The sequence below is a fragment of the Achromobacter sp. SIMBA_011 genome, assembly GCF_046535435.1.
GTDB lineage: Bacteria > Pseudomonadota > Gammaproteobacteria > Burkholderiales > Burkholderiaceae_B > Achromobacter > Achromobacter dolens.
This window is the reverse complement of sequence record NZ_JAWRWN010000001.1, coordinates 1,308,190-1,364,807: the sequence shown is the minus strand read 5'-3', so window position 1 is coordinate 1,364,807 and position 56,618 is coordinate 1,308,190. Positions and strand designations below refer to the sequence as shown.

The 56,618-nt window shown below is 70.4% G+C and carries 52 protein-coding genes (2 of these 52 only partly in view); 44 read left to right on the top strand and 8 right to left on the bottom strand.

Annotated elements, in window-relative coordinates; all coding sequences use genetic code 11:
* The 16 genes from SB816_RS06300 to arsH form a co-directional block, all read left to right on the top strand.
* Positions 1-294: the 3' end of a PIG-L family deacetylase gene (locus SB816_RS06300; protein ID WP_410546647.1), read on the top strand. The gene continues 1,764 nt to the left of window position 1, outside the view; the window shows 294 of its 2,058 coding nt (coding positions 1,765-2,058); its start codon lies beyond the left edge, outside the window; it ends in the stop codon at positions 292-294.
* A 17-nt stretch (positions 295-311) separates the two neighbouring features.
* Positions 312-1,163, top strand: coding sequence for a hypothetical protein (locus tag SB816_RS06295; protein WP_054500793.1), 852 nt, complete (start codon positions 312-314; stop codon positions 1,161-1,163).
* A 202-nt stretch (positions 1,164-1,365) separates the two neighbouring features.
* Entirely contained in the window at positions 1,366-3,507 is a 2,142-nt protein-coding gene (locus tag SB816_RS06290; RefSeq protein WP_410546646.1) for a hydantoinase/oxoprolinase family protein, read from the top strand.
* On the top strand, positions 3,504-5,201 hold the full coding sequence (locus SB816_RS06285) for a hydantoinase B/oxoprolinase family protein (RefSeq protein WP_064525866.1): 1,698 nt from the start codon (positions 3,504-3,506) through the stop codon (positions 5,199-5,201). The genes SB816_RS06290 and SB816_RS06285 overlap by 4 nt, the downstream gene beginning before the upstream one ends.
* A 66-nt stretch (positions 5,202-5,267) precedes the next feature.
* A complete protein-coding gene (locus SB816_RS06280) occupies positions 5,268-6,854 on the top strand; it encodes an ABC transporter substrate-binding protein (protein WP_054500790.1) in 1,587 nt (528 codons plus the stop codon).
* The gene (locus tag SB816_RS06275) at positions 6,851-7,834 is read left to right on the top strand and encodes an ABC transporter permease (protein WP_054500789.1); all 984 of its coding nucleotides are present in this window, start codon (positions 6,851-6,853) and stop codon (positions 7,832-7,834) included. Before SB816_RS06280 ends, SB816_RS06275 begins: the two co-directional genes overlap by 4 nt.
* A gap of 22 nt (positions 7,835-7,856) precedes the next feature.
* Entirely contained in the window at positions 7,857-8,741 is an 885-nt protein-coding gene (locus SB816_RS06270; RefSeq protein ID WP_410546645.1) for an ABC transporter permease, read from the top strand.
* A gap of 133 nt (positions 8,742-8,874) precedes the next feature.
* Positions 8,875-9,264: a BlaI/MecI/CopY family transcriptional regulator gene (locus SB816_RS06265; protein WP_054500787.1), complete on the top strand. Its 390-nt coding sequence runs from the start codon at positions 8,875-8,877 to the stop codon at positions 9,262-9,264.
* A complete protein-coding gene (locus SB816_RS06260; RefSeq protein ID WP_410546644.1) occupies positions 9,261-10,970 on the top strand; it encodes a M56 family metallopeptidase in 1,710 nt (569 codons plus the stop codon). Before SB816_RS06265 ends, SB816_RS06260 begins: the two co-directional genes overlap by 4 nt.
* Positions 10,971-11,008: 38 nt before the next feature.
* Positions 11,009-11,836 carry an OXA-364 family class D beta-lactamase OXA-364 gene (locus SB816_RS06255; RefSeq protein ID WP_063862734.1) on the top strand — a complete coding sequence of 276 codons (828 nt, stop codon included), beginning with the start codon at positions 11,009-11,011 and terminating at the stop codon, positions 11,834-11,836.
* A gap of 13 nt (positions 11,837-11,849) precedes the next feature.
* The gene (locus tag SB816_RS06250; RefSeq protein ID WP_410546643.1) at positions 11,850-12,956 is read left to right on the top strand and encodes an acyltransferase family protein; all 1,107 of its coding nucleotides are present in this window, start codon (positions 11,850-11,852) and stop codon (positions 12,954-12,956) included.
* A 74-nt stretch (positions 12,957-13,030) separates the two neighbouring features.
* Positions 13,031-13,357: an ArsR/SmtB family transcription factor gene (locus SB816_RS06245; RefSeq protein ID WP_410546642.1), complete on the top strand. Its 327-nt coding sequence runs from the start codon at positions 13,031-13,033 to the stop codon at positions 13,355-13,357.
* Between the two features lie 15 nt (positions 13,358-13,372).
* Positions 13,373-13,873 (top strand): arsenate reductase ArsC, encoded by a 501-nt coding sequence (locus SB816_RS06240; RefSeq protein WP_410546641.1) that lies wholly within the window; start codon positions 13,373-13,375, stop codon positions 13,871-13,873.
* A 4-nt stretch (positions 13,874-13,877) separates the two neighbouring features.
* Positions 13,878-14,957, top strand: coding sequence for an ACR3 family arsenite efflux transporter (gene arsB, locus SB816_RS06235; protein WP_116793708.1), 1,080 nt, complete (start codon positions 13,878-13,880; stop codon positions 14,955-14,957).
* Between the two features lie 3 nt (positions 14,958-14,960).
* Positions 14,961-16,133: an MFS transporter gene (locus SB816_RS06230; protein WP_343718559.1), complete on the top strand. Its 1,173-nt coding sequence runs from the start codon at positions 14,961-14,963 to the stop codon at positions 16,131-16,133.
* Between the two features lie 29 nt (positions 16,134-16,162).
* A complete protein-coding gene (gene arsH / locus SB816_RS06225) occupies positions 16,163-16,891 on the top strand; it encodes an arsenical resistance protein ArsH (RefSeq protein WP_064525848.1) in 729 nt (242 codons plus the stop codon).
* Positions 16,892-16,954: 63 nt separating this feature from the next.
* Here arsH and SB816_RS06220 read toward each other — a convergent pair whose 3' ends face one another.
* Positions 16,955-20,470, bottom strand: a complete 3,516-nt coding sequence (locus SB816_RS06220) for an ATP-binding protein (RefSeq protein ID WP_410546640.1) — start codon at positions 20,468-20,470, stop codon at positions 16,955-16,957.
* Between the two features lie 162 nt (positions 20,471-20,632).
* On the opposite strand from SB816_RS06220, the gene SB816_RS06215 reads away from it, so the two are divergent.
* The 3 genes from SB816_RS06215 to SB816_RS06205 all read left to right on the top strand — a co-directional run bounded on the left by SB816_RS06215 (position 20,633) and on the right by SB816_RS06205 (position 22,866).
* Positions 20,633-21,151, top strand: coding sequence for a sigma-70 family RNA polymerase sigma factor (locus SB816_RS06215; RefSeq protein ID WP_175167124.1), 519 nt, complete (start codon positions 20,633-20,635; stop codon positions 21,149-21,151).
* Between the two features lie 2 nt (positions 21,152-21,153).
* Positions 21,154-21,906 carry an anti-sigma factor family protein gene (locus tag SB816_RS06210; protein WP_410546639.1) on the top strand — a complete coding sequence of 251 codons (753 nt, stop codon included), beginning with the start codon at positions 21,154-21,156 and terminating at the stop codon, positions 21,904-21,906.
* Positions 21,907-22,098: 192 nt separating this feature from the next.
* Positions 22,099-22,866 (top strand): alpha/beta fold hydrolase, encoded by a 768-nt coding sequence (locus tag SB816_RS06205; protein WP_410546638.1) that lies wholly within the window; start codon positions 22,099-22,101, stop codon positions 22,864-22,866.
* 21 nt (positions 22,867-22,887) lie between these two features.
* On the opposite strand, the gene dsbG is transcribed toward SB816_RS06205, so the two are convergent.
* Entirely contained in the window at positions 22,888-23,658 is a 771-nt protein-coding gene (gene dsbG, locus SB816_RS06200; RefSeq protein WP_054500775.1) for a thiol:disulfide interchange protein DsbG, read from the bottom strand.
* Positions 23,659-23,937: 279 nt separating this feature from the next.
* Here dsbG and SB816_RS06195 point away from each other — a divergent pair, with 279 nt between their 5' ends.
* Positions 23,938-24,867 (top strand): DMT family transporter, encoded by a 930-nt coding sequence (locus SB816_RS06195; protein ID WP_410546637.1) that lies wholly within the window; start codon positions 23,938-23,940, stop codon positions 24,865-24,867.
* 103 nt (positions 24,868-24,970) lie between these two features.
* A complete protein-coding gene (locus SB816_RS06190) occupies positions 24,971-26,353 on the top strand; it encodes an MmgE/PrpD family protein (RefSeq protein WP_410546636.1) in 1,383 nt (460 codons plus the stop codon).
* Positions 26,354-26,369: 16 nt separating this feature from the next.
* Here SB816_RS06190 and SB816_RS06185 read toward each other — a convergent pair whose 3' ends face one another.
* The gene (locus SB816_RS06185) at positions 26,370-27,062 is read right to left on the bottom strand and encodes an IclR family transcriptional regulator (protein ID WP_054500772.1); all 693 of its coding nucleotides are present in this window, start codon (positions 27,060-27,062) and stop codon (positions 26,370-26,372) included.
* A gap of 198 nt (positions 27,063-27,260) precedes the next feature.
* On the opposite strand from SB816_RS06185, the gene SB816_RS06180 reads away from it, so the two are divergent.
* The 5 genes from SB816_RS06180 to SB816_RS06160 all read left to right on the top strand — a co-directional run bounded on the left by SB816_RS06180 (position 27,261) and on the right by SB816_RS06160 (position 34,487).
* Complete coding sequence (locus SB816_RS06180) at positions 27,261-28,703, top strand: FAD-binding oxidoreductase (protein WP_064525837.1); 1,443 nt, start codon at positions 27,261-27,263, stop codon at positions 28,701-28,703.
* Positions 28,704-28,721: 18 nt separating this feature from the next.
* Positions 28,722-30,086 carry an adenylosuccinate lyase gene (gene purB / locus SB816_RS06175; protein WP_116793716.1) on the top strand — a complete coding sequence of 455 codons (1,365 nt, stop codon included), beginning with the start codon at positions 28,722-28,724 and terminating at the stop codon, positions 30,084-30,086.
* A gap of 39 nt (positions 30,087-30,125) precedes the next feature.
* Entirely contained in the window at positions 30,126-31,130 is a 1,005-nt protein-coding gene (locus SB816_RS06170; protein ID WP_054500769.1) for a Bug family tripartite tricarboxylate transporter substrate binding protein, read from the top strand.
* A 149-nt stretch (positions 31,131-31,279) separates the two neighbouring features.
* On the top strand, positions 31,280-32,143 hold the full coding sequence (locus SB816_RS06165; protein WP_269872177.1) for a sulfurtransferase: 864 nt from the start codon (positions 31,280-31,282) through the stop codon (positions 32,141-32,143).
* Positions 32,144-32,150: 7 nt separating this feature from the next.
* Positions 32,151-34,487 carry a molybdopterin guanine dinucleotide-containing S/N-oxide reductase gene (locus tag SB816_RS06160; protein WP_410546635.1) on the top strand — a complete coding sequence of 779 codons (2,337 nt, stop codon included), beginning with the start codon at positions 32,151-32,153 and terminating at the stop codon, positions 34,485-34,487.
* A 42-nt stretch (positions 34,488-34,529) separates the two neighbouring features.
* On the opposite strand, the gene SB816_RS06155 is transcribed toward SB816_RS06160, so the two are convergent.
* The 3 genes from SB816_RS06155 to SB816_RS06145 all read right to left on the bottom strand — a co-directional run bounded on the left by SB816_RS06155 (position 34,530) and on the right by SB816_RS06145 (position 37,321).
* A complete protein-coding gene (locus tag SB816_RS06155; RefSeq protein WP_116793719.1) occupies positions 34,530-35,543 on the bottom strand; it encodes a cyclase family protein in 1,014 nt (337 codons plus the stop codon).
* A gap of 87 nt (positions 35,544-35,630) precedes the next feature.
* Positions 35,631-36,320, bottom strand: coding sequence for a DsbA family protein (locus SB816_RS06150; RefSeq protein ID WP_254603853.1), 690 nt, complete (start codon positions 36,318-36,320; stop codon positions 35,631-35,633).
* 92 nt (positions 36,321-36,412) lie between these two features.
* Complete coding sequence (locus tag SB816_RS06145) at positions 36,413-37,321, bottom strand: LysR family transcriptional regulator (RefSeq protein WP_144655471.1); 909 nt, start codon at positions 37,319-37,321, stop codon at positions 36,413-36,415.
* Between the two features lie 130 nt (positions 37,322-37,451).
* Here SB816_RS06145 and SB816_RS06140 point away from each other — a divergent pair, with 130 nt between their 5' ends.
* Positions 37,452-38,141: an ankyrin repeat domain-containing protein gene (locus SB816_RS06140; RefSeq protein WP_116793721.1), complete on the top strand. Its 690-nt coding sequence runs from the start codon at positions 37,452-37,454 to the stop codon at positions 38,139-38,141.
* Between the two features lie 77 nt (positions 38,142-38,218).
* Here SB816_RS06140 and SB816_RS06135 read toward each other — a convergent pair whose 3' ends face one another.
* Positions 38,219-38,653, bottom strand: a complete 435-nt coding sequence (locus SB816_RS06135; protein WP_231132852.1) for a response regulator — start codon at positions 38,651-38,653, stop codon at positions 38,219-38,221.
* A gap of 250 nt (positions 38,654-38,903) precedes the next feature.
* On the opposite strand from SB816_RS06135, the gene SB816_RS06130 reads away from it, so the two are divergent.
* The 4 genes from SB816_RS06130 to SB816_RS06115 are packed head-to-tail and all read left to right on the top strand — an operon-like array spanning position 38,904 to position 44,943.
* Complete coding sequence (locus tag SB816_RS06130; protein WP_410546634.1) at positions 38,904-42,308, top strand: response regulator; 3,405 nt, start codon at positions 38,904-38,906, stop codon at positions 42,306-42,308.
* A 24-nt stretch (positions 42,309-42,332) separates the two neighbouring features.
* Positions 42,333-43,178, top strand: coding sequence for a CheR family methyltransferase (locus tag SB816_RS06125; RefSeq protein WP_054500761.1), 846 nt, complete (start codon positions 42,333-42,335; stop codon positions 43,176-43,178).
* Complete coding sequence (locus tag SB816_RS06120; RefSeq protein WP_144655474.1) at positions 43,175-43,810, top strand: chemotaxis protein CheB; 636 nt, start codon at positions 43,175-43,177, stop codon at positions 43,808-43,810. Before SB816_RS06125 ends, SB816_RS06120 begins: the two co-directional genes overlap by 4 nt.
* Complete coding sequence (locus SB816_RS06115; RefSeq protein WP_054484794.1) at positions 43,807-44,943, top strand: hybrid sensor histidine kinase/response regulator; 1,137 nt, start codon at positions 43,807-43,809, stop codon at positions 44,941-44,943. Before SB816_RS06120 ends, SB816_RS06115 begins: the two co-directional genes overlap by 4 nt.
* 15 nt (positions 44,944-44,958) lie before the next feature.
* Here the strand turns inward: SB816_RS06115 and SB816_RS06110 are convergent, their stop codons facing one another.
* Positions 44,959-45,753: an AraC family transcriptional regulator gene (locus SB816_RS06110; RefSeq protein ID WP_410546633.1), complete on the bottom strand. Its 795-nt coding sequence runs from the start codon at positions 45,751-45,753 to the stop codon at positions 44,959-44,961.
* Positions 45,754-45,971: 218 nt separating this feature from the next.
* Between SB816_RS06110 and SB816_RS06105 the strand changes: the two genes are divergently transcribed.
* From SB816_RS06105 to SB816_RS06045, 13 genes are all read left to right on the top strand, one after another.
* Positions 45,972-46,937 carry a Bug family tripartite tricarboxylate transporter substrate binding protein gene (locus SB816_RS06105; RefSeq protein ID WP_410546632.1) on the top strand — a complete coding sequence of 322 codons (966 nt, stop codon included), beginning with the start codon at positions 45,972-45,974 and terminating at the stop codon, positions 46,935-46,937.
* A complete protein-coding gene (locus SB816_RS06100) occupies positions 46,930-47,811 on the top strand; it encodes a PhzF family phenazine biosynthesis protein (protein ID WP_410546631.1) in 882 nt (293 codons plus the stop codon). The genes SB816_RS06105 and SB816_RS06100 overlap by 8 nt, the downstream gene beginning before the upstream one ends.
* Before the next feature lie 132 nt (positions 47,812-47,943).
* Positions 47,944-48,489: an RNA polymerase sigma factor gene (locus SB816_RS06095; protein ID WP_054500756.1), complete on the top strand. Its 546-nt coding sequence runs from the start codon at positions 47,944-47,946 to the stop codon at positions 48,487-48,489.
* Positions 48,486-49,157, top strand: a complete 672-nt coding sequence (locus tag SB816_RS06090) for an anti-sigma factor domain-containing protein (RefSeq protein ID WP_054500755.1) — start codon at positions 48,486-48,488, stop codon at positions 49,155-49,157. The genes SB816_RS06095 and SB816_RS06090 overlap by 4 nt, the downstream gene beginning before the upstream one ends.
* Before the next feature lie 59 nt (positions 49,158-49,216).
* Complete coding sequence (locus SB816_RS06085) at positions 49,217-50,113, top strand: alpha/beta hydrolase (protein ID WP_175142662.1); 897 nt, start codon at positions 49,217-49,219, stop codon at positions 50,111-50,113.
* 1 nt (position 50,114) lies between these two features.
* Positions 50,115-50,867 carry a hypothetical protein gene (locus SB816_RS06080; RefSeq protein ID WP_410546630.1) on the top strand — a complete coding sequence of 251 codons (753 nt, stop codon included), beginning with the start codon at positions 50,115-50,117 and terminating at the stop codon, positions 50,865-50,867.
* Positions 50,868-50,938: 71 nt separating this feature from the next.
* Positions 50,939-51,868: an acyl-CoA desaturase gene (locus SB816_RS06075; protein WP_410546629.1), complete on the top strand. Its 930-nt coding sequence runs from the start codon at positions 50,939-50,941 to the stop codon at positions 51,866-51,868.
* Positions 51,869-51,870: 2 nt separating this feature from the next.
* A complete protein-coding gene (locus tag SB816_RS06070) occupies positions 51,871-53,136 on the top strand; it encodes an NAD(P)/FAD-dependent oxidoreductase (RefSeq protein WP_054500752.1) in 1,266 nt (421 codons plus the stop codon).
* Entirely contained in the window at positions 53,133-53,909 is a 777-nt protein-coding gene (locus SB816_RS06065; RefSeq protein ID WP_410546628.1) for a DUF1365 domain-containing protein, read from the top strand. The genes SB816_RS06070 and SB816_RS06065 overlap by 4 nt, the downstream gene beginning before the upstream one ends.
* Positions 53,906-55,180, top strand: a complete 1,275-nt coding sequence (locus SB816_RS06060) for a cyclopropane-fatty-acyl-phospholipid synthase family protein (RefSeq protein WP_336234845.1) — start codon at positions 53,906-53,908, stop codon at positions 55,178-55,180. Before SB816_RS06065 ends, SB816_RS06060 begins: the two co-directional genes overlap by 4 nt.
* Complete coding sequence (locus tag SB816_RS06055; RefSeq protein WP_269872254.1) at positions 55,180-55,692, top strand: DUF2878 domain-containing protein; 513 nt, start codon at positions 55,180-55,182, stop codon at positions 55,690-55,692. Before SB816_RS06060 ends, SB816_RS06055 begins: the two co-directional genes overlap by 1 nt.
* On the top strand, positions 55,689-56,456 hold the full coding sequence (locus SB816_RS06050; protein ID WP_047991839.1) for a DUF1295 domain-containing protein: 768 nt from the start codon (positions 55,689-55,691) through the stop codon (positions 56,454-56,456). Before SB816_RS06055 ends, SB816_RS06050 begins: the two co-directional genes overlap by 4 nt.
* 11 nt (positions 56,457-56,467) lie before the next feature.
* A protein-coding gene (locus SB816_RS06045) for an SAM-dependent methyltransferase (protein ID WP_116793733.1) crosses the window boundary here: on the top strand, positions 56,468-56,618 show its 5' end (the start). It continues 932 nt past the right edge of the window; only the first 151 of its 1,083 coding nucleotides appear in the window; its start codon is at positions 56,468-56,470; the stop codon falls past the right edge of the window.

The window sequence follows — 56,618 nt, the reverse complement described above, 5'->3', positions numbered from 1 at the left end:
GACGGCACCTTGTACGTGGTGGCGCGCATGGCCGGCGGCCCGCAGCGCTACCAGGTGCTGTCGCGCCGCGCCGGCGTCTGGGCGGCCACCCTGACGCTGGACGGCCTGCCCGCCGCCGGCGGCGGACCGTTCGCGACCCTGGCCGCGCGGCCCGCCGACCTGCCCAAGCTGGGCGCCAACGACGCCCAGCACACGGTCGTGCTGCGGCCGTCCGCCACCGAACCGGGCACCCTGGCACAAGAAGCGATGCCCACGCAGGCCTCGCGCGCCGCCACGCCCACCCACGTGCAATAAACCAAGAGATCCCCCTCATGATCCGTCATCTGGTCCTTGCCGCGCCGCTGGCGCTGGCCGCCCTGCTCGTCCCCGGCGCCGCGCAGGCCGCCCGTGGCGCCTGCCCGCAGGCCGCGGCTGTCGTGCGCATGGCCTACCCCGAGGCGCCCGCCCCCGACGGCGAAGGCAACCTGCGCCTCGGGCGGGACAATATCGTCATCCGGATCGCCGACGCCGACGACGGCGAACCCTTCGCCGTGACGTGCAAGACCTGGCCGGCCCAGCCTGGCCTTCTGCTGGCGGCGATTCCGCTGATGCAGGACACGCCGAACCAGGACGACGGCCACACCGGCGACCTGCGGATCCTGGTGCTGGACAGCTCCTCCCTGGAAATCCGTCATGACATCCGGCTGCAAGGACTGATGTCGGACGATGCGGTACGCCTGACCAGCGTGTCCTTCGACACCGCCCGCTACGACCTCGCGCCCGGCCGCCGCGCCTTCGGCTTGCGCATCTCGCGCGTCGGCGCCTCGCGCGCCAACCCCTTCGACGAAACCAGCCTGCGCCTGTTCGACATCGGCCCCAAGGGCCTGGCGATGGTGCTCGATGGCTTGTCCGTCGCGCGCTCGAGCGGCGAATGGGACACCAACTGCGCGGGGAGATTCACCAGCCGCGCCGTGACCCTGTCCATGGCCGACACGGTCACGCAGGGATACCGCGACATCGCCACGAGTGAATCGCGCGAGTCGAGCCGGGCGGCCGTGGTGCGCGGCGATTGCGAGGAAAAAGTCGTCGACAAGGGCAAGACGCCGCGCACGCTGAAATTCGACGGCCAGCGCTATCGGATTCCGCAACCATTGCGGTCGATGGACCGCGACGGCGCGGAATAACACCCCCGCCCGACCGATCGGCGATCAGCAGATCGCCGATCGCCAGATTGCCCGGCGCCAAGGCCGGCTGGCACGAAATCCGCATATCGACATGCGAAAAACGTCCTTCTGGCAGCCGCCCTGACTGCTTAGGATCGGTCTTTTGCAAAGCCCGCCTGCCGGCGCTCCGCGAGACCCCTGCGCTTTTTCCTCCCCTGCCCACATGTCCCACTCCCCCTCTGAGTCCGCCTCGACGGCGTCGGTGCGCGTTGCCGTCGACGTCGGCGGCACGTTCACCGATATCGTCCTCGAACAGGAACCACAACGCTGGTCGGCCAAGCTGCTGACCACGCCCGACGCGCCCGAAACCGCGGTGCTGCAAGGCATCGAAGAGCTGCTCGGCCAGGCCGGCCTGGCGTGGCCGCGGGTCGACCTCCTGATCCTGGGCACCACGCTGGCCACCAATGCGCTGATCGAGCGCAAGGGCGCCCGCACCGCGCTGCTGACGACCGCGGGTTTCCGCGACCTGGTCGAGATCGGCCTGGAAGACCGCTTCGCGCAGTACGACATCTTCCTGGACAAGCCCGAACCGCTGGTGCCGCGGCCCTGGCGCTTCGGCGTCACCGAGCGCGTCGATGCGCACGGCCAGGTGCTGACGCCGCTGGACGAGGCCCAGGTGATCGCGCTGGCCGGGGAACTGACCCGCGCCGGCATCGAGAGCGTGGCGGTGTGCCTGCTGCACAGCTACGCCCATCCCGGCCACGAACGCCGCATCCGCGCGCTGCTCAAGCAACACGCGCCGCAGCTTTGGGTGTCGCTGTCTTCCGACGTCTGCGCCGAGATCCGCGAGTATCCGCGCCTGTCCACCGTCAGCGCCAACGCCTACGTGCAGCCGCAGGTGTCCGGCTACCTGCGCCGGCTGAACGACGCGGCGCGCCAACGCGGACTGCGCGACGAGCCGTTCCTGATGACCTCGGGCGGCGCCATCGCCACCTTGCAGACCGGCATCGACGAGCCGGTGCGGCTGGTGGAGTCCGGACCGGCGGGCGGCGCGATCCTGGCCCAACACATCGCCGAACAGACCGGCGCGGCGCGCGCGCTGTCGTTCGACATGGGCGGCACCACGGCCAAGATCTGCTACATCGACGACTTCGAGCCGCAGGTCAGCCGCAGCTTCGAATTCGGCCGCGTGCACCGTCACCTGAAGGGCTCGGGCCTGCCGATCCGCATCCCGGTGATCGAGATGGTGGAGATCGGCGCCGGCGGCGGCTCGATCGCGCGCGTCAACCACCTGGGCGTGGTGCAGGTCGGCCCGGACAGCGCCGGCTCGTCGCCCGGCCCCGCCGCGTATGGCAATGGCGGCGAACTGCCCACCGTCACCGATGCCCACGCGCTGATCGGCACCGTCACGCCGGAACGCTTTGCCGTCGGCAAGGTCAGCCTGCAACCCGAGCGCGCGCGCCATGCCATCGAAACCCACCTGGCGCGCCCCGCCGGGCTGGAAGCGCCGCAGGCCGCCCAGGCCATCATCGAGGTGGTCAGCGAGAACATGGCCAACGCCGCCCGCGTGCATGCTTCCGAGCTGGGCAAGGCGGCCGAGGAACACACCCTGATCGCCTTCGGCGGCGCCGCGCCGCTGCATGCCGCCGGCCTGGCGCGCAAGCTCGGCATCGGCCGCGTCATCATCCCGGAATCGGCTGGCGTGGGGTCGGCCGTGGGCTTCCTGTGGGCGCCGATCGCCTACCAGGCGGTGCGCAGCTTCCACCAGCGCCTGGCCGACATCGACCATGCCGCGGTGCAGCGCCTGCTGGACGAGCTGACCGCCGGGGTCGACACCGTGGTGCGGCGCGCCGCGCCCGAAGCGCCGCTGAGCCACAAGCGGGTGGTCTTCATGCGCTACAGCGGCCAGGGCCACGAGATTGCCGTGGACCTGCCGGATGGCCCTTTCGACGCCGCCGCCAGCGTGCGGCTGGGCGCGGCCTTCGCCGAACGCTATGCCCAACTGTACGGCCGCAGCCTGCCGCACGTGGCGCCCGAGGCCGTCAGTTGGTCGGTCGCCGCCCAGGCCGGCGAGCGCCGCGCGCGGCCGCGTGACCACATCGCCAGCGGCCCGGCCACGGCGGCGCGCCAGGCCGGCACGCGCCGGCTCTACGACTTCGACCGCAACGACTGGATCGAGGTGCCGACCTACGAACGCCAGGCGCTGGACGCCGAGCAGAAGCTGACCGGCCCCGCCCTCGTCGTGGAAGACGAGACCACCACTTTCGTGCCCGCGGGCTTCGAAGCGCGGCGCAGCCGGCTCGGCTCGCTGGTGCTGGACGATATCAAGGCGGCCGCCGCGCGCGCCGCAAAGGACCCCGCATGAGCACCGCGCAACCCACGCCCCAGCAACGCATCCGCTTTCAACTGGCCTGGAATCGCCTGCTGTCGGTGGTGGAGGAACAGGCCCAGGTGCTGATCCGCTCGGCCTTCGGCACCGCCACGCGCGAAGCCGGCGACCTGTCGGCCGGCGTGTTCCTGCCCGACGGCCGCATGATCGCCCAGGCCGTCACCGGCACCCCCGGCCACGTCAACGCCATGGCCGAATCGGTCAAGCACTTTCTCAAGGTGTTCCCGCCGGAGACCCTGAAGGACGGCGACGTGCTGCTGACCAACGATCCGTGGAAGGGCACCGGCCACCTGTTCGATATGACCATGGTGTCGCCGGTGTTCCATGACGGCGCCCTGGTGGCGCTGTTCGCCTCGACCCTGCACGTGATCGACATCGGCGGCATCGGCAGCAGCGCCGACGGCCTGGAGGTCTACCACGAAGGCCTGTTCCTGCCGATCCTGCGCTTCTTCCACCAGCACCAGGTCGACCCGGGCGTGCTGGCCATCATCCGCGCCAATGTGCGCGAACCGGAACAGGTCGAGGGCGACCTGTACGCGCTGGTGGCCTGCAACGACATCGGCGGGCGCCGCCTGAAGTCGCTGTTGACCGAGTTCCAGTTGGGCGACCTGGAATCGCTGGGCGGCTACATCATCGAGCAATCGGCGCGAGCCATGCGCCAGGCCATCGCGCAATGGCCGCAGGGCACCTGGCACAACACGCTGGTGATCGATGGCTACGACGCGCCGATCACGCTGCAGGCGAGCGTGACGGTGCGGGATGGCAAGATCCTGGTGGACTTCGACGGCACTTCGCCCAGCGTGGCGCGCGGCATCAACGTGGTCAAGGCCTATACCGACGCCTACACCTCGTTCGGCATCCGCTGCCTGATCGGCGCCGACGTGCCCAACAACGCCGGCTCGCTGTCGCTGGTGGAAGTGGCCGCGCCCGAAGGCTCGATCCTGAACGCCCGCTTCCCGGCCGCGGTGACGGCGCGCCACATCATCGGCCAGTTGCTGCCCGACGCCGTGTTCGGCGCGCTGCGCCAGGCGCGGCCCGACCAGGTGCCGGCCGAGGGCGCCTCGTCGCTGTGGAACCTGCACCTGGTCGGCGGCGAGCCGCTGGCCGGCGCCACGCAGGATGAACAGCGGGCGTTGCTGGCGGGTCCGCGCTTCAATGCGGTCAGTTTCTCCACCGGCGGCACCGGCGCCCGGCCCGGCAAGGACGGGCTGTCCGTCACTTCGTATCCCAGCGGCGTGCGCAACGTGTCGCTGGAAATCCTGGAAAGCGCCAATCCGCTGGTGTTCGAACAGAAGGAATACCGCGCCGATTCCGGCGGTCCGGGCACGGTGCGCGGCGGCCTCGGCCAGACCATCGTCGTGCGCCACGCGGATCCGCAGGCGGCCATGATCATCGCCGCCGCCTTCGACCGCGTGGTGCATCCGGCCCGCGGCGCGCTTGGCGGGCACGCCGGCGCCGGCGGCGCCCTGGGGCTGGTCGGCGGCGCGAGTCTGCGCGCCAAGGGCCGCCAACTGGTCCCGGCCGGCGAACGCCTGGTGGTGCACACCCCGGGCGGCGGCGGCCTGGGCGACCCGGCCCGCCGCGACGCCGCGCGCGTCGAACGCGACGTGCGCTACGGCCTGGTCAGCGCGGAGCAGGCCGGCAGCGCCTACCAGCACACCGGCACCTGAGCACGACCCTTTCCATCCCGCCCCGGGCGCGCCCCGGGGCCCTCATCATTTCCCCGCCCGACGATCATGAAGCCAACCCGCCGTTCCTTCCTCAGCCTGACCCTTGCCGGCCTGCTGCTGGCCGCCAGTCCGTACACCCATGCGGAACCCGCCCGCGGCGGCACGCTGACGCTGCTGCTGCCGTCCGAACCCACCGCGCTCGTCACCGTGGGCAACGTCGCCACGCCGATCCTGAGCGTCAGCGCCAAGGTCACCGAAGGCCTGCTCAAATACGACTACGACCTGACTCCCGAACCTCAGCTTGCCACCGCCTGGAACATCAGCCCCGACGGCACCGTGTACACCTTCACGCTGCGCCAGGGCGTCAAGTGGCATGACGGCAAGCCGTTCACGGCGGCGGACGTGGCTTTCTCCATCGAGCTGCTCAAGAAGATCCACCCGCGCGGCCGCAACACCTTCGCCAACGTCACCGCCATCGAGACGCCGGACGACCACACCGTGGTGCTGCGCCTGTCCAAGCCGGCGCCCTACCTGATCCGCGCCTTCGTCGCGACCGAAACGCCGATCATCCCCAAGCACATCTACGAAGGCACCGATCCGCTGACCAATCCGGCCACCTCGGCGCCGATCGGCACCGGCCCGTACAAGTTCAAGGAATGGGTGCGCGGCAGCCATATCGTCTACGAGCGCAACCCGGACTACTGGGACAAGCCCAAGCCCTACATCGACCGCCTGATCGTGCGCATCGTCGCCGACCCGGCCGCGGCCGCCATCGCCTTCGAGACCGGCACGGCCGACCTGGGCTACCGCACGCCCGTGCCGCTGGCCGACCTGGCGCGCCTGAAGGCCGTGCCGTCGCTGCGCTTCGAGACCAAGGGCAACAGCTACTCCTACAACGTGACGCGCCTGGAGTTCAATCTGGACGATCCGCACTTCAAGAATGAGAAGGTGCGCCAGGCGGTGGCCCACGCCGTCGACCGCAACGTCATCCTGAAGGTGGTGAACTACGGCGTCGGCCAGGTGGCGTATTCGCCCATCGCGCCCGGCCTGAAGACCTACAACGACCCGACGCCCACGCCCTACCCCTTCGATCTCAAGCGCGCCAACGCATTGCTGGACGAGGCCGGCTATCCCAAGGGCGCCGACGGCGTGCGCTTTCGCGTGACGCTGGACTACAACCCGATCGGCGCCGACGGCCCGCGCCTGGCCGACTACCTGCGCACCACGCTGGCGCGCGTCGGCATCGCGGTGACGGTGCGGGCCCAGGACGCCTCGGCCTTCATCAAGCGCGTCTACACCGACCGCGACTTCGCCTTCACCACCAACGGCGCCAGCAACCTGTTCGACCCCACCGTCGGCGTGCAGCGGCTGTACTGGTCGAAGAACTTCATCAAGGGAGTGCCGTTCTCCAATGGCACGCATTACCAGAACCCGAAGGTGGACCAGTTGCTGGAAGCCGCCGCGGTCGAGAACGACCCGGCCCGCCGCGTGCAGCTTTTCAAGGAGTTCCAGCAGATCGTGGCGCGCGAGGTCCCCGACCTGAACCTGTACCAGCCGGAATTCATCACCATCGCCAACCAGCGCGTGCATGACCACTCGCTGACGGCCGACGGCGTCGAGTCCAATCTGGCCGACGTCTATCTGCAGCCATGACGGCGCATCGTTCATTGCGGGTCCTGGGACGGTCGCTGCTGCAAGCGGTGCCGACCGTCATCGGCGTCGTGCTGCTCAGTTTCTTCCTGCTGCAGGCGGTGCCGGGCGATGCCGCCGACGTGATCGCGGCGGAGTCCGGTTCGGCCACCGAGGCCAGCATGGCGGCGCTGCGCAGCCACTTCGGGCTGGACCAGCCGGTGCTGCAACAACTGGGCGCCTATCTGCGGGACCTGGCCACGCTCAACCTGGGCGTGTCGCCGCGCTACAACCTGCCGGTGTCGGAGCTGATCTTCAGCCGGCTGGGCAACACCGTGCTGCTGATGGGCAGCGCGTTGGCGTGCGCGCTGGCGGCCGGCATCGCATTGGGCGCGGTCATGGCCAGCTTTGCCGGCCGCTGGCTCGACCGCGTGCTGTCGCTGGCGGCGCTGCTGCTGTATTCCACGCCCGGCTTCTGGCTCGGGCTGATGGCCATCATCCTGCTCTCGGTCAAGCTGGGCTGGCTGCCGCCCGGCGGCGTATCCACCATCGGCTCGGGCGCCACGGGCTGGGCCCACGCGCTGGACGTGGCGCGCCACCTGGTGCTGCCGACCCTGGCGCTGACCGGCTTCTACGTGGCCATCTTCGCCCGTCTCACGCGCGCCTCGATGCTCGAGGTGAACCGCCAGGACTTCGTCCGCACCGCCCACGCCAAGGGCCTGACGCCGCGCGCGGTAGCGCTGCGTCACGTGCTGCGCAACGCGCTCATCCCGGTCACCACCGTGGCCGGCCTGAACGTCGGCACGCTGCTGGGCGGCGCCGTGGTGGTGGAGACGGTGTTCAGTTGGCCCGGCCTGGGCCGCCTGGCCTACGAGTCCGTGATGGCGCGCGACTTCGTGGTGCTGCTGGGCATCCTGGTGCTGTCGTCGCTGCTGGTGATCCTGGCCAACATCCTCGTCGACCTGCTGCAGACCTTGCTCGACCCGCGCATCCGCGTGCGCTGACTCCTTCATTTCCCGACTCGCCATGACCGCTCAATCCGCTTCCGCGCCGGCGCCCGGCGCTCCTCTGCCCCGCCTGCGCCGCGGCGCGCTGGGCCGCCTGCTGGCCAACCCGGCCGCCGTGGCCGGCGCGCTGCTGCTGATCTTGATCCTGCTGGCCGCGGCCACCGCGCCGTGGATCTTTCCGCACGATCCGCTCGACATGGTGGGGCCGCCCATTCTGTGGCCCGGGCAGGACCATGAATTCTGGCTCGGCACCGACACCATGGGCCGCGACGTGGCCGCCGGCCTGGCGCATGGCGCGCGAGTGTCGCTCACGGTGGGCGTCACCGCGGCGCTGCTGAGCCTGGTGATCGGCATCGCCATCGGCGCGGCGGCCGGCTACTTCGGCGGCTGGGTCGACGTGGCGCTGATGCGCGTGACCGAGCTGCTGCAGACCATCCCCGCCTTTTTGCTGGTAGTGGTGATCGTGGCGATCGCCCGCCCCTCGGTGACGGTGATCGCGCTGTCCATCGGGGTCGCCTCCTGGCCCGTGGTGGCGCGGCTGGTGCGGGCCGAGTTCCGCACCCTGCGCGAATCCGAATTCGTGCAGGCGGCGCGCAGCCTGGGTTTCAGCCACGCCCGCATCGCCCTGCTCGAAATCCTGCCCAATGCGCTGCCGCCGGTGATCGTGACCACCTCGGTCCTGGTGGCCAACGCCATCCTGATGGAATCGGCGCTGTCGTTCATGAACATGGGCGATCCCAACGCGGTGTCGTGGGGCAGCATGATCGGCGACGCCCGCGAGATGCTGCGCACGGCCTGGTACCTGGCGGCGCTGCCGGGCGTGTCCATCATCCTGACGGTGCTGTCGCTGAACCTGCTGGGCGACGCATTGAACGACGCGTTCAATCCCCGGCTGTCGCGCTGAAGCCTTGCCGGCCCGGCGCATCGGTGGCGGGTCGGTGGCTAAAGAAGCGAAAGGAGCCGCGAAAGAAGCGGAAGTAGACAAACTTTTCTAGAACATTTATTCTAGATCGACTTTTTGTCGACTTCCCCGCTTCATGACCGTCTCCCCTTCCGCCACCGCCAAGCCCACCAGCGCCGAACTCGACGTGTTGCAGGCGCTCTGGGAAACCGGTCCCGCCACCGTCAAGCAGGTCCACGCCGCGATGGCCGCCGGGCGCGACGGCCTGACCTACGCCAACGTGCTGCGGCTGATGCAGATCATGCACGGCAAGGGCCTGCTGACGCGCGACGAAAGCGAACGCTCGCACGTCTACGCCGCCGCCCAGAGCCAGAAGGCGACCCAGGGCGGCCTGATCAAGGACCTGATCGGCAAGGCCTTCGCCGGCTCCGGCAAGGCGCTGGTGCTGGCCGCGCTGCGCGAAGGCCACGTCAGCAAAAAGGAACGCGCGGAAATCGAAGCCCTGCTGCGCGACGACAAGCTGTGACCGACTTCCTGCTCGCCACGGCCTGGACCCTCGGCGGCAGCCTGCCGGCGCTGGCCTGGAAAATCCTGTGCCTGCACGCCGCCACGCTGGCGCTGCTGACGCTGACGCGCCCCCACGATGCCCGGCTGCGCTACCTGCTGCTGGGCGCGGCGCTGTTCGCCGGCGTGGGCATCGGCGTGGCCGACGTGGCGCTGGCCTGGCGCGGCCCGCCGGCCCCGCTGCCCGCCGCGGCCGCGCCCACGGCGGAAACGACCGCCACGGCCTGGCCGCTATGGCTGGCGCTGGCCTGGCTGGCCGGCAGCGCGCTGGCGGCGCTGCGGCTGCTGTTCGGACTGGGCTGGTTGCGCGGCGTGCTGCGCGCCAGCCAGCCCTGGCAGGATCCCGCCTGGCAGGCGCGCGTGGCGGACATGGCGCGCCGCCTGCGGCTGTCGCGGGCGGTCGGCCTGCGCGTGGCGCGCAACCTGTCCACGCCGGTCACCGCCGGCTGGCTCAAGCCGGTGATCCTGGTGCCGGCCTCGCTCGTCACCAGCATGCCGGCGGACCTGCTGGCCGCGCTGCTGGCGCATGAGCTGGCCCACGTGCGGCGCCACGATTACCTGGTGAACCTGCTGCAGCACGCGGCCGAGGTGCTGTTGTTCTTCCATCCGTCGATCTGGTGGCTGTCGCGCCGCCTGCGGATCGAACGCGAGCGCATCGCCGACCAGATGGCCGCGGCGCTGATCGGCGGTCCCATGCCGCTGGCGCGGGCCCTCCACGCCCTGGAGCGCGCCAACGAAGCGCCGGCGCCGGTGGCGCCCGCCGCGCGCGACGGCGACCTGCTCGACCGCATCCGCCGCCTGGTCCGACCCGACACGCTCGCCGCCCGCCGCGCGGTGGCCCTGCCCGTGCTGGCCATGTCGTGCGCATTGGCGGGGTTTGGCGCCTGGTCGGCGCTGACGACGGGGCCGGCGCAGCCGCTGTCCGCGCAGGAGGCGCAACGCCTCATGGCGCGGCTGCCCGCGGTCCAGGCGCTGATCTCGGCCAGCGGCGCCTCCCACGTACTGGTGCAGGACACCCGCTCCGGCGCCACCCTGCTCGGCCGCGCCGAGAACGAGGCCGTGCCGATCGCCTCGCTGACCAAGCTGATGACCGCCATGGTGGTGCTGGACACCGCGCCGGACCTGTCGCGCGCCATCCGCATCGATGAGCGCGACGCGCGCGCCACCGCCGCGGGCGCCGCCTCGCCGCTGCCGGTGGGCGCCAGCGTGACGCTGGACACGCTGCTCAGGCTGGCGCTGATGGCCTCGGACAACCGCGCCGCCCACGCCCTGGCCCGCACCTATCCAGGTGGCGAGGCGGCCTTCGCCCAGGCCCTGCGGCGCAAGACCGCGGCGCTGCATCTGGAACACACCACGCTGGAGGAGCCGACCGGCCTGTCGCCCGCCAATCGCGCAAGCGCCGCCGACGTCGGCCGCATCGTCAGCGCGGCCGCCGCGTATCCGCAGATCGCGCGCGACACCACCACCCCCGCCGAGACGGTGCACGCCGCCGGCGACTCGCTGCGCTATCGCAACACCAATCCGCTGGTCGGCGCGCAAGGCTGGGACATCCGCCTGTCCAAGACCGGCGCCTCGACCGAGGCCGGACGCTGCCTGGCCATGCGGATCCACATCGACGACCGCGACCTGACGCTGGTCCTGCTCGACGGCCGCGCCGACCGCGCCTGAACGCACCTTCCGTTTTTCCCCACCACGCTTCATCGATCATGCCCCTCCGACTCCCTCTGCGCGCCCTGGGCGCGGCCCTGTCCCTGTTCGCGCTGGCCGGCGCCCCCGCCAGCGCGGCGGTTTTGTGCACCGTGGTGGCCGACGCGGCCGACGGCCGCATCGTGTTCCAGCAAGGCACGCAGGCGGCCTGCGCCGAGCGCTACACGCCCGCCTCGACCTTCAAGCTGCCGATCGCGCTGATGGGCGCGGACGCGGGCATCCTGCAAGGCGCGCACGCGCCAGTCTGGAACTACCAGCCGGGCTACCCCGACTGGGGCGGCGACGCCTGGCGCCAGCCGACGGACCCGGCGCGCTGGATCAAGTATTCGGTGGTCTGGTACTCACAACTGACCGCCCGGGCGCTGGGGCAGGAGCGCTTCCAGCGCTACGCCTCGGCCTTCCAGTACGGCAACGAGGACGTCTCGGGCGAGCCCGGCAAGCACAACGGCCTGGACGGCGCGTGGATCAACTCGTCGCTGCGCATTTCGCCGCTGGAGCAACTGGCGTTCCTGCGCAAGCTGGTCAACCGGCAATTGCCGCTCAAGCCCGCGGCCTACGATCTGGCCGAGACGCTGTTCGACGCCGGCGAGGCCGGCGGCTGGCGCCTGTATGGCAAGACCGGCACCGGCTCGCCGGGCAGCAACGGCGTCTACACGCCGGACAACGCCTACGGCTGGTTCGTCGGCTGGGCGCGCAAGGACGGCCGCCAACTGGTGTTCGCGCGCCTGCTGCAGGACGAGAAAGCGACCCGGCCCAATGCCGGTCTGCGCGCCCGCGACGAGCTGTTGCGCGAGTGGCCAGCCATGGCCGACGCGCCCCGCCAGTAGGCCGGCGCCGAGCATGAACGCCGCCCCCCGCGATGACGCCATCGACATGCTGCGCGGCCTGTCGATCCTGCTGGTGCTGCTGCATCATTTCAACATCGCCTATCCGCTGCGCGACACGGCGCTGGCCGGCGTTATCGGCTGGCCGCTGCTGCACGCCATCGCGCGCAATGGCAACTACGGGGTGACGATCTTCTTTGTCATCTCGGGGTTCCTGATCACCCGCAATGCGCTCGAGCGCTGGGGCAGCTTGAACGCCATCCGGCCTGCCCCGTTCTGGCGCTTGCGACTGGCGCGGATCGTGCCCACGCTGGCGCTGACGCTGCTGGCCGTCGATGCGCTGGCGCTGGCCGGCCTGCCACTGTTCGCCAACCGCGCAGGCAGCGCGGTGTCGCTCTGGACCGCCAACGCCGCCGCCCTCGGCGCCTGGATGAACGTGCTGGTCATCCGCGAAGGATGGATCAACTACGCGCTGGGCGTGATGTGGTCGCTGTCGGTGGAGATGGCCTTCTACCTGCTGTTTCCGCTGGCCTGCGCGTGGCTGCGGCCTGGCGCGGGGTTGCGGACGCTGGCCGCGCTGCTGATCGTGGCAGGCCCGCTCTATCGCCTCGCCAACCAGGGCGAGAGCGAGGCGTACCTCTACGGCTATCTGGCCTGCTTCGACGCCATCGCCATCGGCTGCTGCGCCGCGGTGCTGTGGCAACGGCAGGCGATGCCGGCGTTGCGGCAGCCCTGGGTTCGTCCGCTTGCCGGCTTCGCCATGGCCGCGCTCTACCTCGCGTGGCCGATCAGCCAGAGCAACGTCCTGGGCGCCAGCGCAATGGCGCTGGGCTCAGCCGTGCTGCTGCTCGGCCGACCCATGACGCCCCCGCCTTCGCCCGGCCTGGCACGACGCCTGCTGGCGCGCTGCGGCCGCGACTGCTACGAGATCTACCTGCTGCATCTGCTCGTGCTGGGCCTGCTGCGCACCTGGCTGCCGACCGCGCAATATCCGGGGGATGCCAGGCCCGGCCTGCTGCTGGCGTGCGTCATCGGCTCGTGCCTGCTGGGCGCGCTGGTGTCGCTCGGCTATTCCACACCTCTGAATCGCGGGCTGCGACGGTGGTTCGGCGCGGCGCGCTAAGCGCGCCGGATACCGGCCGCATCGCGCCGGAAAAAAAATCCACAATGATTCAATAATCGTTGTATTATCGAATCATGAATGAAGACCACGTCATCTCCGCCCTCGGCGCCCTCGCCCACGCCCAACGCCTGCGCACCTTCCGCGCGCTGGTCGTGGCCGGCCTGCCAGGCCTTACCCCCAGCGTGCTCGCGGAGCAATTGGGCATCGCCCGCAATGCGCTCTCGTTCCACCTGAAGGAGCTGGCGCACGCCGGCCTGGTCACGGTCGAACAGCAGGGCCGCAACCTGATCTACCGCGCCGACTACTCGCGCATGAACGGCCTGCTGGGCTATCTCACCGAACACTGCTGCCAGGGCGCCCCCTGCGACCTCACCGATCCCGGCGCCTGCACCAACTGCTAACCAGGAGTTATCCCCATGTCATCCGTTCCGTTCAACGTGCTGTTTCTCTGCACCGGCAATTCCGCCCGCTCGATCCTGGCCGAAGGGCTGCTGCGGGGCCTGGGCGGGGAGCGCTTTCGCGCCTACTCCGCGGGCAGCGCGCCCAAGGGCGAGGTCCATCCGCTCGCGCTCGCCACGCTCCAGGCCTATTCGCTGCCGGCCGACGGCTACCGCAGCAAGGCCTGGGATGAATTCGCGGGCCCCGGCGCGCCGACGATGGACTTCATCATCACCGTCTGCGACAACGCCGCGGGCGAAGCCTGCCCGGTCTGGCCGGGCAGGCCGGCCACGGCGCACTGGGGCGTTCCCGACCCCGCGGCCGAGACCGGCGACGAGGCGCGCCGCCTGAAGGCCTTCCACGACGCCGCGCGCACGCTCAAGCGCCGCATCGAACTGTTCCTGTCCCTGCCGCTGGACAAGCTCGACGCCCTGTCGCTGCAGGCCGAACTGCGCGGCATCGGCGCCTCGCGGGAGTAAAGCCATGTCGCTTTCCAGACAGCAGGCGGCCGTCCGGCGGCCGCCCGCGGGGCTGAGTGTTTTCGAGCGCTATCTCACGCTCTGGGTCGTGCTCTGCATCGTGCTGGGCATCGCGCTCGGGCAACTCATGCCGTCCCTGTTCCAGGCCATCGGCCGGCTCGAGGTCGCCCAGGTCAATCTGCCGGTGGGATTGCTGATCTGGGTGATGATCATCCCGATGCTGCTCAAGGTCGACTTCGGCGCGATGCGCCAGGTTGGCCGCCACTGGCGCGGCATCGGCGTGACGCTGTTCATCAACTGGGCGGTCAAGCCGTTCTCGATGGCGTTGCTGGGCTGGGTCTTCATCCGCCAGGTGTTCGCGCCCTGGCTGCCGGCCGACCAGCTCGACAGCTACATCGCCGGCCTGATCCTGCTGGCCGCGGCCCCCTGCACCGCCATGGTGTTCGTCTGGAGCCGGCTGACCGGCGGCGACGCGACGTTCACGCTGTCGCAGGTGGCGCTCAACGACGCCATCATGGTGTTCGCCTTCGCGCCCGTCGTCGGCCTGCTGCTGGGCCTGTCGGCCATCACCGTGCCGTGGGACACGCTGCTGGTGTCGGTCGGGCTGTACATCGTGATTCCGGTCATTCTCGCGCAGCTGTGGCGCCGCGCGCTGCAACGGCGCGGCCAGGCCGCCTTCGACGCGGCCCTGGCCCGGATCGCGCCGTTCTCCATGGCGGCGCTGCTGCTGACGCTGGTGCTGCTGTTCGCCTTCCAGGGCCGCGCGATCCTGGCCCAGCCGCTGGTGATCGCCATGCTGGCGGTGCCGATCCTGATCCAGGTGCTGTTCAATTCGGGCCTGGCGTACTGGCTGAACCGCCGCGTCGGCGAACGCCACGAGATCGCCGGCCCGTCGGCCCTGATCGGCGCGTCCAACTTCTTCGAGCTTGCCGTGGCGGCCGCGATCAGCCTGTTCGGCTTCCAGTCCGGCGCGGCGCTGGCCACGGTAGTGGGCGTGCTGATCGAGGTGCCGGTAATGCTGCTGGTGGTGCGCGTGGTCAACCAGAGCAAGGGCTGGTACGACGCCGGCCCCCGACGGCGCTGAGCCATGGCTGGCGCCGCGCTGCGCGTGGTTGGCGCGCTGGGCACGGCCCAGACCCTGGCCTGGGCCTCGTCGTATTACCTGCCGGCCATGCTGGCCGCGCCGATGGCGCGCGACCTCGGCATCCCGACGGCCGCGGTCTACGCGGCGTTCTCCGGCGCGATGACGGTATCGGCGCTGGCGGGCCCCGGGTCCGGCCGGCTGATCGACCGCCATGGCGGCGTGGTGCTGGCCGCGACCAGCGTGCTGTTTGCCTGCGGCCTGGCCCTGCTCGGCCTGGCGCAGGGCGTGTGGTCGATGACCGTGGCCTGGCTGGTGCTCGGCGTGGCCATGGGGGCCGGCCTGTACGAAGCGGCCTTCGCCAGCCTGGTGCGCCTGTATGGCCATGACGCGCGCGGCGCGATCACCGGCATCACCCTGATCGCCGGCTTTGCCAGCACCGTCGGCTGGCCGCTGTCGGCCTGGATGGACAACCATCTCGGCTGGCGCGGCGCGTGCTTCGGCTGGGCCGCGCTGCACCTGCTGATCGGTCTGCCGCTGAATGCCTGGCTGCCCAACACCGCGGTCCGGCCCGCCGCCGCCCAGCGCGACGCGGCGGCGCCGGCGCAGGCCGCCGCGCCGCCGAGGCAGGCGGGCCGCACGACCGCCTTGCTGGCCTTCGTCTTCGCCGCCACCTGGTTCATCAGCACCGCCATGGCGACGCACCTGCCGCGCCTGCTGGAGCACGCCGGCGTCGGCCTGACCGCGGCGGTGGCCGCGGGCGCGCTCATCGGCCCGGCCCAGGTCGCCGGCCGCCTGTTCGAATTCGGGCTGCTGCGCGGCGTGCATCCATTGCGGTCGGCGCGCCTGGCGGCCCTGGCCCACCCCGCCGGCGTGGCGGTACTGCTGGCCGCCGGTCCGGTCGCCGCGCCCGCGTTCACGCTGCTGCACGGCGCCGGCAATGGCATCCTGACCATCGCCAAGGGCACCCTGCCGCTGGCGCTGTTCGGTCCGCAAGGCTACGGCGCGCGCCAGGGCTGGCTGATGATGCCGGCGCGCATCGCGCAGGCGCTGGCGCCGTTCGCCTTCGGCCTGGCCCTGGACGCCTGGGGCGAGCGGGCGCTGTGGCTGTCCGGCGCGATCGGCGTGGCCGCCTGGGCGGCGCTGCTGGCGCTGCGGGCGCCGCGCCATCCCCACTGAGATTTCCATCCTGCATCACGAGGCATTGCATGCATTCCAAGCCGGACTCCGATCTTCCCAACCTCGACGCCGCGCGGTTCGAGGCGCCGGACCGGGCGCGCCTGTTGACGCCCGAACGCGCCGCCCATGCGCCGCGATTCCTGCTGCTGTACGGCTCTTTGCGCGAGCGCTCCTACAGCCGCCTGGTGGCCGAGGAAGCCGCGCGGCTGCTGCGCGCGCTGGGCGGCGAGACCCGCCTGTTCGACCCCTCCGGGCTGCCGCTGGTCGATGACGCCGGCAGCGAAGACCACCCCAAGGTGCGGGAACTGCACGCGCTGGTCCAGTGGGCCGAGGGCATGGTCTGGTGCTCGCCCGAGCGCCACGGCGCCATGACCGGCCTGATGAAGACGCAGATCGACTGGATTCCGCTGTCGGTCGGCGCCGTGCGGCCGACCCAGGGCAAGACGCTCGCCGTCATGCAGGTATCCGGCGGCTCGCAGTCCTTCAACGCGGTGAACCAGATGCGCATCCTGGGCCGCTGGATGCGCATGCTGACCATCCCCAACCAATCGTCGGTCGCCAAGGCCTACCAGGAGTTCGACGAGGCTGGCCGCATGAAGCCTTCTCCGTACTATGACCGCATCGTCGACGTGGTCGAAGAACTGATGAAGTTCACGCTGCTCACCCGCGACGCCTCGCCGTACCTGACGGACCGCTATAGCGAGCGCAAGGAAAGCGCGCAGGCGCTGTCGGCGCGAATGAGGCAATCGTCGATCTGACACGCCGCCCGCACGGCCGCCCAGCGCTCGCGCAGGGCGTCAATAACCCGTGCGGCATGCCGCCTAGCGCGCGCGGTCGCCCGGTTCCGCCGCCCGTGCGCGCTGTTGCGACAAGGCAATCAGCATGCGCTCCAGGACGGAAAAATCAACCGGCTTGACCAGGTGGTGATCGAAACCCGCCTCCTGCGAACGGCGCCGGTCTTCGTCCTGCCCCCAGCCCGTCATGGCAATCAGCGCAATGTCCTGCCCCGCGGGGCCTGCGCGCACGCGCCGCGCCACCTCATAGCCATCGATGTCCGGCATGCCGATGTCCACCAGCATGACGTGCGGCGCAAAATCGACCAGCATGGCGAGCGCTTCGGCCCCGTTGCGCGCGATCCGGACCTGCGCGCCAAAGCTCTCGAGCACCATGGCCGTCGTATCCCCGGAATCGGGATTGTCGTCCACCACCAGGATCCGGCCCGGCGCACGCCCTGGCGTGTCCGCGCCGTCCGTTTGCGGCAACGCCTGCGACGCGCCGCCCTGAACGGGCAGGCGAACCACGATTTCGCTGCCCGTTCCCGGCCCCGCGCTATGGGCCTGCACGCTGCCGCCGTGCAAGGCCACCAAGCGCGCCACCAGCGTCAGGCCGACGCCCAGCCCCCCGGATCCGCGACGCCCATCGACCTGGACGAACGGTTCGAAGACGCGCGTCAGCATGTCCACCGGAATGCCGCGGCCATTATCGCGGACCGACAGGACGAACTTGCCCCGGCCATCGCACGCGCCATTCAGGGTGATGTGGCCGCCACGGTCGGTATATTTGGCCGCGTTGTTGAGCAGATTGGACACCACCTGCGTCAGGCGCACCGCATCGGCCTCGGCCATCACCGGCTCGGCGGGCAGCGTCACGCTGAGCGCGTGCCCGGCCGCGTCGATCACGCCGCGGCTCGCTTCCAGGGCATTGCGCAGCAGCGCCACGAGGTCCACGGGAGCCTTTCGCAGCAGTATCTTGCCGCTGTTGATGCGGGCGATATCCAGCAGGTCATCGACCAGCCTTGCGATGTGGCTGACCTGGCGCGCCAGCATCTCATGGATGCGCCGGACATCCGCTTCGCCGGCGCGCGCGCGCAGCAACAGTTGCAATCCGTTGTGCAGGGGCGCCAACGGATTGCGCAACTCATGGGCCAGCATGGCAAGGAATTCGTCCTTGCGCTCGTTGGCGTCGCGCAGCGCCGCCTGGGTTTCCTGCCGCAGCAACGACAAGCGCAAATGCGCGCCCACGCGCGCTCGCAGTTCGGCCGGCGAGAACGGCTTGACGAGGTAGTCGTCGGCCCCGGCGTCCATCCCCTCGACACGCGCTTCCTGGCCGGCGCGCGCCGATAACAGGATCACCGGCACCGTGCGCGTTCGCGCATCGCTGCGCAACGCCTGCAACAGCGTCAGGCCGTCCATGCCCGGCATCATGATGTCGGTGATGACCAGGTCGGGCGGAACCTGCCGCGCATCGCGCAACGCCGTCTGGCCGTCGGCGGCGATCGTCAGGTCATAGTCCTGCGCCAACAGGCCGCGCAGGTATTCGCGCAGATCGGCGTTGTCATCGACGCAGAGTATGCGTGGGCGGTCGCCCGTTGCCACGGACACGGACAACGGGGATGCGTTGGCCAGCCAGCGCGACGCCTCCTGACGCGCCTGGAGGGCCGCGCGGCCCAGGCGCGGCCCTTGTGGCTCCCGCGGCTCGCCTGGCTGATGTGGCCCGCCCGGCTCATGCGACCGTTCGCCGGCCGCGCTCGGCGCCTGCCTCTTGGGCAGCGTGACGATGAACCGGCTACCGACACCGGGCTCGCTCTCGACGGTGATGACCCCGCCCTGCAGCTTCACCAATTCGTGCACCAGCGCCAGGCCGATGCCCGACCCCTCATGGCTTCTGGCGGCGGAGCTGTGCCCCCGCTGAAAGCGCTGGAAGATTCTGGCCAGATCGGCCTGCTCGATGCCGACGCCGGTATCGCGCACGGACAGCACGACCTCGTTCCCGCCATCGCGCAAGGTCACGTCAATCGCGCCCCGCAAGGTGTACTTGAACGCGTTGGACAGCAGGTTCAACACGATCCGCTCGTACCAGTCGCGGTCGACGTAGACCTCGGGCAGCGCGTCGCACTGCACCGACAGTGTGAGGCCGGCGCCCTCGATCGCGGATCGGAATGCGCTGGCGTGATCGAGGGTGGCGCGCGCCAGGTCGGTCGGCTCGAGGCGCGCGACCATGCCCCCGCCTTCGATGCGCGAGAAGTCCAGCAGCGAATTCACCAGCTTCTGCAGCCGCAGCGCATTGCGGAACAGCAACTCGAGCGTCTCGTGGCCGAGGCTTGCCCGCGGCTCGGCCAAAGCCTGTTCCAACGGGCCCAGGATCAACGTGAGTGGCGTGCGGAATTCGTGGCTGACGTTCGAGAAAAAGGTCGTCTTGGCCCGATCCAGCTCCGCCAGCGCCTCGGCGCGCCGGGCCTCCTCTTCATAGGCGACGGCGCTGGCGATGGCGCTGGCCGAATGCCGGGCGACGAGGTCGAAAAAATCGCGGTACGCGCCGTCCAGCGGCCGACGCGCGCTGACCCCGAGCACCATGATGCCGGAGACCGAGCCGTCCGCCGTCCAGCGGATCGGCAAAATGCGCGCCCATTCGGCCCGATCGGGCCAGGGGCCGCCAGGCAGGGCCAGTGCCCGGGACGCCAGCTCGACGGTCTGCGGCTCGCCCGTGTTGGCAACCTGCTCCAGCGGCCAATGGGCGGCGGCGCGCGCCTGGCCGTCCGCGCCGGTGGCGGACAGCAGCTCGAAGGCCGAATCGCCGCAACGGTAGATCAGGCAGAACGGCACGTCGCGCGGATTGCGGGCCAACACGTCGCAGATGCGGCGCGCGGTGGCCGCCGGCCCCGCGGTCGGCGGCTGCGCGCCCAGTTCGCGCAGGATCTCCAGGCGCCGCGCGCTGACAATCTTTTCGGTGGTCTCCGTGCAGGGGCAGAAAATTCCCTGGACGGTCACGCCATCGGTCGCCAGGATCGGACCGTAGGTGAAGGTGACGTAGACCTCTTCCCGCGGCAAGTGGCGATCGAAATAGAATTCCTGGTCATAGGACCACGTTGCCTGGCCGCTGCGATACACCCCGGCCAGCATGGGCCCGATTTCAGGCCAGATTTCACGCCAGCATTCCTGGCCCGGCCGCGCCAGCGCGCCAGGATGCTTGCTGGCGCCCAGGAAAGGAATATAGGCATCGTTGTACAGAATGCTGAAGTCTTCGCCCCACCACAGCAGAATGGGGAAACGCGAACTCAGACACAGGCTCAACGCCGTGCGCAGGTTCTGCGGCCAGTGCTCGGGCGGTCCGATCGTGGTCGAGTGCCAATCCAGCCGCGCCAGATGCCGCGCGACCTCGCCGTGGTCCGGCAGGAAATTCAAACTCGTGTCGGGTAGCAAGGAGTCTCGCATGAAATAGGAGAAGGCCGCCGCGCGGCGGCCGCCGCAGTCTGTTCCGCACGCTTCGATGGTATCGCAGCACGATGCAAAATGAGCGCAAAGTCGTGAGTAGCCGTAACTGTCCTTGCCCGACTGCACACCGGGGCCGGCGCGCGGCGCCAGCAGGCGATACGGCCCTGGGCGCGGAATACGAGTTCCCCCGGCGAGCGGTGCAAATGTAATATCCCCGCCAAGGCCGGGAATAAACCCGACCGTCAGTCGTCTTACGGCAACCCTGTACCGTGAAAGGCTTGTTTCCCCATGACTGGCGGCTTTACCGACGATGATCTGCGCGAGGCGTTGCCGCGGCTGCGCCGCTTCGCGTTGTCGCTGACCCACGACGTGGCCAACGCCGACGACCTGGTGCAGTCGTGCATGGAGCGCGCGCTGTCGCGGGCCGCCGGCCGCCGCGCCGACGGCGACCTGCGGGCCTGGCTGTTCTCGATCCTGTACCGGTGTTTCCTGGACGGCCAGCGGCGCGGCAAGCGTTACGCCCGCATCCTCGACTTCTTCAGCGGCGCGCCCGAGCCAGTGGCGCCGTCCGCCGAGGACGTCGCCCTGGCCCGCGCCGCGCTGGGCGACCTGGCGCGCCTGTCGGCCGACCAGCAGAGCCTGCTGCTGCTGGTGTCGGTGGAGGGCCTGGGCTACCAGGAGGCCGCCGACGTGCTCGATATCCCCATCGGTACGGTAATGTCCCGGCTGTCGCGGGCGCGCAAGGCGCTGCGCGAGATCACGGAAGGCCATGTGGCCGCCAAGCCCGCCCTGCGATTGATGAAATGACCATGCCGACTCCCAGCGATCAAGAACTGCATGCCTACGCCGACGGCCAACTCGATGCCGAGCGCCGTCGCGAGGTCGAGCGCTATCTGGCCGACCATCCGGACGCCGCGCGCGAGGTCGACGCGGTCCGGCGGCAGACCGACGAACTGCGCCGCCAGCATGCCGACCTGGGCCGCTTCGCGCCGCCGCCCCGGCTGGACCCGGCGCGGATCCGCCTGGCCCAGGCGGCGCGCCGGCGCCGCGCCATGGCGCTGGCGGCCTCGCTGGTGCTGACGCTGGGGCTGGGCAGCGTGGGCGGCTGGCAGATCCGCGACGCCGCCCTCCGCGCCAGCTACCTGCCGATGGCCGACGCGGTGCAGGCCTATCGCATGTTCGCCTCGGACGCGGCGTCATCGATGGTCGACTTCCGTTCCAGCCAGCCGGCCGAATTGCAGGCCTGGCTGAACCGGCACTTCGTGCAGCCGGCGCCATTGCCCGACTTCAACGCCTTCGGCTTCCAGCCGGTGGGCGCACGCCTGATGTCCTCGGAGTATGGGCCGGCGGCGATGGTGCTCTACCAGAACCCGGCCGGCGAGTCGGTGCTGTACTACGTGCGTCCGCCCGGCGGCGTGGTCAATTTCGGCGACGGCAAGCGGCGCGACGGCGACCTGACGGCGCAGTACTGGAAACAGGGGCGCTACTTCTACGGCGTGGTCAGCCCGAGCGACACGCCAGCCGCGCGCGCGGTGCAGCAGGCGGTCGCGCCGGACGCCTGAGCCGGCCAACCCAAGCCGCCGCGCCAGGCCCGCGCTCCCGCCGCCCCGAACCGGGCGGCTTTTTCTTTTTCATGTCGCGGGAATAAGCGCGAGGCCGGTTCGTCTTACGACGGACAGGCAGACGCCGGCGACATCGCGCCGGACGCCCCAGGCCTGCATGCCCCTTGTCGACCGAGAACCGAAGGACATCCCATGAAGATCAAGCATTCCCTCATCGCCGCCGCCTTTGCCCTGGCCGGCGCCGGCCTCGCCCACGCCGCGTCCGCCGCCGAGGCCGCCCCCATCCGCAACGTCGTGCTGGTGCATGGCGCCTACGCCGACGGCTCGAGCTGGTCGGCCGTGATCGAGCGCCTGCAGAAGGCCGGCCTGCACGTGACCTCGGTGCAGAATCCGCTGACCTCGCTGGCCGACGATGCCGCCGCCACGCAACGCGCCCTGGCGCTGCAGGACGGCCCGACGATCCTGGTGGGCCACTCGTGGGCCGGCACCGTGATCAGCCAGGCCGGCAATGATCCCAAGGTGGCCGGGCTGGTGTACGTGGCGGCGCGCGCGCCCGACGCCGGCGAGGACTACGGCGCGCTGGCCGCCCGGTTCCCCACTCCGCCCGCCAGCGCGGGGCTGGTCAAGTCGGGCGGCTACGCGCAGTTGAACGAACAAGCCTTCCTGCATGATTTCGCCGGCGACCTCGACCCGGTCCAGGCGCGCGTGCTGTATGCCGAACAGGGCCGCATCTCGGACACGTTGTTCGCCTCGCGCACCACCGAGGCCGCCTGGCGCCACAAGCCGACGTGGTACGCGGTCTCGACCAACGACCGCACCACTTCGCCCGAGCTGGAACGCTTTCTGGCCAAGCGCATGAACGCCCACACCATCGAGCTGGCGTCGGGCCACCTGTCGCTGTTGTCGCATCCCGACGAGATCACCGACCTGATCCTGCAGGCCGCCGGCCGCAAGGGCTGAACCAGACAGGCCCGGCCCGGGTCAGCGCGGGCCGAACACCTCTGCCAGCTTGCCGGCCTGCGGCATGCCGTTGTACTTCTTGAGCGCCCCGGCGTCGTCGCGCACGACGATGCCGGGCGTGCCGCGAAAGCCCAGCGACACCATCAACGCCTGGTTGTCGTCGAGTATCTTGCCGATGTTCTCGGGCACGCTCTTGGCGGGGGTGATGCCGCCCGCGTTGAACTTGTGCTCGTTCTCGAGCAAGGCGGCCGTAGGATCGGCGGCGCCCAGGATGGCGGCGGCCTTGGCCGGGCTGTCCTGGCGGATGACGCCCACCATCACATGGCGCAATTGCACCTTGCCTGAATCGACCCATGGCCGCGCCGCCTCCCAGAACTTGTGGCAATAGGGGCAATTGGCGTCGCTGAAGGTGTAGATGATGCGCGGCGCATCTTTCTTGCCGTCCAGCACCCAGGTCGATTTCTCGAGCTGCGCCCAGGCCTGCTCGCCCATCGGCTTGCTGACCAGCGCTTCCAGCTTGGCGTCGTCGAGCGGCTTGCCCTCGGCGTCCAGGCGGGCGCCGACAATGGCGTTGCCATCGCGGGTGACGTAGATCGCCACCGGCTGGTCGCCCGCCACGCCGGCGAACGCGCGCAGGTCGCCGCCGACCTTGAACTCTTCCACGACGCGCAGTCCGCGCGCCTCCAGCGCCTTGAGCACGGCGGGCCGATCCTGGGCGGCCAGGGCGCCGGCGGCGGCCAGCAGGGCCGCCAGGGCAAAAAGGAAACGGCTGGGCGCATGCGGACGGATCATGGGTACTCCTGGGCTTTTCAGAACAGTGCCAAAGGCGCCAATGATACCGGCAGCGCTGTCATCCACGCGTACAGGGCTACGGGAGCAACCCGGCCTGCTGCAGGCGCCAGCGCGGGCGCTGCGGCGCGACAGGCGGCCAGGGGCTGGCGGACACGCAAGCGGCCCGCGGGCGGCCAGCTAAAATGCCGCCTGCGATCGGCCGGCCCCCGCCGAGTCGACGTATTCCCCCTGCCCCTGTGGCGCCGCGCGCGACTCCTGCCGCCAGACTTAGAAAGAGACATGAAAAATACATTGATGGCCACGCACCTGCGACTGGTCGGCATGGCGGCGCTGTGGGGCGCCTCGTGGTCCTGGGGCAAGGTCGTGGCCCAATCGATGGCGCCGCTGGCAGCGGCCAGCCTGCGGTTCCTGCTGGCCAGCGTGGCGCTGGTGCTGTGGATGCACCGCGTCTCGGCGCTGCGCGGCCTGAAGTCGTTGACGCGCAATCAATGGCTTGGCCTGGCCGCCGCCGCGCTGGCCGGTGTGTTCGGCTACTCCAGTTTCTTCATGCTGAGCCTGCAACTGGTGCCGGCTGGCAAGGCCGCGATCGTGGTGACGCTGAACCCCGGCGCGACCCTGTTGCTGGCGGCGATCCTGTTTCGCGAGCACCTCAATGCCGCCATCCTGACCGGCATGATCATGTCCGCCATCGGCGCGTATATCGCCATCGGCGGCGGTGGCCCGCAGGCCGCCACGGGCGCCGGCGTGGGCCTGGGTGAACTGCTGCTGCTCGGCTGCGTGGCGTGCTGGGTGGCCTACACCCTGGTTGGGCGGCTGGTGCTCAAAGGCGTGGACGCCCTGACCACCACCACCGTCACGACCGTGATCGGCGCGCTGATGCTGTTGCTGACCAGCCTGATGGTGGAAGGCGTGCCCGCCTGGGAGAAGCTGGGGCAGGCGCCGGCTAGCGCCTGGGGCAGCCTGCTGGCGTTGGCATTTGGCGCAACCGCGATCGCCTACGCCTGGTACTTCGAGGGCGTGAAGGCGCTGGGCGCCGGCGCGGCCTCGGGCTACATCACGCTCGTGCCTGTCTTCGGCGTGCTGTTCTCCAGCCTCTGGCTGGACGAGGCCACGCCCGCGAACCTGTTCATCGGCGCCGCCCTCGCGATCTCGGGCATGGCGCTGATGCACGGCGGCCGGCGCCGTGCCGAGGCGCGGCAGCGCCGCTAGCCCGCCGCGCGACGGCTGCGCGCCGTGGCTGGCGCGGCACGGGTGGATTGACAAACGGCACAATGTTTCGTTGAATAAAATATATTCCATTCAATGAAACAACATGGCCACCTCCCCCGAAAGCACCCTGGTCACCCATCTGGCCGACCTGCAAAGGCGCCCGATCCCGCCCGTCACCCGCGCCCGCCTGGCGCAAGCCCTGCTCGACTGGTTCACCGCGGGCTGGTCGGCGGCGGCCACGCCCGCCGCGGACACCTACCGCCAGGTTGCCCGCGATTGCAACCCGGCCCCCGGAACGGCGCCGGTTTTCGGAGGGTTGCCGATGCACGCCAACGGCGCCGCGTTCGCCAATGCCGCCATCGCCCACGTCCGTGAGATCGACGATGCGCACCGGGCCGCGATGCTGCATCCCGGCGTGGTGTCGGTGACGCCGGCCCTGGCGCTGGCGGGCGCAGGCGGCATGACGCAACGGCAGGTGGCCGACGCCGTCATCGCCGGCTACGAGGTCTCGCTGCGGCTGGGCGAGGCGCTGGGGACGCGCCACGCGGCCGGCTTTCACGCCACGGCCACGGCCGGCGCGGTGGGCGCGGCGGCCGCGGCAGGCGTGGCCCTGCGGCTGGATGCCGCGCGGCTGCATCACGCGCTGGGCATCGGCGCCACCCAGGCCGCCGGCCTGTGGCAATTGGTGGACGACGGCGCGCACGAAGCCAAGTCGCTGCACCCCGCCTTCGCGGTACGCAACGGCATGGCCGCGGCCTACGCCGCGCGCGCCGGGCTGCCGGGCGCGCAGCGCTTCGCCAGCGGCGCGCGCGGACTGTATGCCTTGCTCGCGGGCGATGGTCCGCTGGATGCGCTCGACGGCGGCCTGGAGGCGAGCGAGCGGTTGAACACCGCCACCATCAAGGCCTGGCCGTGCTGCGCGCAACTGTTCACGCCGCTGGACGCCACCCGCGAATTGCTGGACCGGCATGCGCCGGCGCCCGACGCGATCGAATCGGTCGACGTCGAGATCTTCCCCCACGCGCTCAGGATCGCCGGCGTCGATTGGCCGGCCAAGCCGGCGGAAACCTGCTTCTCGTTGCGCTACGTGGTGGCGCGCCTGCTGCTCACGGGCCGCTTGGGCATCGAGGACATGGAGACACCCGATCTGCGCGCGCCCGCCCTGCTGGCGCTGGCGCGCCGCATCACGGTGCGCACCAGCGACCAGTTCCAGCGCGACTTCCCGCGCCTGCGGCCATGCCGCGTGACACTGACGCTGAAAGACGGCCGCACGCTCAGCGCGTTGCGGCAACTGCGCCGGGGCGATCCCGAAGACCCGTATGACTGGCCGGCATTGCTGGCGCGCATGCGCGCCTTCGCGCCGGCCATGGATGACGAAACGGCCCGGGCCATCGCGGCCTGGTGCGAGGGCTTCACCGACGCGGATCGGGACTCACGGATCTGCCTGCCGCCGCCCGCCCTGTTCGGCGCCGCGCCGCGCGGCTGAAAGGCAGCCAGGCGCTTCACTCCTGCGTCGGCGGCGTCCAGGATGCGGGCGGCGCGGTGCGGAATCCCTGCTGCGCCAGTTCGTGGCGCGCAATCTCCACCGCCTTGCGCTGGGCCGCCTCGTTATGCCGCGAGGCCAGTCCCAGCACCACCAGCGCGCCCACGAAGGCGTCGTCGGCATCGAAAACCGGCACGGCCACGGACGCCATTTCGGCGACACGCTCCGAACGGGTCATGGCATAGCCCTTTTCCTGGATGTCGCGCGCCAGCGGCGTCGTGCCGCCGGTGAAGGCGCGCAGCACGTGCGCCGACGAACCGCCGTCTTTCAGGCTGATGCGCGTGCCGACCTCGACGTGATGACGCACTTCCTTGGTGGTGTTTTCACGGTACAGGCAGATGCGGTCGTCGCCACTGCGCACGTACACGGCCACGGTCTCGCCGGTCTGCGCCACGATGTTGCGCAGCGCTGGCTGCAGGCGCGAGCCCAGGTCGAAGGTATCGCGATACAGCATGCCCATGTGCAGCAACGCCGGGCCCAGCGCGTAGGTGCTGCTGTCGTAGCGATGGATCATGCGCGCCTTGATGAACACGCCCAGCAGGCGCAGCAGCGTGGCCTTGTCCAGGCCTGTGCGGTCGGCCAGGTCGCGCAGCGACAGGCGCAGATGGTCTTCGCCAAAGCACTCCAGCACGGAGATACCGCGTTCGAGCACGCCGGCGGGCGGCTTAGGGGAATTCTCGCTTGACACGGTTTCGGATGCTTCCTATAGTTTTGTTCAATAAAACGTATTTTAATCAATGAAACGAAAGACGGCTACCGGACCAGGGAAATGCCGTCCTGGTTTCAACCCAGGAGACAAGCGTGGCGCGACCCCGCGAGCCTTACGCCCGCCGCCGCGCACCGTAGCATTATGCCGAATCAGATCGATGCATTCGCCGCCGCGCTGGGCGCCATCGTCGGGCCGTCCCACGTCCTGACCGGCGTGGCCGACACGGCCCGCTACACGGCGGACTGGCGCCGCAATTTCCCCGGCGTGGCACGCGCGGTGGTGCGTCCGGCCAATACGGCGGACGTCTCGCGAGTGGTGGCGCTGTGCGCCGCGCAAGGGGTGGCGGTGGTGCCGCAAGGCGGCAACACCGGCCTGGTGGGCGGCTCGACGCCCGACGCTTCGGGCCGCGAGGTGGTGCTGAGCCTGGACCGCATGACCGCCGTGCGCCGGGTCGATGCGCTGGACAACAGCATCATCCTGGAAGCCGGCTGCACCGTGCTGTCCGCCCAGCAGGCGGCCGCCGACGCCGGCCGGCTGTTCGCCCTGTCACTGGCCTCGGAAGGCAGCGCCACCATTGGCGGCGTGGTCGCCACCAACGCCGGCGGCGAACAGGTGCTGCGCTATGGCAATACCCGCGAGCTGACGCTGGGGCTGGAAGTGGTGCTGGCCGACGGCAGCGTGCTGCCGCTCCTGGGCACGCTGCGCAAAGACAACACCGGCTATGACCTGAAGCAACTGTTCATCGGCGCAGAGGGCACCCTGGGCGTGGTCACCGCGGCGGCCTTCCGGCTCTACGCCCTGCCGCGCAAGGTGGTGACCGTATGGGCCGCGGTGCCGACGCCGCAGGCGGCGGTGGAGCTGCTGGCACGCCTGACCGACGCTGTCGGCGAGCGCGTCACGGCCTTTGAACTGATCGGCCGACAGACGCTGGAACAGGTGCTGGCGCACCCGCTGGACGGCATGCGCGATCCGCTGACCAGGCCCTCGCCCTGGGCGGTGCTGTTCGACGTCTCGGAGACCTCGGCGCGGATGGATCCCGAACCGGCGGTGGAAGGCGTGCTCGAGGCCGCGATGGAACAAGGCGGCGTGACCGACGCGGTGATCGCCGCCTCCGGCCGCCAGGCGCACGAACTGTGGGCGCTGCGCGAGCACGTGCCTGAAGCGCAGCGGCTGGACGGCCCCTCCATCAAGCACGACATTTCCGTGGCGGTGTCGCGCATCCCGGATTTCATCGCGCTCGCCGACGCACGGCTGCGGGCCCTCGTGCCAGGCATCCGCATCGTCTGCTTCGGCCACGTCGGCGATGGCAACCTGCACTACAACCAGAGCAAGCCGCTGGCGATGGACGACGCCGCCTTCCGGGCGCGAGAAGACGCCGTGCACGACATCGTGCATGAGGTCGCCGCGCAACTGGGCGGCTCGATCTCGGCCGAGCACGGCATCGGCCGCCTCAAGCAGCACGCCTTCCTGCAATACAAGCCCGCCGTCTCGGTCGACGTGATGCAACGCCTCAAGCACGCGCTCGACCCGCGCGGCACCTTCAACCCCGGCCGGCTCCTGCCGCGCCCCGCCCATCACGCCTAAGCATCCAGGATCCTTACCATGCCCGTTTCCGTCTTCGACATGCAGTCGCTCCAGCACCTGTGGAGCACCGATGAATTGCGCGCCATCTTCTCGGAAGAGAACCGCATCCAGCAATGGCTGGAGTTCGAGGCCGCGCTGGCCGAGGCGCAGGCCGAGCTGGGCATCATCCCGGCCGCGGCCGCCGCGCAGATCCGCGCCCAGGCCTCGGTCGCCAACATCGATATCGCCGCGATGTCGGCCGAGATCCGCCGCATCAAGCATTCGCTGGTGCCGGCGCTCAAGCAACTGCAGGCGCGCTGCGGCCCCGACCACGGCGAATGGCTGCATTACGGCGCCACCACCCAGGACGTGGTCGACACCGGCGTGGCGCTGCAACTCAAGCAGGCGCACGCGGTGTTCCTGCGCGACCTTGCCGCCGTCGGGCGAGAGCTGGCGCGCCTGGCGCTCAGCCATCGCGACACGCCCATGGCCGGCCGCACGCATGGCGTGCAGGCGTTGCCCATCACGTTCGGGCACAAGTGCGCGGTATGGCTGGACGAGCTGGCGCGCCATCACGCGCGCCTGAAGGAATGCGAGACACGGGTGCTGGTCGGCATGGTGGTCGGCGCGGTCGGCAGCCAGGCCTCGCTGGGCGAACAGGCCGCCGAGGTCGAGCGCCGCACGCTGGCCAGGCTGGGCCTGGAGATGGCGCCCATCAGTTGGGCGCCGGCGCGCGACCGCTACACCGAATACGCGCTGGTGCTGGCCATGATCGGCGCCACGCTGTCGAAGATCGGCAACGAACTATTCAATATGCAGCGCAATGAATTTGCCGAAGTCGAGGAAGCCTTCTCCGAGGGCAAGCTGGGATCGTCGACCATGCCGCACAAGCGCAACCCGACCTCGGCCGAGAACCTCGCCGGCCTGTGCCGGCCGCTGCGCGCCAACGCCGCGCTGATGCTCGAAGGCATGGTGCAGGAAGGCGAGCGCGACGGCATCGCCTGGAAGATCGAATGGAAGGCGCTGCCCGAATGCTGCCTGATCGCCGGCGCCATGCTGTTCCAGGCCAGGAACCTGCTGGCCGGATTGCGCGTGGACGCCGACGCCATGGCGCTGAACCTGGACCGCATGCGCGGCTACCTGCTGTCCGAACACGTGATGCTGAACCTGTCCGAGCGCGTCGGCAAACAGACCGCGCACGAATGGATCTACGAGGCCTCGATGCACGGCATCACGCACAAGCTCGATTTCGCCCAGGCGCTGCGCCAGCACAAGGATCTGGCCAACCTGCTGGGCGAGGAAGAGATCCTGCGCCTGACCGATCCTGCGGGTTACCTGGGGCAGTGCGCCGCCTCGGTGGACAGGGTGGTGCAGCGACATCAAGCCGGCTGGCTGCGGGCCTGACGGTTCCCCCTGATAAAAAATACACAGGAGACAAACACCATGGGCATTTCCTTCGCGAGCGGCGCCATGCGCCGGCTGGGGCGGCGCGCCGCCATCGCCGCGACGCTGGGCCTGGCCGCGCTGGCCGGCGGCCAGGCGCAGGCGGCATTTCCCGAGCGTCCCATCACCCTGGTGGTGGGCTTTCCGCCGGGCGGCGGCGGCGACCTCTACGGCCGCCTGATCGCCACCGCCATGGGCAAGACGCTGGGGCAGACCGTGATCGTCGAGAACCGGCCGGGCGCGGGCGGCAACATCGCCGCCGGCCTGGTCGCCAAGGCCGCCCCGGACGGCTACACCATCCTGCTGGCGATGAGCGGCAACCTGGCCGTGTCGCCGGCGCTCAAGCCGCAGAGCCTGCCGTACAAGGTGCCGGACGACTTCGCGCCGATCGGCCTGATCCTGGAAGCGCCGCACGGCCTGTTCGTGGCCACGCCGTCGCGCTTCAAGACGGCGCGCGAAGTGATCGACGCCGCCAAGCAGCGGGAGCTGACCTTTGCCTCGACCGGCACCGGCGGCGCCGCCCACATCGGCATGGAGACCATCAAGGAACTGGGTCACCTGAAGCTGCTGCACGTGCCATACAAGGGCTCCGGCCCCGCCATCACCGACATGCTGGGCGGACAGATCGACATGTTCTTTGCCACCGCCTCGCCGCTGGTGCCGCAGGTGCAGCAGGGCCAGTTACGCGTGCTGGCGCTGACCGGCCGCCAGCGCAGCCCGATCCTGCCCGAGGTGCCGACCTTCAAGGAACTCGGCATCGACATGACCATGACGCAGTGGTATGGCCTGGCCGCGCCCGCCGGCACGCCGCCGGCGGTGGTCAAGACACTGTCAGAGCACCTGTCGCGCGCGCTGGCGGACCCCGCGGTGCAGAACACCATCCGCAAGGACGCCGCGATGGAGCGCGACCTGCCGATGGACCAGTTCAAGCAGTACATCGTCGAAGACATCGCCAACTACCGCAAAGCCGCCACGCCGGACCTGCTCAAGCAGATCGGGCAGTGACCCCGTTCCCCCCTTTCAGGATACCCACCCATGTTGAAGAACTGGACCGACACCCTCGCCAACAACCGCAAGGCCGGCGCCGCCTGCGTGTACTCGCTGCGTGCGATGGACGCGCTGGCCGCCGGCCAGGCCTGAGCGGGGAGCGACGCATGCACACCACGCTGATCTGCGCGCAGGACCTGGCCCGAGCCTTGCACGGCCCGCACCGCGAACGCATCCTGGTGCTGGACTGCGGCTTCGAATTGACCGACCCGCAGGCCGGCCGCCGTCACTACGACGCCGGCCACCTGCCGGGCGCCTTCTACGTCCACCTCGAAGACACCCTGAGCGGCCCCAAGACCGGCCGCAACGGCCGCCACCCCCTGCCCGACCGCGCCGCGCTGGCGCGGGCCCTGGCGGCGCTGGGCGTGAACCCGGACACCCAGGTAGTCGCCTATGACAACGCCGGCGGCATGTACGCGGCGCGCCTGTGGTGGCTGCTGCGCTGGATCGGCCACGAAGCCGTGGCGGTGCTGGACGGCGGCGCCAGCGCCTGGCAGGCGGCGGGCCTGCCGCTGACCACCGATGCGCCTGTCCCGCGCGCGGCAGGCGCGCTGGTCGCGCGCGACGGCCGCCAGCCGACCCTGGACTACGCCGGCTTGCGCGCAGCGCTGGCCGGGCACGACCGCCTGGTGCTCGATGCCCGCGCGCCCGACCGCTACCGGGGCGAAAACGAAACCCTGGACGCGGTCGGCGGCCACATCCCCGGCGCGCGCAACCGCTTCTTCCGCGACAATCTGGGCGCCGACGGACGGTTCCTGCCGCCTGCCGCGCTGCGCGAAGCGTTCCTGGCGCGCCTGGAAGGCCGCGCGCCGGACGCGGTGGTGTGCCAATGCGGTTCGGGCGTCACCGCATGCCACAATCTATTGGCCATGGAAGTCGCCGGCCTGCCCGGCGCGGCCCTCTACCCCGGCTCGTGGAGCGAATGGAGCGCGCAGCCCGGCGCGCCCATCGCCACGGGCGCCAACCCCTGACACGCCCATGATCGACGCCTCTTCCCAACCCGCCCGCGCCGACGACGGCCGCAAGCCCCACAGTGCGCATTGGGGCGTGTTCTCCGCGGCCTGGCGGAACGGCGTGCTGGACGTGCGGCCGCATCCGGGCGATCCGGATCCGAATCCGCTGATAGAGAACTTCACCAACGCGCTTGACCATCCCGCGCGCGTGACCACGCCGATGGTGCGGCGCGGCTGGCTCGAACGCGGACCGGGGCCGGACCCGCGCCGGGGACGCGACGACTACGTGGCGGTCAGTTGGCCCGACGTGCTGGATCTGCTGGCCGCCGAACTGCGCAGGGTGCGCGACCAGCACGGCCCGCAGGCGGTGTTCGGCGGTTCGTATGGCTGGTCCAGCGCCGGCCGCTTCCATCATGCGCAGAGCCAGGTGCACCGCTTCCTGAACACGGCGCTGGGCGGCTACGTGCGTTCGGTCAACAGCTACAGCGCCGGCGCCTCGGCGGTCATCCTGCCGCACATCCTGGGCAGCATGGACGACGTGGCGCGCCGCAACGTCACCTGGAAGCAGATCGTCGCGCACACCGACGTGGTGCTGGCCTTCGGCGGCATGGCGCTGAAGAACTCGCGCGTGGCCAGCGGCGGCATCAGCCGCCACATCGAGCGCGACTCGATGCGCCAGGCCGCGCAGCGCGGCTGCCGCTTCCTGAACATCAGTCCGCTCGCCTCCGACCTGCCGGCGGAGGCGGCGGCGCAATGGGTGCGCGCGGCGCCAGGCACCGACGTGGCCCTGATGCTGGCGCTGGTGCATGAGCTGGTGGCCAATGGCTGGCATGACCAGGCGTTCCTGCGCGACTTCTGCGAGGGCTGGGATGGCTTCGAGGATTACCTGATGGGCCGCACGGACGGCCAGGCCAAGGATCCGGCCTGGGCCGCGCCGATCTGCGGCGTGCCGGCCGCGGACATCGCGCGGATCGCGCGGTCGCTGCCGGGCAAGCGCGTGCTGGTGACCGTGTCGCATTCGCTGCAACGCGCCGAACATGGCGAACAACCGGTCTGGATGGGCGCGGTGCTGGCCGCGGCGCTGGGACAGTTGGGGCTGCCGGGCGGGGGCTACGCCTACGCGCTGGGCACGCTGGCGCATTACGGCAAGCGCAGCAACGCGGTGCCGGTGGCTTCGCTGCCCCAGGGGGTGAACGGCGTCAAGGACTTCATCCCCGTGGCCCGCATCGCCGACATGCTGCTGCATCCCGGCGAGCCGTTCGACTACAACGGCAAGCGCATGCATTATCCGCGTATCCGGCTGGCCTATTGGGCGGGCGGCAACCCCTTCCACCACCACCAGGACCTGAAGCGCCTCGCGCGCGCCTTCGCCACGCTCGACACCTTCGTGGTGCACGAGATCGGCTGGACCGCCACCGCGCGCCACGCCGACATCGTGCTGCCCTGCACGATGACGCTGGAACGCGAGGACATCGGCGGCGCGCCCACCGACCCGCTGCTGGTGGCCATGCACCGCATTGCCGCGCCCAACGGCCAGGCGCGCGACGACTACGACATCTTCACCGACCTGGCCGAACGGCTGGGCGCGCGCGAGGCCTTCACCGAAGGCCGCGGCAGCGCCGAATGGCTGCGCCACCTGTATGAAAGAACCCGCGCGGCCCTCGAGGAAAAAGGCCTGGACGCGCCGGACTTCGATCAGTTCTGGAAGCGCGGCGAATTGACGCTGCCGCAACAGGACGACGACGGCGGCATCCTGCGCGCCTTCCGCGACGATCCCGCCGGCAAGCCGCTGCCCACGCCCAGCGGCAAAGTGCAGATCAGCTCGCCGACCATCGCCGGCTTCGGCTATGCCGACTGCCCCGGCCATCCGGCGTGGCTGGCGCCGCAAGACGCGCCGACCCCGGCGCATCCCCTGTTCCTGGTGGCCAACCAGCCCGCCACCCGCCTGCACAGCCAACTGGATTTCGGCGCTCACAGCGCCGCGCAGAAGCGCCAGGGCCGCGAGGTCTGCACCCTGCATCCCGCCGACGCCGCGGCCCGCGGCATCGCCGAGGGCGACATCGTGCGGTTGTTCAACGAACGCGGCGCCTGCCTGGCCAGCGCCACGTTGAGCGAGGCCATCATGCCCGGCGTGGCGCAGTTGCCCACCGGCGCCTGGTACGACCCGGTGCGCGACGAAGACGGCGAGGTGACGCTGTGCGGCCACGGCAATCCCAACATCCTGACGCGCGACGTCGGCACCTCGTCGCTGGCGCAGGGCTGCAGCGGCCAGTTGACGGCGGTGCAGGTGGAACGCCATGACGGCGCGCTGCCGCCGATCCGGGCGTTCGACCGACCGCGCACGGACGGCTCGCCGCGGTGACGGCCGGGGCCCGGCCCGCGGCCGTCAGCGCGGCGGCGGCGCTCAGCGCAAGGGCATCGCCACCGGACGCAGCGGCGCGGCGTCGCCGCCGCGGATCTTCAGCGGCCCGCCGATGAAGGCGAACTCATAGACCTTGTCGCGCGACAGTTCGTCCAGCGCGGCCAGCTCGATGATCGGCACGCCCTGCTGCGCCAGCAGATAGGTATGCAGCGGCACGTAGTCGTCGGCGACCTCGGACGGGAAGGTCTCGAAGCTGAGGTTGTCCGCCCCCAGGATCATGGCGCCGCCCTCTTCCACCAGATAGCGCGCCGCGTCCAGGCCCATGCCGGGCGGCTGGGCCATGTAGGCGGCCGGATCGTGGTACAGCTTCATGCGGCCGGTGCGGATCAGCACGATGTCGCCCTGGCGCAGTTCGGTCTTCTGGCGCGCCAGCGCGGCCTTCAGGTCCTGGCGCGTGATGCGGTACGAATCCGGCAGCATGTCCACGCCCTTGAGCGCGGCCACGTCGATCAGCACGCCGCGCGCCACCAGCGGCGGGAATTTCTCGATGCCGGTGCGTTTCCAGCCGCGGTCGCCCAGGTGTTCGTCGGCGCGAAAGCCGTTCCAGATCTTGCCGTGGATGCCGAAGTGGTTCAGCGCGTCGATATGCGTGCCGGTGTGGCTGTACATCGAGAACGCGGTGCCGGTGTAGCTGCGCGTGGCGTTCATGTCCTTGCCCACGCCCATCGGATCGTCGACCTCGGTGCCGCGCGGCGTGTGCGTCATCCAGAACTGGTAGCGCGGATCACCGGCGTCCTGCCAACTGGGCATGCCCACGTAGTATTCGGTGGCCAGGTCATAGACCTTGTCGCCGGCCACGCGCGACATGACGGCGGCGCGCGATTCGGGCGTGATCAGGTTGAGGCGGCCGATCTCGTCATCGGGCCCCCAGGGGCTGACGCCCACTTCCTGGCCGGAGGCCGGGGCGCGCGACGGCGCGCCATGCGCGAACACGTTGCTGGCAAGAACGACGCCCAGCGCGAGGCCGAGCAGTTTGCGGGAGTAAGGGAGCGGCATAAGACACCTTGAGCAGGAAAGCCTCGTCCGGCGGACGGGCGGGATTGAGGAAAAGGAAAGGCGAGCGCTGACGACGCCGGATCGGCGTCAGCCGCGCGCGGGCATCAGCGCCGCCAGGCGCTGCCGCAGCTCGGCCAACGGCAAGGTCTGCAGGCGGGCCTGGTGCGGCCCCGCGACCAGCGTGGGGATGGAATCGATGCCCAGCCGCGCGGCGGCGGCGCGGTCGTCGCGCACGCGCCGCGAGGCGTCCTCGCCCTGCATGATGCGGGCGAATTCGGCGCGGTCGAAGCCTTGCGCCACGGCAATGTCCAGCAGGACCGCGGCGTCTCCGATGTTGCGATGCTCGCTCAGGTGGGCGCGCTGGATCGCGTCGAACAGGTCCCAATGCGCCGCGTCGCCCGCGAGCAGGTGGGCCGCCTGGCAGGCCAGGGCGCCGGCCAGGCCGCTGGGATAGTCGAAGGTCTCGGCGCGCATGCCCTCGACGTCGATGCGCGCCTCGTCATCGTGGCGGGCGCAGGCGTCCCAATGCCCCAGGATGACGCGCTTGGCGCGCTCCATCGAGCCGAACACCCGACGCATCTGCTCGGGCGATTCCTGCAGCACGAAACTGCGCTGGCGCACCGTGATGCCGAGTTCGGCGGCCACCTGACGCAGGCGCGGGGACATGACGTAGCACCAGCCGCAAACCACGTCGTGGAAGAAGTCCACGACCCGCGGCGCGGCGGGCGCGGGGTTGCCGGCGGGCGCGGCGGGGGTGGCGGGCGAGGTCGAAAACATGCGAGCATCCATCGGGTTTCAATGGATGCCAGCTTACGGACGGGGCGGCGCGCGAGTAAGGCGTTCGCCGGCAGGACTCTATTCGCTGGGCGTCAACAATCGCCGCCCATGGCGGCCGGCAGATGTTGCGCCAGGAAGTCCACGAAGGCCTTGACCTTGGGCTGGAGGTGACGGCTGGTGGGATACACCGCGTAGACCTGGCGCGGCGCGCTGGGCAGATCGGGCAGCACCCGCGCCAGCCGGCCTTCGGCGATGGCGGGCGCGGCCAGGAAGGACGGCAGCGCGCCGATTCCCAGGCCAGCTTCCAGCAGGTCGCGCAGCATCAGGCTGTTGTTGGCCTGGACCCGCGTCGGCACGCCGAACGGGTCGGCGGGATGGCTGGCATCGTCGTCCGGCACCGGGCCGGGGCTGTCGGCCAGGCTATAGCTGAGGCAGTCATGCCCCCGCAAGTCGTCCACGCTGCCGGGATGGCCGCGCTGGGCAAGATACGACGGCGCCGCGCACAGCACCTGCGTCAGCGACGCCAGCCGGCGGGCGATCAGCGAGGAATCATCCAGTTGCGCCCGCAGGCGGATCGACACATCGAAGCCCAGCCCCACGGCGTCGACCAGCCGGTCCTCCATGGCCAGGTCCAGCCGCAGCTCCGGATACTGCCGCAGGAAGCGCGCCAGCAAGGGCGACAGCACGCTCAGCGCGAACGACACCGGCGCATTCACCCGCAGCCGCCCGGCCACGCGCCCGGCCTGCTGCTTGATGGATTTTTCCAGGGTATCCAGTTCGTCGAGCAGGCGGCAGCATTCGGCATAGTAGGCGGCGCCGGTGTCGGTCAGGCTCATCTTGCGCGTGGTGCGCTGGATCAGCACCGCGCCCAGGTGGGCTTCCAGCGCGCGCAACTGCTTGCTGAGGCCGGCGGACGACATGTCCAGGTCCTCGGCCGCCTTGGCGAGGCTGCCCAGTTCCACGATGCGCCGGAAGGCGCGCATGTAGTTGAAGGTGTCCATGGCGGAAACGGAGAGAAGGGAATCCCGGGATTCTGCAGCGATCGGCGGTATTCGCCAAACGGGGCGCCGGCGACGGATCATGGCGGCATAATCGAGGCAGTATCCACGACACGACAAGGAGACCCGACGCATGTCCATCATCCGCTCCTGGCGCGCCTTCCTGGCCGCCACCCTGCTGGCGGTCGCGGAGGGCAGCGCGGCCAGTTCGGGCGCGGCCGGCGAGACCGAGGCCGGCGCCGCCCTGTTGCAGGCCGCCGGCGACGGCGACGCCGCCCGCGTCCAGGCCCTGCTGGCCCGGGGCGCGCCGCTGGAAGCGCGCGACGCCGACGGCAACACGCCGCTGCTGCGCGCCACGCTGATCAACGCGGAGGCGGCCGCCTCCGCGCTCATCCAGGCCGGGGCCGACGTCAACGCCAAGAACGCCATGCAGGACAGCGCCTACCTGTACGCCGGCGCCCGCGGCCACAACGGCATCCTGGCGCAGACGCTGCGCCATGGCGCCGACCTGCGCAGCACCAACCGCTACGGCGGCACCGCGCTGATCCCGGCCTGCGAACGCGGCCTGGTCGAAACGGTGCGCATGCTGCTGGCGGCCGGCGTCGATCCGGACCATGTCAACCGGCTGGGCTGGACGGGGTTGCTGGAGGCCATCATCCTGAGCGATGGCGGGCCGGACCACCAGGCCGTGGTCGCGCTGCTGATCGCGGGCGGGGCCGATGTGAACCTGGCCGACGGCGATGGCCGCAGCCCCCTGTGGCACGCGCGCCAGCGCAGGCAGGCGGCGACGGCGCAGCTGCTGCTGGCCGCCGGGGCGCGCTGACGGCGCCGGCCGGCCCCTGTCTTCGATATGAGTTCGTGCGCAGGCGCGGGCCGAGCCCGGCGCGCGGTGAAACGGCGCTACGCGGCCAGGGCGGCCAACTCGCGGGTCTCGCCCGCCGCCAGGATCGGCGCGCCGGCGCGCGGCCGCCGCACGGGCGCCGGCGCCAGGCGGCGCACGGCCGCCAGCACATCCTGCGGCTCGGCGGGCTTGCGCATCAGGGTGGCGCGCCCTTCGCAGACCGCGGCGATCTCGGCTTGCGGACGGCCGCTCAGGACCAGCACCGGCGTATCGCCGAGGTAGGCGTTCTCGCGCATGGCAGTCAGCAAGGCGCCGCCATCCATGCCGGGCATGGACAGATCGGTGATGACCAGATCCGGCCGCACTTCGAGCATCTGCTGCAACGCGGTCAGGCCGTCCGTGTGCGTCGTGACGTCATAGCCTTCGCCGCTCAGGAATTCGCTCATCAGGGTGACCAGCACGGGCTGGTCGTCGACCAAAAGGATTTTCGTCATGGTTGTGCGCTGCCACGCGTGCGGGACGCCGGCGGGCAGACGGATAGGTGGAACCGGGTAGACGCCGAATCCTAGGACATGCGGACCCTTCATGTGTGAAGTAATTGTATCCGGACGAAACGAATGCCCCATCCGCCTGTATAGTCTCGCGGGTTTGGCCGGGCAGCCGGGATCGCGGCTCGTCCCTATAATTGTCGCCGCCCCCCCCGCCCCGCGCGCCGTCCTCTTCCCCGAGCCGTCAACCGTTCCCATGCCGAATTCGCAACAATCCGCCAGCCGCCACACCCTTCCGCGCACCTTGATGGCCGGTTTCGTGACGGCGGCGCTGGCCACCCTGGTCATCGCCTTCGTCAACGTGCGCTCGGCCGAGACCCGGACGGAGGCGGTCAGGGCCATGGACCGCGCCACCGAGACCGTGCGCCAACTGAGCCTGTTCAACTCGGCGCTCAAGGATGCCGAGATCGGCCAGCGCGGCTACCTGCTGACGGGCGACCCGGCTTACCTGCAACCGTATCTGCGCTCGGTGCCGTTGATCGAACAGCGCCTGGCGCTGGTCAAGGAAGCGGCCACCGCGGATTCGGCGCAGCGCCGCATCGTCAACGACATCGCGGGCATCACCCAGCAGAAGCTGACGGAACTGCGCGAGACCATCGAAATGCGCAAGGCCGGCGACGTGCAAGGCGCAATGGCCGTGGTGCGCACCGATGCCGGCAAGGAAGCGATGGACCGGTTGCGCGACCTGGTCGCCGACCTGTACACGCGCCAACTGGGCCAGGTCGAGGAGCAACGCGAAACCTGGGCCGCGGCCTCGACCACCTCGACCTATTACTCATGGGGCGGGTCGATGTTGCTGCTGGCGCTGATCCTGGCGTCGGCCGCCGTGACCATCCGTGAGTACCGCGCCAAGGCGCGCCAGGCCTGGGTCACGACCGGCCTCTCGGGCCTGAGCCTGCGCTTGCGGGGCGATCATCGCCTGGACGAAATCGGCAAGCGCGCGCTGGACTACCTGGCGGACTACCTGCACGCCAGCGTCGGCGCCGGCTACGTCGTCAACCACGGCGGCGACGAGCTGGAACTCTTCGGCGGCTATGCCCTGCCGACCGAGCGCCTGGCGCAGAAGATTCCCGCCGCGCAAGGGCTGGTCGGGCAGGCGGCCAGCTCGCGCAAGCTGCTGCACCTGCGCGACGTACCGCCCGGCCACCTCCCGGTCTCGTCGGCCACGGGCACGTCCAATCCGGCCGAACTGATCCTCGCGCCCGCCATGCAGAACGATCGGGTCTATGCCGTGATCGAACTGGGCTTCACCCACGCCGTGGGCCAGAGCGAGCGCAGCCTGCTCGAGGGCGCCTCCGAGATGCTGGCCTCGGCGATCCGCGCCGGCCTGGACCGCACGCGGCTGGAGGCGCTGCTGGCGGAAACCCAGCGCCAGTCGGAAGAACTGCAGACCCAGCAGGAAGAATTGCGCGTCAGCAATGAAGAGCTGGAACAGCAGAGCCGCATCCTGCAGGAATCGCAGGCGCGCATGGAGGTGCAGCAGACCGAGCTCAAGCAGGCCAACGTCAGCCTGGAACTGCAGACCGAGCAATTGTTGCGGGTGCAGGGCGCGCTGACCGACAAGGCGCGGCTGCTGACGCAGGCCAGCCAGTACAAGAGCGAGTTCCTGGCCAACATGAGTCACGAACTGCGCACCCCGTTGAATTCGACGCTGATCCTGTCCAAGCTGCTGTCCGAGAACAAGCCGGGCAACCTGAGCGCCGACCAGGTCAAGTATGCACAGACCATCTACGAAGCGGGCAGCGACCTGCTGGCGCTGATCAACGACATCCTGGACCTGGCCAAGATCGAGGCCGGCCAGGCCACCGTGGAGGTCGAGGCCGTGGCCATCGCGCCGGCGCTCGAGCGGCTGCTGGATCCGCTGCGCCCGATCGCGCAGGACAAGCGCCTGACCCTGGAACTGGACATCGCCGCCGACGTGCCGGCGTCTTTGCATACCGACCCGCAGCGGCTGGGCCAGGTGCTGAAGAACCTGCTGTCGAACGCCCTCAAGTTCACCGAGCAAGGCAGCGTTGCGCTCAAGGTGTCGCGCGCGCCGCGCAACATGCTGTCGTTCGCCGTGCAGGACACCGGCATCGGCGTGCCGGCCGACCAGCAGGAACTGATTTTCGAGGCCTTCCGCCAGGCCGATGGCAGCAGCCATCGCAAGCATGGCGGCACCGGTCTGGGGCTGTCGATCTCGCGCGACCTGGCCAAGCTGCTGGGCGGATCCCTGTCGCTGGTCAGCACGCCGGGGCAAGGCAGCGTGTTCACGCTGCTGCTGCCGATGCGCCTGGAGGCCGCGCCCGCGGCGCCCGTCCCCAGCCTGCCCGCGCCGGTCCCGACGCCGCCCGCCATCCCCGCCTGGGCGGCGCCCGCCGCCGCGCCGGCGGCCGAACCCGTCCAGCCGGACCCGGAACCGGCCCGCGAGGCCGGCCGCACCATCCTGGTCATCGAGGACGATGAACGTTTCGCCGGCATTCTCGGCGACCTGGCGCACGAAATGGGCTTCGGCTGCCTGGCCGCGCACACCGCGACCGACGGCCTGGCGCTGGCGGCACAGCGCCGGCCCGACGCCATCGTGCTCGACATCAACCTGCCCGATTTCTCGGGCCTGGGCGTGCTGGACCAGCTCAAGCGCAACCCCCACACGCGCCACATCCCGGTGCACATCGTGTCGGTGGCCGACTACGCCCAGGAGGCCATGGGCCGCGGCGCGATCGGCTACGCGCTCAAGCCCGTCAAGCGCGAGGAACTGACGCAGGCGCTGCTGCGCCTGGAGGCCAAGTTCACCCAGAACGTGCGGCGCGTGCTGGTGGTGGAGGACGACGACCGCCAGCGCGAAAGCGTGCGGGAGCTCCTGGCGCGCGACGACGTGGAGATCGTGCCGGCCGCGACCGCCGGCGCCGCCCTGAAGCTGCTGCGCGAGACCACCTTCGATTGCGTGGTCATGGACCTGAACCTGCCCGACATCAGCGGCTACGAATTGCTGCGCGAAATGGCCGAGCAGGAGAGCGTGTCGTTCCCGCCCGTGATCGTGTACACCGGCCGGGCGCTGTCGCGCGACGAGGAGCAGCAACTGCGCCGCTTCTCCAAGTCCATCATCATCAAGGACGCGCGCTCGCCCGAACGCCTGCTCGACGAGGTGACGCTGTTCCTGCACCAGGTCGAGGCCGACCTGCCGCCGCAGCAGCGCCAGATGCTGGAGCTGGCCCGCAGCCGCGACAGCGCGCTCGAAGGCCGCACGGTGCTGGTGGTCGAGGACGATGTGCGCAACGTGTTCGCGCTGTCGAGCATCCTGGAGCCGACCGGCCTGCGGGTGGAGATCGCGCGCAATGGCCGCGAGGCCCTCGAGGCGCTGGACCGCGTCGGCGTGGACGGCCACCCGGCGATCGACCTGGTGCTGATGGACATCATGATGCCCGAGATGGACGGCTACACCGCGATGCGCGAGATCCGCACGCGGCCGGAGTGGCGCCGCTTGCCGATCATCGCGCTGACCGCCAAGGCCATGAAGGACGACCAGGAGAAATGCCTGGCCGCCGGCGCCAACGACTACATCGCCAAGCCGCTGGACGTGGAGCGGCTGTTGTCGCTGGTGCGCGTCTGGATGCGCAAGTAACCAGCGGCCCCGGACCCGGCGACCATGACCCTGCCCCCTCCGCCCAAGGCGCAGACCGAGGATATCGAGCAGCGGCTGCTGCTCGACGCGATCTATCACCAGTACCACTACGACTTCCGCGAGTATGCCCAGGCCTCGCTCAAGCGGCGCCTGCGCAGCGCCTTGTCGCACTTCGGCTGCAAGACCCTGTCGCAGTTGCAGGACCGCGTGCTGCATGAGCCGCCGGTGTTCACCAGCCTGCTGCAATTCCTGACCGTCCAGGTCAGCGACATGTTTCGCGACCCCAGCTATTTCCTGGCGCTGCGCCGCGAAGTGGTGCCCATCCTGCGCACCTACCCCTCTATCAAGGTGTGGGTGGCCGGCTGCAGCACCGGCGAGGAGGTCTATTCGCTCGCCATCCTGCTGCATGAGGAAGGCCTGCTGGACCGCGCCCTGATCTACGCGACCGACATCAATCCGCATGCGCTGCGCGCGGCCGAACAGGGCGTGTTCGACCTGGACCGGGTGGCCGCCTTCACCAGCAACCACGCCCAGTCCGGCGGCCGCAGCTCGCTGTCCGATTACTACACCGCGCGCTACGGGCGCGTGGTGTTCGACAAGCAGTTGCGCGAGCACATGGTGTTCTCGGACCACAGCCTGGCGACCGACAGCGTGTTCGCGGAGGTGCACCTGGTCTCGTGCCGCAACGTGCTTATCTATTTCGAGCGCGACCTGCAGAACCGCGCATTGCGCCTGTTCCATGACGCGCTGGTGCATCGCGGCTTCATGGGCCTGGGCTCGCGCGAATCGGTGCGCTTTTCCGCCCAGGCAGACGGCTTCGACGATTTCGTGCTCGAAGACCGCATCTACCGCAAGAAGGCCGGCCTGTGAGCGCCCCAACGCCGGATCGCGGCGAGGCGGCGGGCGCCTGGGACGCCATCGTCATCGGCGGCTCGTCGGGCGCCATCGAGGTCCTGAACCTGCTGATGCCCGCCCTGCCGGCCGGCCTGCGCGCCGCGGTGATCGTGCTGCTGCACCTGCCGCGCGACCGCCGCAGCCTCTTGGTCGACATCTTCCGCGACCGCTGCGCGCTGCCGCTGTGCGAGGCTGAGGACCAACAGCCCATCCAGCCGGGGCACGTCTATTTCGCGCCCCCCGACTACCACCTGCTGGTCGACCGTGGGCCGCGCCTGGCGCTGTCGATCGGCCCGCTGGTGCATTTCTCGCGGCCTTCAATCGACGTGCTGTTCCAGTCCGCCGCCGACGGCTATGGCGAGCGGTTGCTGGGGGTGCTGCTGTCGGGCGCCAACGAAGACGGCGCCGCCGGCCTGGCCGCCATCCACGCAGCAGGCGGCCGCGCCGTGGTCCAGGCGCCGGACACCGCCGCGATGCGCGCCATGCCCGACGCCGCCCTGGCGCGCATCGATGCCCCCCTGGTCCTGGCGCCCGCCGCCATCGCGACGCTGCTGTCGCAGTTGCCCGCGCAGCCGCGGCCCTGCCCCCCCACTTCCACCACACCATGATATTGACATCTGCCAAACCCTCGGATGACCGCATCAAGTGCCTGCTGGTCGACGACGTGCCCGAAAATCTGGTCGCGCTGGAAGCGCTGCTGGCGAGCGACCGGGTCGAAGTGCTGAAAGCGCAATCCGGCCCGCAGGCGCTGGAACTGCTGCTGAATCATCCCGACGTGGCGCTGGCGCTGCTCGATGTGCAGATGCCCGACATGAACGGCTTCGAGCTGGCCGAGCTGATCCGCGGCAGCGAGCGCACCCGCCACATTCCGCTGATCTTCATCACCGCCGGCTCGCGCGAACAGAACTGGCAGTTCCGCGGCTACGAGAGCGGCGCGGTGGACTTTCTGTACAAGCCGGTCGACCCTTACATGCTGCGCAGCAAGGCGAACGTGTTCTTCGAGTTGCACGAGCGCCGGCGCGCGCTGGCGCAGCAACTGGAGGCGCGCACCGAGGCGCTGCGGGTCAACGACATGTTCATGGCCGTGCTCAGCCATGACCTGCGCACGCCATTGCAGGCGGTCATCATGGGCGCCTCGATGCTGGCGCGCCAGGGCGGCGACGCGCGCGTGGTCAGCGTGGCGCAACGCATGCTCCAGAGCAGCGAGCGCATGAAGCACCTGATCGAAGACCTGCTCGACGTGACGCGCATCCGCCAGGCCGGCGGACTGGCGCTGGCGCCGGCGCGCATCGGCATGGACACGCTGGTCCACCGCACCCTGGACGAATTGCGCGCCGGCTTCGCCGACCGCCAGATCGAAGCCGAATGCCATGGCGACCCGGTCGGCGAATGGGACGGCGAGCGCATCGCCCAGGTGCTGGCCAATCTGCTCGGCAACGCCTTGCACCACGGCGCCCGCGACGTGCCGGTGCGGGTCGAGGTGGATGGTTCCGTTGCCGACCGGGTCGTGGTCACGGTCAGCAACGGCGGCAGCATTCCCGCGGAACTGCTGCCGCAACTGTTCAACCCGTTCCGCAGCGGCGCGCGGCCGGCCGGGGGCCATCGCGGCCTGGGGCTGGGACTGTTCATCGCGCAACAGGTGGCGCAATCCCACGGCGGCCGCATCAGCGCCGAATCGCGCGACGGCATCACCCGCTTCCGCGTGGCGCTGCCACGGCAGGCGTCGACCGCCTCGACCTGACGCTATCGATTCGCGTCAGAACGGCCCGGCAAGGTCCGGGTCCTGCCCGGCCCCGACCGCGCGCAGCAGCCGGCCCAGGTGGCCACTGCTGGAAAACCCCAATTCGGCGCTGACCCGCGCCAAGGGTTCGCCCAGCGCAAGCCGCTGGCGCGCGGCTTGCGCCAGGAGCAGGCGGCGCAGGGCGATGGGGGAGAGTCCGTAGGCTTGCTGGCAGGCGCGCTGCAGCGTGCGCGTGGTGGCGCCGAGCGCGCTGGCCGACTCCGCGATGGCGGGCAGCGGCTGCCCTTCCTCCAATCGACCGCGCAGCAGCGCCAGCCATTGCCGCGCCAACGGCAGCGGCGCCTGCGTCACGCGGGCGTGGGCCTGCAGCCGGTGATGCGCGTCGAGCTGCGCGATCAGCGCCGCCACCAGCATCGGCAGGGCCGCGGCCGACAGCGCCGGCTTCCACAGCGCGTCCAGCATGGCCTGGGCCGCGCCGTCCAGTTGCAGCACTCCGCCGGCCTGGCAGTCGCGCAGCAGTTCGGGCGCCAGATAGAGTTCGCCATGCTGCTGCGCGGCGCTTTCGGCGCGCGTGCTGTGTTCAACGTGCGAGGGCAGCAGCAAGGCCTGGCCGCGAACCAGGCGACTGCGGCGGCGCGCGCCTTCCTCGTCCTGCCAGGCGCTGTCGAGCGCGCCGGCGCGCGGCCAGAGCAGCATGGCGCAGTCGTGCTCGTGCCAGTGAAAGGCGTAGTGCGGCTGGCGGCTGGCCGCAATGGCAAAGCCGGTCTGGGCGATCAGGTCCTGTTTGGACGAAAGCGGGACGGAACGCATGATGGGTCGGCGGCGCGGATGCCGCGCCGGCGGCAGGCCAACGCGGGCGGAAATGGACGTCGCCCCAGTATCGACGCGCGCCCGCGTCCACGCAAGCCCGGCGTCCGCGCCGCCGGGCCGCTGTCGTGTGCGGGATCGGCCCCTGTCGCGCCGTGGTTCGCCCGCGCGCGGGCCGCCCCCCTACGATCGGGGCGTTCAACCTATACAAGGGGATGTCCATGATCCGCGCATTGCCGCTCGCCCTGTTGTCCTTCGCCCCCCTGGCCCTGCCGCTCGCCGCCGCGGCGGCCGAACCGGCCTGGCCTGACAAACCGATCACGCTGATCGTGCCGTTCCCGGCCGGCGGCGGCACCGACCTGGTGGTGCGCACCCTGCAGCCGGCGTTGACGCGCCAATTGCGGCAGACCGTCATCATCCAGAACGCCGGCGGCGCCGGCGGCACGGTGGGCACCGGCCAGGCCGCGCGCGCCAGGCCCGACGGCTATACCGCCGTCGCGGTCACCACCAGCACGGTCGCGCTCAGCGCCAGCCTGTACAGGAATCTGCCGTACAAGCCGGCCCACGATTTCGACTACGTCGGCTTCATCGGCACCTCGCCCTACGTGCTGGCCGCGCAGCCGGCCCTGAAGGCCACCACCCTGCCCGCGCTGGTCGCGGCACTCAAGGGCCGCAGCGTCACCTATGCCTCGGTGGGCGCCGGCACCGTGTCGCACCTGCTGGGCGAGATGTTCAAGAAAGACGAGCGCCTGGACCTGACCCACGTGCCCTACCGCGGCGCGGCGCCCGCCTACACCGACCTGATCGGCGGCCAGGTCGACATCATGTTCGACAACCCCGTGGGCCTGGCGCCCTTCGTGCAGAGCGGCAAGCTGGTCGCCGTGGCCACCACCGCCGCCACCCCGATCCTGCCGAACGTGCCGACGTTCGCCGCGCAAGGCATGCCCGCCTACACGCAATCGCTGTGGTACGGCCTGGCTTTCCCGAAAGGCACGCCGCCTGCCATCGTGCAGAAGATGAACCTTGCCCTGAACACGGTGCTGCGCGATCCGGCCATCGCGGCGGACCTGGCGGCCAAGGGCGTCGACGTGCACCCGGACACGGCCGACGCGCTGGCCCACACCGTCTCCCACGACCTCGCCTTCTGGGGCGAGCTCATCACCACCCTCGGAGTCCAGTTTGACTGACCTTCCCTCCCCCCGCGCGCCCGCCCCGCCGGCCGCCGGCTCGGCCGCCCTGCTGCGCGTCTTCGTCGATCCCGCCCACGCCGGACGCGGCGGCAACCCCGTGCCGCTGGTGCTCGACGCGCTCGGCATGACGGCCGCCGACATGCAGGCCCTGGCCGCGCGCCACGGCCACGAATCGTCCTTCGTGGCGCCGGCCGATCGCGATGGCCACCTGTGCCGGCTGCGCTTCTTCGTGCCCGGCCATGAAATGGAGATGTGCGGCCACGCCACCGTCGGCACGCTCTGGGCGCTGCGGCAATGGGGGCACTGGCGCACGCCCGCCACGCGGGTCCAGACCCTGAGCGGCAGCGTGGACGTCGAATGGGACGAGGCCGGCGATCGGGCCTGGGTCTCGCAACCCGCCGCGACCACCCGCGCGCTGACGCCAGACCAGTGCCGCGCCGTCGCGGCCGTGCTGCGCATCGATCCGGCGCTGCCGGGCCTGCACATGGTCAATGCCAGCACCAGCCGCGTCAAAACCCTGGTGCGGATGCCCGACGCGGCCGCGCTGGACGCGCTGGCCCCCGACTTCGATGCGATGCGCGGCTTGTGCGAGGCCATCGGCTCGACCGGCCTGTACCCCTACGCATTGACGGCCGACGGCGCCAGCGCGCGGCAGTTTCCGAAGGCTTCCGGCTATCCCGAGGACGCCGCCACCGGCATCGCGGCGGCGGCATTGTGGGGCTATCTGGACAAGACCGGCGCCATCCCCGCCGGCCAGGTCTGCACGGTGCGCCAGGGCGTGGCCATGGGCTCCCCGTCGGCAATCCAGCTACGAGCGCGGGGCGATGGCGCCGGCTGCTGGCTGAGCGGCCTCACGCAATGGATGACGTGACCGGCAAGGGCCAGACCGCGCAACGAGGCCGGAGTTTTCGGTAGTATGTCGGATGGTGCCGCGGCGCGTCCCGCCGTGGCGCCCATTCCGCGCATTCTGCGGCCGCACCCCATGTGACCCCGGATACCCGTCATGCCCGACCCCATACGTCTGAAGGCCCTGATACAAGACTGCGCGCGCGGCCAGGAATCCGCGCTGGCCGAACTCTATCGTCAAACGTCCCCGCATCTGTTTGCCCTTGCCGTCCGTATATTGCGACGAAGCGACTGGGCGGAAGAAGTCCTCCAGGACAGCTTCATCAATATCTGGCGCAACGCCGCCCGCTATTCTTCGGAACAGAGCCAAGTCATGACCTGGATGACCCGCATCGTGCGCAACCGCTGTATCGACCTGCTGCGCAGGCCCGACCTGGAGCGCCCGGACGCCGACGGCGAACTGACGCTGGCCTGGGCGGATGACGCGCCCGGCCCCTTCGAGCGCCTGCAGTCCGACCAGGATGCCCGGCGCCTGGCCGACTGCCTCAAGCAACTGGAAGGCCAGCAGCGCACGGCCATCGCGCTGTCCTTTTTCGACGACCTGAGCCACGGCGAGATCGCCCGCCGCCTGCAGGCGCCGCTGGGCACGATCAAGAGCTGGGTGCGGCGCGGCATGGAACGGCTCAAGAGGTGCCTGTCATGAACTACCGCGATCCGCAATTGCGCGCCCGGCTGGCGGCCGACTACGTCTCGGGCGCCATGCGCGGCGGCGCCCGCCGCCGCTTCGAGGGCCTGATGGCCGCCGACGCCAATCTGCGCCGGCAGGTGCGGGGCTGGGAAGACGACATCTACCCCCTGCTCTGGTCGCTGCCCGGCAGGACGCCCCCGCGCCGCGTCTGGCGCGCGATCCAATCCCGCCTGCACCCGGGCGCGGCGCCCTGGTGGCGCGGCCTGGCGTTCTGGCGCGTCGCCAGCGGCGCGCTGGCCGCCTTGCTGGTGGCCGGCGTCGTCATCTATCCCATGCAGGTGGACCGCGCCGCCCGGGCGCAACTGATGGCCGTGCTGCAAAGCCCCGAGGCGCAAGCCATGCTGGTGGTGCGCGCCGACGAAGCCGGCGGCCTGCACATCCACGCGCTGCAGAACCTGGCGACGCGCGCCGGCGGCAAGTCCCTGGAACTCTGGGCCATTCCGCCCGGGCAGGCGCCGCAGTCGGTCGGGCTGGTGTCGCCCGAAGGCCTGACCGCGCTGCGCCGCGCCCAGGGCCTGGCCGGCGTCCAGCAACTTGCCATCACGCTGGAGCCGCCGGGCGGCTCGCCCACCGGCGCGCCCACCGGGCCGGTCATCATGAGCGGCGACGTGCTGAAGATCTGAGCCGCATCCAACGCGGGCCCGTGCCCGTATAGAGGGGTGTCCCCGTTGCGGAGCACCCCATGTCTTCCTGGATCGGCCCGGGCCAGCGCGGCCTGCTCGAGATACTGCTGCTGGCCAGCCTGGCGCTAGGCCTGCTGGCCGCCTGCTCGCCCCTGACCCTGCTCAACGGCGCCGTGCCCGACGGCGCCAGCCGCGCCACGTCCGGGCTGGCCTATGGCCCGCTGCCGCGCCAGCGCCTGGACATCCATGCGCCGCTGGACGCCGCCGGCGCGCCGGTGGTGGTGTTCTTCTACGGCGGCAGTTGGCGCAGCGGCGAACGCGCCGACTACCGCTTCGCGGGCGACGCGCTGGCCTCGCGCGGCATCATCGCCGTCATCGCCGACTACCGCCTCTATCCGGAGGCTACCTACCCGGCGTTCCTGCAGGACGCGGCGCTGGCGGTGGCGTGGACGCAACGGCATATCGATGCCTATGGCGGCGACCCGGGCCGGGTGTTCGTGGCCGGCCACAGCGCCGGCGGCTACATCGCCGCCATGCTGGCCCTGGATCCGCGCTGGCTGCGCGATGCCGGCTCCGCGCCGGGCTCGCTGGCCGGCTGGATCGGCCTGGCGGGCCCCTACGACTTCCTGCCGATCGTCGCGCGTGACGTGCGGCCGGTGTTCCGGTTTCCCGATACGCCGGCCGACTCGCAACCGATCCGCCACGTCAGCGCCGACGCCCCGCCGGGCCTGCTGCTGACCGGCGGCGCCGACACCGCGGTGGACCCGCGGCGCAACAGCGCCGGCCTGGCGCGCGCCCTGCGCGCCGCTGGCGCCTGCGCGCGCCTGGTCGAGTATCCCGACCTCGGCCACAAACTGCTGGTGGGCGCGCTGGCGCGGCCCTTGCGCTGGCGCGCGCCGGTGCTGGACGACATGGCCGCGTTCGTGACCCGTCCCTGCTCCGCCCCGGGAGAATGACATGCGCCCATCGCTGCTGCTCGCCCTGATCCTGCCGCTGGCGCCGCTTGGCGCCCAGGCGGCCAACGAACACTACCTGGGCTACGCCTATGCCCAGCACGGCGGCGCCGAGCGCTACCGCGAGGAGCACTGGGTCGTCAGGGACGGCTCGCGGCAGACCCGGCTGGTGCTGTATCGCTGTCCGGACGGCGCCGCCTTCGCCCGCAAATGGGTGCGCGGCGGCGTGGATGATCCCGCGCCCGATTTCGCCCTGCTGGACCAGCGCGACGGCTACCGCGAAGGCGTCAGCAGCCGCGGCGGCGTGCGCCACGCCTACGTGCAGGCGCGCGCCAGCGCGACCACGCGCAGCCAGGCGCTGCCGCAGGCCGAAGACCCGGTGATCGACGCCGGCTTCGACGTCTGGCTGCGCGCGCACTGGGACTCACCCGACCGCCCCTTGCAGTTCCTGGTGCCCAGCCGATTGGCCCTGATGCCGCTGGAAGTCCAGGCGCGCGACGTGCCCGAACGGCGCGAGCGCGTATTCCGGCTGCGGCTGGATGCCTGGTACGGTTTCGCCGCGCCGCCGCTGCGCGTGACCTACGACCGCGACAGCCGACGCCTGCGCCGCTTCGAAGGCCCCAGCAACCTGCGCGACGGCAACGGCGGCACGCAGACCGTGCGCATCGAATTCCCCGCCGACGCCGAACTGGCCCCGCCCACCCAGCAGGACATGGACGCCGCGGCGGCCACGCCGTTGACGGGCCGGTGCGACTAAGGGTTTTCACTTATGCATCCGTCCGCCCGCCCCGCCCGTATATCCCCGCAAGCCTCGAACAGGACACGATGATGCGCCCTGAACCCTCTCACTGGACCACTTCGATACGCCGTTGGGTCGATACCCAGGCGGCGGGCGCGCCCGCCGGCCCGCCCGACCGCATCGACTGGACCCGCGCCCTGCCCTTCGCGCTGCTGCACGTTGGCTGCCTGGGCGTCGCATGGACCGGCGTTTCGCCGGTGGCGGTGGCCGTGGCGGTGGCGCTCTACGCCGTGCGCATGTTCGCCCTGACCGGCTTCTACCACCGCTATTTCTCGCACCGCACCTTCCGCACCTCGCGCGCCATGCAGTTGGTTTTCGCCATTCTCGGCGCTTCGTGCGCCCAGCGCGGCCCGTTGTGGTGGGCGGCGCACCACCGCCACCATCACCGCCACGCCGACGACGAACAGGATCTGCACTCGCCGGCCCGCCACGGTTTCTGGTGGAGCCACATGGGCTGGTTCCTGACGCCGCGCGCCTTCGCCACCGACCTGGCGCGCGTGCCGGACCTGCGCCGCTACCGCGAACTGCGCTGGCTGGACCGCTTCGACGCCGCCGTGCCCATCGCGCTGGCGCTGCTGAGCTATGCCCTGGGCGCCGCGCTCGCGCGCCTGGCGCCCGGCCTGGGCACCAGCGGGCCGCAGATGCTGGTGTGGGGCTTCTTCATCTCGACGGTGGCGCTGTTCCATGCGACCGTCACCATCAATTCACTGGCGCACCGCTACGGCAAGCGCCGCTACGACACCGCCGACGATAGCCGCAACAACGCCTGGCTGGCGCTATTGACCTTCGGCGAAGGCTGGCACAACAACCACCACTTCTATCCCGGTTCGGCGCGCCAGGGCTTTCGCGCCCGGGAAATCGACCTCACCTGGTACGGCCTGCGCCTGCTGGCGGCCGCTGGCCTGATCTGGGACCTGAAACCCGTGCCGGCCTGGGTGCTGGCGCGCGCCAAGGAATGACCATGCGCATCGCCATCATCGGTTCGGGCATCGCGGGACTGGTCTGCGCCTGGAAGCTGGGCCAGGACCATGACGTGACCCTGTACGAGGCCAACGACTACCTGGGCGGCCACACGCACACCCACGACGTCGAGCAGGACGGCCGCCGCTATGCGGTGGACAGCGGCTTCATCGTGCACAACCCTGTCAACTATCCGCACTTCACGGCGATGCTGGAGGAGCTGGGCGTGCGCTCGCAGCCCACCACCATGAGCTTCTCGGTGCACCAGGAGGCCGGCCGCCTGGAATACAACGCGACCTCGCTCGACACCCTGTTCTGCCAGCGCCGCAACCTGCTGTCGCCGCGCTTTCTGGGCATGGTGCGCGACCTGTTGCGCTTCTACCGCGAAGCCCCGGCCCTGCTGGCCGGCGACGAGCCCGGCCCGACGCTGGGCGAGTACCTGGCGCGGCACCGCTACGGCCAGGCATTCCAGGCCGACCACCTGATCCCGATGGCGTCGGCGCTGTGGTCATCGCCCGCCGCGCGCATTCTCGAATTCCCGGCGCGTTATCTGGTGCAGTTCATGGCCAACCACCAGATGCTGCAAGTCGATGCGCGCCCCCAATGGCGCGTGGTGCAGGGCGGGTCCAGCAGCTACATCCGCGCCCTGCGCGAACGCTGGAACGTGCGGGTGCGACTGAACTGCCCGGTGTACCAGGTCACGCGCCAGGCGGACGGCGTCACGCTGGCCTCGTGCGAGGGTCGGCCGCGCTACGACCAGGTGGTGTTCGCCTGCCACAGCGACCAGGCCCTGAAGCTGCTGGCCGCGCCCAGCGCGGCCGAGCGCGAGGTGCTCGGCGCGATCACGTATCAGCACAATGACGTCGTGCTGCACACCGACGCGCGCCTGCTGCCACGCCACCCCAAGGCCTGGGCGGCGTGGAATGCCTACGTGCCGGCCGACCCGTCGGCGCCGTGTTCGGTCAGCTACTGCATGAACCTCTTGCAAGGCCTGCAATCGCGCCGCCCCTTCATCGTCACGCTCAATCGCAGCGAAGCCATCGATCCGACGCAGGTGCTGGCCCGCATGCGCTACCACCATCCCGTTTACACCCTCGCGTCCGTGGCCGCCCAGGCGCGCCGCGACGAGATCTCGGGCCACCACCGCTGCTGGTACGCGGGCGCCTATTGGGGCTGGGGCTTTCACGAGGACGGCGTGGCCAGCGCGCTGGACGTGGTCCGGGGCATCCAATCGCAGGCCGCGGCCTTATCCGCGGTGGCGGCATGAACGGCCACAGCGCCCTCTACGAAGGCCGCGTGACGCACAGGCGCCACGTGCCGCACGCGCATGGTTTCAGCTACCGCATGGCGCAACTGTACCTGGACCTGGACGAAATCGACCAGGTGTTCCAGCGCCGCTGGCTGTGGTCGGTGGACCGGCCCAACCTGGCCGAATGGCGCCGCAGCGATTATCTGGATGGCGAGGCGGGGCAGCCGCTGGCGCAGGCGGTGCGGGCCAGGCTGCGAGCGCGCCTGGGCGAGGCGCCCGCCGGGCCGATCCGACTGCTGGCCCATCCGCGCTACGCCGGCTATGTCTTCAACCCGGTCAGCTTCTACTACTGCTACGAAGCCGACGGCGTGACCCTGGCCGCGATCCTGGCGGAGATCACGAACACCCCATGGAAACAACGGCATTGCGTCGTCCTGCCGGTCGCGCAGGCCGAGCGACGTGGCGACGCCATGGCCTGGCGCTTCGACAAACGCTTTCACGTCTCCCCCTTCATGCCCATGGACTGCATCTATGACTGGCGCTTCAACGCCCCGGGCGAGGATCTGCGGGTGCACATGCGCGTCAACCGCCAGGGCCAGCCGCAATTCGACGCCAACCTGCGCCTGCAACGCCGCGAACTCGACGGCGCTGCGCTGGCGCGCCTGCTGTGGCGCTTTCCCTTGATGACCCTGCAGGTCATCGGCGGCATCCACTGGCAGGCCCTGCGCCTCTGGCTCAAACGCAACCCGATCTACGACCATCCCCGCACGCCCAACGGAGAACCACAATGAAAGCCATGACGCCGTCCGAACATGCCGCCATCGCGGGGACCCGTCCGCCCGGAGCGCTGGAGCGCCTGCTGCGCAGACGCCTGTTCGCCCGTCTCTCGACGATCACCAGCGGCCGGCTGGCCATCGAGGACAGCCTGGGCAGCGTCACGCTGGGCGACGGCGAGCCGGTGGTGCGCCTGACCATCCGCGACATGGCCTTCTACCGCCTGGTGGCCACCCAGGGCAGCGTCGGCGCGGGCGAAGCGTACGGCGACGGCCTGTGGACCTGCGACGATCTGGTCGCCCTGGTGCGCCTGCTGGTGCGCAACCGCGACACGCTGGACGGCATGGAATCGGGGCTGGCGCGCGTGGCCGGCTGGGCGCTCAAGCGCTGGCATGCCGGCAACCGCAACACCCACGAAGGCAGCCGCCGCAACATCGCCGCCCACTACGACCTGGGCAACGATTTCTTCTCGCTGTTCCTGTCGCCGGACCTGATGTACTCGTCGGCGCTGTGGGCCGGCGCCGACGACACGCTGGAAGAGGCCTCGCGGCGCAAGCTGGACACCATCTGCCGCAAGCTGGAACTCGGCCCGGGCGACCGGGTCGTCGAAATCGGCAGCGGCTGGGGCGGATTCGCCATCCACGCCGCGCGCCACTACGGCTGCCACGTCACCACCGCCACCATCTCGCGCGAACAGCACGCGCTGGCGCTGGCGCGGGTGCGCGCCGTGGGCCTGGACGATCGCGTCAGCGTGGTGCTGCAGGACTACCGCGACCTGCAAGGCCGCTACGACAAGCTGGTGTCGATCGAGATGATCGAGGCGATCGGCGCGCAATATCTCGAGACCTATTTCGCCAAGGTCGCCGACCTGCTCGCGCCGCACGGGCGCGCGTTGATCCAGGCCATCACCATCGAAGACCATCGCTACCAGCAGGCGCTGGGCGAGGTGGATTTCATCAAGCGCCATATCTTTCCTGGCAGCTTCATCCCCTCGATCGAAGCGATGCTGCGGGCCAAGACGCGCGCCTGCGACCTCGCCCTCGTACACCTGGAGGATTTCGGCCTGTCGTACGCCCGCACCCTGCAAGCCTGGCGCCACCGCTTCCTGGCGCACCTGCCCGAGGTGCGGGAACAGGGCTTCGACAGCCGCTTCTGCCGCCTGTGGGAGTTCTACCTGGCCTACTGCGAAGGCGGCTTTCGCGAACGCTCGATCGGCGTCTCGCACCTGTTGCTGACCCCTCCCGGCGCCCGCGGCGACGGCGAGCGCTGGGTCCAGGCGGGCGTGTGATGCGCTTCTGGGCCAACCTGCTCGGCTACCAGCTTGTCTGGTTCAGCGCCGTCATCGGCGCGGGCCGCGGCCTGGCGTGGCCGGGCGTGGTCTCGGCCCTGGTCTTCATTGCCGCGCAACTGGCCTGCTCGGCCGAGTGGCGCGCCGACCTGAAGCTGGCCGCCGCCGCGTTGCTGTGCGGTTGCCTGCTCGACGGTGCGCTGTCCGCGTTGGGCTGGGCGGTCTACGCCGCCGACGCCTGGCCCGCGCCACGCTGGATCCTGGCGCTGTGGGCGGCCTTCGCGCTGACGCTGAACCATTCACTGGCCTACCTGCGGCCGCGCCGCTGGCTGGCCTTTGCTTTCGGCGCCATCGGCGGGCCGCTCGCCTACTGGGGCGCCGCGCGCGGCTGGCAGGCGGTGCAGTTCGAGGCGCCCGCCTGGCGCGCGACCGCGGCGCTGGCACTGGGCTGGGGGCTGATCCTGCCGGCGCTGACGCGCCGCGCGCAACGCTGGACGCGGGAGGCCGCATGAATCCCCTGTCGCAATGGCTGATCATCGCCGCCGTCATGGTCATCGCCATGACGTTGGCCTGGAGCTGGCAGCGCCGCCACGCCAACGCGGGCATCGTCGACGTGGTCTGGGCCGCGGGCCTGGGCGCCAGCGCCTTGCTGATCGCCGCCACCGGCCAAGGCGACTGGGCACCCAGGGCCAGCCTGGCCGCGATGGCCGGCGTCTGGTCGCTGCGGCTGGCCTGGCACCTGTGGCGCAGGGTCCGGCATGGCGAGGATGGACGCTACCGCGCGCTGCGCGAATACTGGGCGGGCCATCAAGGCAAGTTCTTCGGCCTGTTCATGTTCCAGGCCGGCCTGGTGATGCTGTTCAGCCTGCCCTTCCTGGCCGTGGGCGTGAGCCCCGCGCGCGGCCTGCCCGTCGCGCTGGGCCTGGCGATCTGGCTGGCGGCGCTGGCCGGTGAAGTCATCGCCGACCGCCAGCTCGACCGCTTTCGCGACGATCCGGCCCATCGCGGCCGGACCTGCCGCGACGGCCTGTGGCGCTATTCACGGCATCCCAACTATTTCTTCGAATGGTGCCATTGGTTCGGCTACGTCGCGCTGGCCTGGGGCTCGCCCCTGAACTGGCTGGCGTGGCTGGGCCCCGCGCTGATGTACGTCTTCCTGCGCTGGATCAGCGGCATTCCCTTCACCGAGCAGCAGGCCCTGCGCACTCGCGGCGACGACTACCGCGAGTATCAGCGCCGCACCTCGGCCTTCTTCCCGTGGTTCCCCAAATCCTGACGAGGCACGCCATGACGACCGCCAGCCTGAATGACCTCCCGCTCGCCACCGACCGCCCCGCGCCCGGCCTGCTCGGCCTGGCCGAACGCGGCCTGGTGCCCGACGCGCTGCTGCGCCTGGGCATCCGGCGCCTGTGCGCCGAACGCCTGACGGCCGAGTACG

Coding starts and splice junctions, on each gene's coding strand:
- SB816_RS06210 (WP_410546639.1), top strand. CDS start 21,154: ATGCCGACTCCCAGCGATCAAGAACTGCATGCCTACGCCGACGGCCAA.
- SB816_RS06275 (WP_054500789.1), top strand. CDS start 6,851: ATGACGGCGCATCGTTCATTGCGGGTCCTGGGACGGTCGCTGCTGCAA.
- SB816_RS06090 (WP_054500755.1), top strand. CDS start 48,486: ATGAACTACCGCGATCCGCAATTGCGCGCCCGGCTGGCGGCCGACTAC.
- SB816_RS06165 (WP_269872177.1), top strand. CDS start 31,280: ATGCACACCACGCTGATCTGCGCGCAGGACCTGGCCCGAGCCTTGCAC.
- SB816_RS06295 (WP_054500793.1), top strand. CDS start 312: ATGATCCGTCATCTGGTCCTTGCCGCGCCGCTGGCGCTGGCCGCCCTG.
- SB816_RS06155 (WP_116793719.1), bottom strand. CDS start 35,543: ATGCCGCTCCCTTACTCCCGCAAACTGCTCGGCCTCGCGCTGGGCGTC.
- SB816_RS06095 (WP_054500756.1), top strand. CDS start 47,944: ATGCCCGACCCCATACGTCTGAAGGCCCTGATACAAGACTGCGCGCGC.
- arsH (WP_064525848.1), top strand. CDS start 16,163: ATGCATTCCAAGCCGGACTCCGATCTTCCCAACCTCGACGCCGCGCGG.
- SB816_RS06105 (WP_410546632.1), top strand. CDS start 45,972: ATGATCCGCGCATTGCCGCTCGCCCTGTTGTCCTTCGCCCCCCTGGCC.
- SB816_RS06290 (WP_410546646.1), top strand. CDS start 1,366: ATGTCCCACTCCCCCTCTGAGTCCGCCTCGACGGCGTCGGTGCGCGTT.
- SB816_RS06125 (WP_054500761.1), top strand. CDS start 42,333: ATGACCCTGCCCCCTCCGCCCAAGGCGCAGACCGAGGATATCGAGCAG.
- SB816_RS06140 (WP_116793721.1), top strand. CDS start 37,452: ATGTCCATCATCCGCTCCTGGCGCGCCTTCCTGGCCGCCACCCTGCTG.
- SB816_RS06255 (WP_063862734.1), top strand. CDS start 11,009: ATGCCCCTCCGACTCCCTCTGCGCGCCCTGGGCGCGGCCCTGTCCCTG.
- SB816_RS06280 (WP_054500790.1), top strand. CDS start 5,268: ATGAAGCCAACCCGCCGTTCCTTCCTCAGCCTGACCCTTGCCGGCCTG.
- SB816_RS06230 (WP_343718559.1), top strand. CDS start 14,961: ATGGCTGGCGCCGCGCTGCGCGTGGTTGGCGCGCTGGGCACGGCCCAG.
- SB816_RS06130 (WP_410546634.1), top strand. CDS start 38,904: ATGCCGAATTCGCAACAATCCGCCAGCCGCCACACCCTTCCGCGCACC.
- SB816_RS06075 (WP_410546629.1), top strand. CDS start 50,939: ATGCGCCCTGAACCCTCTCACTGGACCACTTCGATACGCCGTTGGGTC.
- SB816_RS06070 (WP_054500752.1), top strand. CDS start 51,871: ATGCGCATCGCCATCATCGGTTCGGGCATCGCGGGACTGGTCTGCGCC.
- SB816_RS06050 (WP_047991839.1), top strand. CDS start 55,689: ATGAATCCCCTGTCGCAATGGCTGATCATCGCCGCCGTCATGGTCATC.
- SB816_RS06160 (WP_410546635.1), top strand. CDS start 32,151: ATGATCGACGCCTCTTCCCAACCCGCCCGCGCCGACGACGGCCGCAAG.
- SB816_RS06205 (WP_410546638.1), top strand. CDS start 22,099: ATGAAGATCAAGCATTCCCTCATCGCCGCCGCCTTTGCCCTGGCCGGC.
- SB816_RS06145 (WP_144655471.1), bottom strand. CDS start 37,321: ATGGACACCTTCAACTACATGCGCGCCTTCCGGCGCATCGTGGAACTG.
- SB816_RS06190 (WP_410546636.1), top strand. CDS start 24,971: ATGGCCACCTCCCCCGAAAGCACCCTGGTCACCCATCTGGCCGACCTG.
- SB816_RS06110 (WP_410546633.1), bottom strand. CDS start 45,753: ATGCGTTCCGTCCCGCTTTCGTCCAAACAGGACCTGATCGCCCAGACC.
- SB816_RS06245 (WP_410546642.1), top strand. CDS start 13,031: ATGAATGAAGACCACGTCATCTCCGCCCTCGGCGCCCTCGCCCACGCC.
- SB816_RS06240 (WP_410546641.1), top strand. CDS start 13,373: ATGTCATCCGTTCCGTTCAACGTGCTGTTTCTCTGCACCGGCAATTCC.
- SB816_RS06265 (WP_054500787.1), top strand. CDS start 8,875: ATGACCGTCTCCCCTTCCGCCACCGCCAAGCCCACCAGCGCCGAACTC.
- SB816_RS06270 (WP_410546645.1), top strand. CDS start 7,857: ATGACCGCTCAATCCGCTTCCGCGCCGGCGCCCGGCGCTCCTCTGCCC.
- SB816_RS06170 (WP_054500769.1), top strand. CDS start 30,126: ATGGGCATTTCCTTCGCGAGCGGCGCCATGCGCCGGCTGGGGCGGCGC.
- SB816_RS06055 (WP_269872254.1), top strand. CDS start 55,180: ATGCGCTTCTGGGCCAACCTGCTCGGCTACCAGCTTGTCTGGTTCAGC.
- SB816_RS06250 (WP_410546643.1), top strand. CDS start 11,850: ATGAACGCCGCCCCCCGCGATGACGCCATCGACATGCTGCGCGGCCTG.
- SB816_RS06085 (WP_175142662.1), top strand. CDS start 49,217: ATGTCTTCCTGGATCGGCCCGGGCCAGCGCGGCCTGCTCGAGATACTG.
- dsbG (WP_054500775.1), bottom strand. CDS start 23,658: ATGATCCGTCCGCATGCGCCCAGCCGTTTCCTTTTTGCCCTGGCGGCC.
- SB816_RS06285 (WP_064525866.1), top strand. CDS start 3,504: ATGAGCACCGCGCAACCCACGCCCCAGCAACGCATCCGCTTTCAACTG.
- SB816_RS06215 (WP_175167124.1), top strand. CDS start 20,633: ATGACTGGCGGCTTTACCGACGATGATCTGCGCGAGGCGTTGCCGCGG.
- arsB (WP_116793708.1), top strand. CDS start 13,878: ATGTCGCTTTCCAGACAGCAGGCGGCCGTCCGGCGGCCGCCCGCGGGG.
- SB816_RS06180 (WP_064525837.1), top strand. CDS start 27,261: ATGCCGAATCAGATCGATGCATTCGCCGCCGCGCTGGGCGCCATCGTC.
- SB816_RS06115 (WP_054484794.1), top strand. CDS start 43,807: ATGATATTGACATCTGCCAAACCCTCGGATGACCGCATCAAGTGCCTG.
- purB (WP_116793716.1), top strand. CDS start 28,722: ATGCCCGTTTCCGTCTTCGACATGCAGTCGCTCCAGCACCTGTGGAGC.
- SB816_RS06065 (WP_410546628.1), top strand. CDS start 53,133: ATGAACGGCCACAGCGCCCTCTACGAAGGCCGCGTGACGCACAGGCGC.
- SB816_RS06195 (WP_410546637.1), top strand. CDS start 23,938: ATGAAAAATACATTGATGGCCACGCACCTGCGACTGGTCGGCATGGCG.
- SB816_RS06150 (WP_254603853.1), bottom strand. CDS start 36,320: ATGTTTTCGACCTCGCCCGCCACCCCCGCCGCGCCCGCCGGCAACCCC.
- SB816_RS06135 (WP_231132852.1), bottom strand. CDS start 38,653: ATGACGAAAATCCTTTTGGTCGACGACCAGCCCGTGCTGGTCACCCTG.
- SB816_RS06080 (WP_410546630.1), top strand. CDS start 50,115: ATGCGCCCATCGCTGCTGCTCGCCCTGATCCTGCCGCTGGCGCCGCTT.
- SB816_RS06060 (WP_336234845.1), top strand. CDS start 53,906: ATGAAAGCCATGACGCCGTCCGAACATGCCGCCATCGCGGGGACCCGT.